Origin of the sequence: Solwaraspora sp. WMMD791, from assembly GCF_029581195.1 — a bacterium.
Lineage (GTDB): Bacteria > Actinomycetota > Actinomycetes > Mycobacteriales > Micromonosporaceae > Micromonospora_E.
The window spans coordinates 6149056-6206726 of the sequence record NZ_CP120737.1; the positions used below are offsets into that span (position 1 = coordinate 6149056).

At 72.3% G+C, this 57671-nt stretch carries 51 protein-coding genes and 1 tRNA gene (2 of these 52 only partly in view); 31 read left to right on the top strand and 21 right to left on the bottom strand.

Features of this window, described 5'->3' with window-relative positions; all coding sequences use genetic code 11:
- From O7623_RS27805 to O7623_RS27820, 4 genes are all read right to left on the bottom strand, one after another.
- Positions 1-195 carry the start of a roadblock/LC7 domain-containing protein gene (locus O7623_RS27805; protein ID WP_282225893.1) on the bottom strand. The gene continues 291 nt to the left of window position 1, outside the view, so the window shows 195 of its 486 coding nt (coding positions 1-195); its start codon is at positions 193-195; its stop codon lies beyond the left edge, outside the window.
- Complete coding sequence (locus O7623_RS27810; RefSeq protein WP_282225894.1) at positions 192-2753, bottom strand: nitrate- and nitrite sensing domain-containing protein; 2562 nt, start codon at positions 2751-2753, stop codon at positions 192-194. Before O7623_RS27810 ends, O7623_RS27805 begins: the two co-directional genes overlap by 4 nt.
- A 34-nt stretch (positions 2754-2787) precedes the next feature.
- Positions 2788-4059: a hypothetical protein gene (locus tag O7623_RS27815; RefSeq protein ID WP_282225895.1), complete on the bottom strand. Its 1272-nt coding sequence runs from the start codon at positions 4057-4059 to the stop codon at positions 2788-2790.
- Positions 4060-4452: 393 nt separating this feature from the next.
- Entirely contained in the window at positions 4453-5823 is a 1371-nt protein-coding gene (locus O7623_RS27820; RefSeq protein ID WP_282225896.1) for a trehalase family glycosidase, read from the bottom strand.
- A 205-nt stretch (positions 5824-6028) separates the two neighbouring features.
- On the opposite strand from O7623_RS27820, the gene O7623_RS27825 reads away from it, so the two are divergent.
- Positions 6029-6814, top strand: a complete 786-nt coding sequence (locus tag O7623_RS27825) for an aldo/keto reductase (protein ID WP_282225897.1) — start codon at positions 6029-6031, stop codon at positions 6812-6814.
- A 65-nt stretch (positions 6815-6879) separates the two neighbouring features.
- Here the strand turns inward: O7623_RS27825 and O7623_RS27830 are convergent, their stop codons facing one another.
- Both O7623_RS27830 and O7623_RS27835 read right to left on the bottom strand, forming a co-directional pair.
- The gene (locus tag O7623_RS27830) at positions 6880-8013 is read right to left on the bottom strand and encodes a cellulose binding domain-containing protein (RefSeq protein WP_282225898.1); all 1134 of its coding nucleotides are present in this window, start codon (positions 8011-8013) and stop codon (positions 6880-6882) included.
- 244 nt (positions 8014-8257) lie between these two features.
- Entirely contained in the window at positions 8258-9031 is a 774-nt protein-coding gene (locus O7623_RS27835) for an IclR family transcriptional regulator (protein ID WP_282225899.1), read from the bottom strand.
- Positions 9032-9067: 36 nt separating this feature from the next.
- Here O7623_RS27835 and eda point away from each other — a divergent pair, with 36 nt between their 5' ends.
- From eda to ctaD, 4 genes are all read left to right on the top strand, one after another.
- Positions 9068-9769 carry a bifunctional 4-hydroxy-2-oxoglutarate aldolase/2-dehydro-3-deoxy-phosphogluconate aldolase gene (gene eda, locus O7623_RS27840; RefSeq protein ID WP_282225900.1) on the top strand — a complete coding sequence of 234 codons (702 nt, stop codon included), beginning with the start codon at positions 9068-9070 and terminating at the stop codon, positions 9767-9769.
- A 14-nt stretch (positions 9770-9783) separates the two neighbouring features.
- Positions 9784-10911: a sugar kinase gene (locus tag O7623_RS27845; protein ID WP_282225901.1), complete on the top strand. Its 1128-nt coding sequence runs from the start codon at positions 9784-9786 to the stop codon at positions 10909-10911.
- A 180-nt stretch (positions 10912-11091) separates the two neighbouring features.
- Positions 11092-12207 (top strand): FAD-dependent monooxygenase, encoded by a 1116-nt coding sequence (locus tag O7623_RS27850; protein WP_282225902.1) that lies wholly within the window; start codon positions 11092-11094, stop codon positions 12205-12207.
- Positions 12208-12436: 229 nt separating this feature from the next.
- Positions 12437-14197 carry a cytochrome c oxidase subunit I gene (gene ctaD, locus O7623_RS27855; RefSeq protein WP_282225903.1) on the top strand — a complete coding sequence of 587 codons (1761 nt, stop codon included), beginning with the start codon at positions 12437-12439 and terminating at the stop codon, positions 14195-14197.
- A gap of 111 nt (positions 14198-14308) precedes the next feature.
- Here the strand turns inward: ctaD and O7623_RS27860 are convergent, their stop codons facing one another.
- The 4 genes from O7623_RS27860 to O7623_RS27875 all read right to left on the bottom strand — a co-directional run bounded on the left by O7623_RS27860 (position 14309) and on the right by O7623_RS27875 (position 20270).
- Entirely contained in the window at positions 14309-15565 is a 1257-nt protein-coding gene (locus O7623_RS27860; protein ID WP_282225904.1) for an MFS transporter, read from the bottom strand.
- A gap of 89 nt (positions 15566-15654) precedes the next feature.
- Complete coding sequence (locus O7623_RS27865) at positions 15655-16239, bottom strand: isochorismatase family protein (protein ID WP_282225905.1); 585 nt, start codon at positions 16237-16239, stop codon at positions 15655-15657.
- 66 nt (positions 16240-16305) lie between these two features.
- Positions 16306-17592 (bottom strand): nicotinate phosphoribosyltransferase, encoded by a 1287-nt coding sequence (locus O7623_RS27870; protein ID WP_282225906.1) that lies wholly within the window; start codon positions 17590-17592, stop codon positions 16306-16308.
- On the bottom strand, positions 17589-20270 hold the full coding sequence (locus O7623_RS27875) for a LuxR C-terminal-related transcriptional regulator (RefSeq protein WP_282225907.1): 2682 nt from the start codon (positions 20268-20270) through the stop codon (positions 17589-17591). Before O7623_RS27875 ends, O7623_RS27870 begins: the two co-directional genes overlap by 4 nt.
- A 181-nt stretch (positions 20271-20451) precedes the next feature.
- On the opposite strand from O7623_RS27875, the gene O7623_RS27880 reads away from it, so the two are divergent.
- The 21 genes from O7623_RS27880 (at position 20452) to O7623_RS27980 (ending at position 42754) form a co-directional block, all read left to right on the top strand.
- A complete protein-coding gene (locus tag O7623_RS27880) occupies positions 20452-22125 on the top strand; it encodes a hypothetical protein (protein ID WP_282225908.1) in 1674 nt (557 codons plus the stop codon).
- 73 nt (positions 22126-22198) lie between these two features.
- Positions 22199-22489: an ATP-dependent Clp protease adapter ClpS gene (gene clpS / locus O7623_RS27885; RefSeq protein ID WP_282225909.1), complete on the top strand. Its 291-nt coding sequence runs from the start codon at positions 22199-22201 to the stop codon at positions 22487-22489.
- Positions 22486-23013, top strand: a complete 528-nt coding sequence (locus O7623_RS27890) for a DUF2017 domain-containing protein (RefSeq protein ID WP_282225910.1) — start codon at positions 22486-22488, stop codon at positions 23011-23013. The genes clpS and O7623_RS27890 overlap by 4 nt, the downstream gene beginning before the upstream one ends.
- A gap of 48 nt (positions 23014-23061) precedes the next feature.
- On the top strand, positions 23062-23553 hold the full coding sequence (locus tag O7623_RS27895; protein WP_282225911.1) for a M67 family metallopeptidase: 492 nt from the start codon (positions 23062-23064) through the stop codon (positions 23551-23553).
- Between the two features lie 69 nt (positions 23554-23622).
- Positions 23623-23964, top strand: coding sequence for a MoaD/ThiS family protein (locus O7623_RS27900; protein WP_282225912.1), 342 nt, complete (start codon positions 23623-23625; stop codon positions 23962-23964).
- 8 nt (positions 23965-23972) lie between these two features.
- The gene (locus O7623_RS27905) at positions 23973-24938 is read left to right on the top strand and encodes a pyridoxal-phosphate dependent enzyme (RefSeq protein WP_282225913.1); all 966 of its coding nucleotides are present in this window, start codon (positions 23973-23975) and stop codon (positions 24936-24938) included.
- Between the two features lie 261 nt (positions 24939-25199).
- Entirely contained in the window at positions 25200-25946 is a 747-nt protein-coding gene (locus O7623_RS27910) for an MBL fold metallo-hydrolase (RefSeq protein WP_282225914.1), read from the top strand.
- A 97-nt stretch (positions 25947-26043) separates the two neighbouring features.
- Positions 26044-27189, top strand: coding sequence for a glycosyltransferase family 1 protein (locus O7623_RS27915; RefSeq protein WP_282225915.1), 1146 nt, complete (start codon positions 26044-26046; stop codon positions 27187-27189).
- Between the two features lie 76 nt (positions 27190-27265).
- A complete protein-coding gene (gene rph / locus O7623_RS27920; RefSeq protein WP_282225916.1) occupies positions 27266-27994 on the top strand; it encodes a ribonuclease PH in 729 nt (242 codons plus the stop codon).
- Positions 27991-28620 carry an RdgB/HAM1 family non-canonical purine NTP pyrophosphatase gene (gene rdgB, locus O7623_RS27925; protein ID WP_282225917.1) on the top strand — a complete coding sequence of 210 codons (630 nt, stop codon included), beginning with the start codon at positions 27991-27993 and terminating at the stop codon, positions 28618-28620. The genes rph and rdgB overlap by 4 nt, the downstream gene beginning before the upstream one ends.
- A 121-nt stretch (positions 28621-28741) precedes the next feature.
- Entirely contained in the window at positions 28742-30463 is a 1722-nt protein-coding gene (locus O7623_RS27930; RefSeq protein ID WP_282225918.1) for a glycosyl hydrolase, read from the top strand.
- Positions 30464-30713: 250 nt separating this feature from the next.
- Complete coding sequence (locus O7623_RS27935; RefSeq protein WP_282225919.1) at positions 30714-32588, top strand: hypothetical protein; 1875 nt, start codon at positions 30714-30716, stop codon at positions 32586-32588.
- A 107-nt stretch (positions 32589-32695) separates the two neighbouring features.
- A complete protein-coding gene (locus tag O7623_RS27940; RefSeq protein WP_282225920.1) occupies positions 32696-33241 on the top strand; it encodes an acyltransferase in 546 nt (181 codons plus the stop codon).
- Positions 33234-35066 (top strand): lipopolysaccharide biosynthesis protein, encoded by a 1833-nt coding sequence (locus O7623_RS27945; RefSeq protein WP_282225921.1) that lies wholly within the window; start codon positions 33234-33236, stop codon positions 35064-35066. Before O7623_RS27940 ends, O7623_RS27945 begins: the two co-directional genes overlap by 8 nt.
- A gap of 46 nt (positions 35067-35112) precedes the next feature.
- Positions 35113-36366 carry an O-antigen ligase family protein gene (locus O7623_RS27950; RefSeq protein ID WP_282229616.1) on the top strand — a complete coding sequence of 418 codons (1254 nt, stop codon included), beginning with the start codon at positions 35113-35115 and terminating at the stop codon, positions 36364-36366.
- Positions 36363-37931, top strand: a complete 1569-nt coding sequence (locus tag O7623_RS27955; protein WP_282225922.1) for a lipopolysaccharide biosynthesis protein — start codon at positions 36363-36365, stop codon at positions 37929-37931. The genes O7623_RS27950 and O7623_RS27955 overlap by 4 nt, the downstream gene beginning before the upstream one ends.
- A gap of 7 nt (positions 37932-37938) precedes the next feature.
- Complete coding sequence (locus O7623_RS27960) at positions 37939-38841, top strand: sulfotransferase domain-containing protein (protein ID WP_282225923.1); 903 nt, start codon at positions 37939-37941, stop codon at positions 38839-38841.
- The gene (locus tag O7623_RS27965) at positions 38838-40193 is read left to right on the top strand and encodes a hypothetical protein (RefSeq protein ID WP_282225924.1); all 1356 of its coding nucleotides are present in this window, start codon (positions 38838-38840) and stop codon (positions 40191-40193) included. Before O7623_RS27960 ends, O7623_RS27965 begins: the two co-directional genes overlap by 4 nt.
- A gap of 365 nt (positions 40194-40558) precedes the next feature.
- Positions 40559-41041, top strand: coding sequence for a UDP-N-acetylglucosamine--LPS N-acetylglucosamine transferase (locus O7623_RS27970; protein WP_282225925.1), 483 nt, complete (start codon positions 40559-40561; stop codon positions 41039-41041).
- Positions 41042-41129: 88 nt separating this feature from the next.
- Positions 41130-41741, top strand: a complete 612-nt coding sequence (locus O7623_RS27975; protein WP_282229617.1) for a glycosyltransferase — start codon at positions 41130-41132, stop codon at positions 41739-41741.
- The gene (locus O7623_RS27980; protein WP_282225926.1) at positions 41738-42754 is read left to right on the top strand and encodes a glycosyltransferase family A protein; all 1017 of its coding nucleotides are present in this window, start codon (positions 41738-41740) and stop codon (positions 42752-42754) included. The genes O7623_RS27975 and O7623_RS27980 overlap by 4 nt, the downstream gene beginning before the upstream one ends.
- Positions 42755-42879: 125 nt before the next feature.
- On the opposite strand, the gene hutH is transcribed toward O7623_RS27980, so the two are convergent.
- The 6 genes from hutH to O7623_RS28010 all read right to left on the bottom strand — a co-directional run bounded on the left by hutH (position 42880) and on the right by O7623_RS28010 (position 50906).
- Positions 42880-44421, bottom strand: coding sequence for a histidine ammonia-lyase (gene hutH / locus O7623_RS27985; RefSeq protein WP_282225927.1), 1542 nt, complete (start codon positions 44419-44421; stop codon positions 42880-42882).
- Positions 44409-45590 carry an imidazolonepropionase gene (gene hutI, locus O7623_RS27990; RefSeq protein ID WP_282225928.1) on the bottom strand — a complete coding sequence of 394 codons (1182 nt, stop codon included), beginning with the start codon at positions 45588-45590 and terminating at the stop codon, positions 44409-44411. The genes hutH and hutI overlap by 13 nt, the downstream gene beginning before the upstream one ends.
- The gene (locus O7623_RS27995) at positions 45587-46909 is read right to left on the bottom strand and encodes a formimidoylglutamate deiminase (protein ID WP_282225929.1); all 1323 of its coding nucleotides are present in this window, start codon (positions 46907-46909) and stop codon (positions 45587-45589) included. Before O7623_RS27995 ends, hutI begins: the two co-directional genes overlap by 4 nt.
- A 103-nt stretch (positions 46910-47012) precedes the next feature.
- A complete protein-coding gene (locus tag O7623_RS28000) occupies positions 47013-48266 on the bottom strand; it encodes an allantoate amidohydrolase (RefSeq protein ID WP_282225930.1) in 1254 nt (417 codons plus the stop codon).
- Positions 48263-49975 (bottom strand): urocanate hydratase, encoded by a 1713-nt coding sequence (locus tag O7623_RS28005; protein WP_282225931.1) that lies wholly within the window; start codon positions 49973-49975, stop codon positions 48263-48265. Before O7623_RS28005 ends, O7623_RS28000 begins: the two co-directional genes overlap by 4 nt.
- Before the next feature lie 22 nt (positions 49976-49997).
- Positions 49998-50906 (bottom strand): MurR/RpiR family transcriptional regulator, encoded by a 909-nt coding sequence (locus tag O7623_RS28010; RefSeq protein ID WP_282225932.1) that lies wholly within the window; start codon positions 50904-50906, stop codon positions 49998-50000.
- A 65-nt stretch (positions 50907-50971) separates the two neighbouring features.
- Here O7623_RS28010 and O7623_RS28015 point away from each other — a divergent pair, with 65 nt between their 5' ends.
- Entirely contained in the window at positions 50972-51889 is a 918-nt protein-coding gene (locus O7623_RS28015) for an MOSC N-terminal beta barrel domain-containing protein (protein WP_282225933.1), read from the top strand.
- A 233-nt stretch (positions 51890-52122) separates the two neighbouring features.
- Here the strand turns inward: O7623_RS28015 and O7623_RS28020 are convergent, their stop codons facing one another.
- From O7623_RS28020 to bcp, 4 genes are all read right to left on the bottom strand, one after another.
- The gene (locus O7623_RS28020; protein WP_282225934.1) at positions 52123-52560 is read right to left on the bottom strand and encodes a GNAT family N-acetyltransferase; all 438 of its coding nucleotides are present in this window, start codon (positions 52558-52560) and stop codon (positions 52123-52125) included.
- A gap of 42 nt (positions 52561-52602) precedes the next feature.
- Positions 52603-52676: transfer RNA gene (locus tag O7623_RS28025), tRNA-Leu, on the bottom strand.
- Between the two features lie 8 nt (positions 52677-52684).
- Positions 52685-53248: an HNH endonuclease gene (locus tag O7623_RS28030; RefSeq protein ID WP_282225935.1), complete on the bottom strand. Its 564-nt coding sequence runs from the start codon at positions 53246-53248 to the stop codon at positions 52685-52687.
- 95 nt (positions 53249-53343) lie between these two features.
- On the bottom strand, positions 53344-53835 hold the full coding sequence (gene bcp, locus O7623_RS28035; RefSeq protein ID WP_282225936.1) for a thioredoxin-dependent thiol peroxidase: 492 nt from the start codon (positions 53833-53835) through the stop codon (positions 53344-53346).
- A 138-nt stretch (positions 53836-53973) separates the two neighbouring features.
- Here bcp and O7623_RS28040 point away from each other — a divergent pair, with 138 nt between their 5' ends.
- From O7623_RS28040 to O7623_RS28055, 4 genes are read left to right on the top strand one after another with little or no spacing between them, the layout of a single operon-like run.
- Entirely contained in the window at positions 53974-54753 is a 780-nt protein-coding gene (locus tag O7623_RS28040; protein WP_282229618.1) for an energy-coupling factor ABC transporter permease, read from the top strand.
- Positions 54750-55115 carry a PDGLE domain-containing protein gene (locus O7623_RS28045; protein ID WP_282225937.1) on the top strand — a complete coding sequence of 122 codons (366 nt, stop codon included), beginning with the start codon at positions 54750-54752 and terminating at the stop codon, positions 55113-55115. Before O7623_RS28040 ends, O7623_RS28045 begins: the two co-directional genes overlap by 4 nt.
- Before the next feature lie 12 nt (positions 55116-55127).
- Complete coding sequence (cbiQ, locus tag O7623_RS28050) at positions 55128-55895, top strand: cobalt ECF transporter T component CbiQ (protein WP_282225938.1); 768 nt, start codon at positions 55128-55130, stop codon at positions 55893-55895.
- Positions 55892-56746 carry an ABC transporter ATP-binding protein gene (locus O7623_RS28055; RefSeq protein WP_282225939.1) on the top strand — a complete coding sequence of 285 codons (855 nt, stop codon included), beginning with the start codon at positions 55892-55894 and terminating at the stop codon, positions 56744-56746. The genes cbiQ and O7623_RS28055 overlap by 4 nt, the downstream gene beginning before the upstream one ends.
- Here the strand turns inward: O7623_RS28055 and O7623_RS28060 are convergent.
- Positions 56657-57671: the 3' portion of a hypothetical protein gene (locus O7623_RS28060; RefSeq protein ID WP_282225940.1), read on the bottom strand. It continues 128 nt past the right edge of the window; only the last 1015 of its 1143 coding nucleotides appear in the window; its start codon lies beyond the right edge, outside the window; the stop codon is at positions 56657-56659. The two genes, O7623_RS28055 and O7623_RS28060, sit on opposite strands and share 90 nt — an antisense overlap.

Consider the following 57671-nt stretch of genomic DNA (forward strand, 5'->3'; position numbering starts at 1 on the left):
CTGGATCGCGGACATCGCCATCAGCAGGCCGTCCGAGGAGACCGCGATGGCTTCCCGGACGCCGGCGGTGCTGGAGGTGAACGAGTCCAGCAACCAGTTGAAGGTCTGCGCCTCGGCGCTGAGCGGGCCGTTCGCGGTCCCGGTCGGGGTCGGGGTCGGGCGCTCGGCGGTGTCCGGCGTGTACGGGCTGTTCATCGGTCTGGTCCTTTGCCGTGCTGAGAGTGTCCGGTGATCTCGGTGAGTGCCCTCTGGACGCCGTCTTCGAAGGCGTCCAACGAGTCCTTCGCGGCCTGCGGGTCCGGTGGCCAGGGGGCACGGGCCACGGGGGCGACCGTCGGCTGGTCGGGCAGGCTGGCACCCGGTACGCGCTGGGTCAGCCGCGCCGACCCGGCAACCTGCGGATCTCGCGCCACCGGAGCCCGTGCCACCTGCTCCTGCGCCCGCCGTACGCCGGCTTCGAACTCTTCGAGCAGGGCCCGCGCGGCCCCCGGGTCGGTCGGGGTGTCGCTGACCGCCGCCGGACCGCTGCCGACCGGGTGCTGGGCACCCGGAACCCGTTGCCGTAGCGGGCCACGCCCGACCGGGGCCGACCCGACCGGGTCGGTCCCGACGGGACCGACCGCGCCGGTGGCCCGGCCGCTGCCGGCTCCGCCGGACGCCACGGAGCCGGTGGTGGCGGGTGGGACGGTGCCGAAGGCGTTCCACGGCGTACCGGTGTCGAGCGATGTCGTCGCCCGGTGCACTGCCGCCGGGTCGAAGCGGGGGTCACCGCCGACGGTCCTGGCCGGCGTCGGCGTCGGCGGCCGGTCGGGCTGCGGGGTGGCCGGGGCCGGCCGTACCGGGACCGCGTCCACCGGAGTCGGCCGCGCCGGGACCGGCCCCGGTGGCGGTGGCATCCGCAGCGGTGGGGCCGGCGTCGACGCGACGGTCGGTACCAGCAGGTCCGGTCCGAGGTCGACGGTCACGGTGACCCCGCCACCGGCCGTCGCGGCGAGCGCGACCGTGATGCCGTGCCGGCGGGCGAGCCGACCGACGACGAACAGTCCGAGCAGTTCGGTGGGGACCAGATCGAGACGTTCCCGGTGGGTCAACCGGGCGTTCTCCTCGGCCAGCCGCTGTGCCGACAGGCCGAGCCCGCGGTCCACCACGCTGATCCGCAGGCCGTCGCCGCGCGCCGCCGCGCTGACGGTCACCCTGGTGTGTGGCGGTGAGAAGACCGTCCCGTTCTCCATCACCTCGGCAAGCAGCAGCACCAGGTCCGCGATGGCCGAGGGGACGATGGCGAAGCCGGCCGGTGCCTGTACGTCGACCCGGGTGTAGTCCTCGATCTCGCCGAGGGCGAGCCGGATGACGTCGGAGACCGGCAGCGGCGCCATGTGCTCCTCGGCTCCGGTCGACCCGGAGAGCACCACCAGGCTGCCGGCGTTGCGCCGCAGTCGGCTGGAGATGTGGTCCAGCCGGTAGAGATGTTGCAGCCGCTTCGGATCGGTCTCCTCGCGTTCCAGCCGGTCGATGACCGCGAGTTGCCGGTTGACCAGGTTCTGCGTCCGTCGACCGACGTGACCGAACATCTGTGCCACGTTGCGCCGGCCGGAGACCTGCCGCTCGACCAGTCGGGCGGCGGTGCGCTGGACCCGGTCGAAGGCGCGGGCCAGGTCGCCGATCTCGTCGGTGGCGGTCACCTCGACCGGATCCAGCCGGACCGGATCGGGCCGTTCGGTCTCGTCGTCGGCGACCCGGACCAGTTCGGCCTCGGCGAGAAGGGCGACCCGGTTCGCCGAACTGGTCAACCGCGCCAGCGGCTGGGCGACCGAGCGGGCGACGACCAGGCTGAGCGCGACGACCGACAGCAGCACCAGCCCGGCGGCGGCGACCACGCCGTACGCGGTCAGCAGGATCTGGTTCTGTCGTTCGGTGACCTCGACCGTGACGTCGATCACGATCTTGCGTTCGACGAACCGACCGAGTGCGATCAGCGACTCCAACGAGGGGAATAGCGCGTCGACCGACAGACCGGCCAGGGCCTCGGTCGGGTCGACGGCGAACCCCTCGCGGGCACCGCTCTGCGAATCGTCCGTGAAGCCGCTGCCGAGGCGCTCGTCGAGGGCCTGCTCGACCAGCGTGTAGAGCGCCACCTGGTCGGCGGTGGCGAAACGACCGAACCGGGCGGCGTTGTCCTGGGCGGCGACCAGGCTCATCGCGTACCGGGTCGCCGCTTGCGGGCTGCGGTCGGCGACGACCAGCAGCATGTGGCTGGCGCCGGAGCTGATCGCGTCGTCGAGGCGCAACGCGGCGTCCAACGCCACGATCTGCCGACCCTCGGTGGTGGCCACGTCGGCCGTGTCGACCAGGTGCAACGCGTCGATGAGCCGCACGATCAGATTGCCGTACGCGATCATCACCTGATCGCTGTCGGCGGTGCGCGCCAGGACGCCGGCGCGGGTCTCGGCGAGGTCGTCGACCGCGGTCACCGCCGCGTCGAGTTCCGGGCCGATCTCGGCGCCGAGGTCGGCCCGGATGTCGGCGATCCGGTCGGTGATCGCGGCTTCCTGCAGGGCGAGTCGGGAACGGTCGACCGCGCCCACCAGGTGACCGACCGCGAGCAGCCGTTCCAGCTGGAGGTCCTGGACGAGCGAGCCGATCCGTCCGCCGACCTGCACGGTCCGTACGGTGTCCGCGGCCCGGGCCGCCTGCGCGACGCGGTCGACGACGATCGGCACGGTCAGCGCGGCGACGGCGATCAGCGGGATCATGACCAGGAGCGCCAGTTTCCCGCGGATGCGGAGTCTATCGAGCAGCAACGGTCGGCTCCCATTGTCGGCTGTCCGATGTGACCCGGTCGGCGTCGTCGGCCGGTCCGGTACGGCCGCCGGTCGCCGGCGGGCCGTCGGTGGGTCCGGTGCCGGCAGGCGGAGTGCGCGGCCCCGCCGCCGTGCCGTACGTGATCAGCACCGGGACGCTGACCAGGCCGACCGCCAGGATCAGTACGCCGACCGACAGCCACTGGTCGCGCTGCGACCCGCTGATCCGGTCGGCCAGCAGACCGTCCAGTTCGACCAGCATCGTGCCGGCCAGTTCGGCTGCCGACGCCTGCGCCTCCCCCCGCAGCGCGACCAGTTGTCCCAGGTCCGGTACGGCGGCCGCGCCGGACTCCCGGTCGTCGTCGCCGGAATCGCCGTCGCCGTCGCCGTCGCCGCCGGTGCTGGTGCCCGTGCCGTCGCTGGAGTCGTCGTCGGACTGCGCGGCCCGGGTCAGCTCGGCGGCGGCGGTGTTCAGGACGGCGGCCGCCGCGGCGATGGCGTCCATGCTGCGTTGGAACCGGTCGACCTGGGTCAGCAGGTTGCTGCTCATCGTGCGGCTGTCGGTGCTCTCCACCGCGGCCTGGACGTTGCTGGCCAGGTCGTCGGCGGGGGAGAGGATGTCGCTGGTGGCACCGATCAGTTCGACGAGCGCCAACGGCCGTTCCTGCGCCGGTCGGGTCGGCAGCAGGACGGCGAGGTCGGCGAAACGACCGGTGGCGATGAGCGCCTCGGGCAGCTCCTCGGCAGCGCCGTCGGAGAGATGGTAGGCGTCGCCTTCCGGGTCACGGACCAGGTTGGAGCTTTCCCGGATCCGGTCGTAGTGGGCCAGCAACAGGTCGGTGGTCTCTCGGTAGGCGTCGAACGCCGCCGTCGGCTCGTCGAAGCGTCGGTCCGGCAGCGCCTCGACGGCCGCCCGTAGTGACGTCCAGCGCTGCTGGGCCCGCAGCGAGGCGCCGATGCGCTGGTCGACCTCGGCCACCGCGGCCAACGCCCGGGTGAGCGCCTCGGCGTTGACCGGCTGCCGGGCGACGGCGGCTGACTGGGCGTCGACCAGCGCCACGGTCAGTTCGTTGAGCGCGGCCAGATAGGCGACGCCCTCCCGTTCCCGTTGCGCGAAGGCGACGTCCGCCGACGTGCCGCGCCACAGTTGGACGAAGAGCACGCAGACCGGCACCAGCACCAGTACGGTGACCGCCGATCGCAGCAATGGTCCGTCGAGCCGTCGCCTCCGGCGTACGGCTTCGTGTGCAGGTTGCATCGCCCACCCCCCTGGCGGTTCGCCGCGAATTGCGCCGGGCGGCCTCTGGACGGTCTGATGTCGACCGTGTCGTCGGCGCCCTGCCGGCACGGAAAGATAGATGGCGCGCCTGCCAGGCCGGAACCATCCGTGAGGCCTTCAGTCGCACACCGTACGGCGGATGTCACCTTTTGGTGATCGGCTGTTCACGTGCTGCTACATCCTGCCGGTTTGCAAACGATTTCCGTCCGATATGATCATTATGAGAGAATCAACGGCATGTGCGGGTGGTCCGCCGAATGGGTATTGGTATCAGGCGGAGTGTCGGATCGGCGCTGGTCGAGACGTTCTGTGTGACCGGAGAATGGTGGGTGGTGGGCGTCCATCGTGCGATCAGGGGTGTCCATCGTGCGATCAGTCGCCGTCGGCCAGCAGGTCGAGCAGGAGCGCGGCGGTCCAACTGAACGCCGCCGCGCCCACTCCGGCCCCGGTCACCGGGTGGAAGTACTCGTAGTGGCCGGACCTGTCGACGAGGTCGACCATGGCCGTCCGCAGCATCTCGGCCTGGGCGGCGCGGCCGTGAGCGCGCAGTCCACGCCAGAGCAGCCAGTTGATGTTGATCCAGACCGGACCGCGCCAGTAACGCACCGGGTCGAAGTCGGCGGCCCTCCGGTCGTAGCTCGGCACCGGCATGGCCGCCGACATGCCGAACCGGTCGGACCCGAGCATCGTCACCAGCGCCGCCACCCGGTCGGCCGGCAGGTCCGGCAGGATCAGCGGCACCAGTCCGTTCACGCACCTGGCCGGGCTGAGTCGGCCGGTCCGCACGTCGCGCGCGTGGTACATGCCGGTGCGCGGGTTCCACAACCGCTCGTCGATCGCGCGGGTGATGCGCTCGGCCCGGATCAGGTGCCCGGCGGGATCGGCGCCGACCACGCCGGCGATCGCGGCCAGCGCCCGCTCGGCGGCACCCAGCAGCGCGTTGAACGTCGGGCATTCGACGACGAAGCCGTGCCGGTCGGCGAGCGCATCGTCGGCGTAGTCGTGGTCGCGGTACGCCAGGGCCAGTGCCACGAACCGGGCGTAGTCCTCGTCGGTCGGCCGGTGCGCCACCGCGGCGACCCGGTTGTCGTGCCGCTGCCGCCCGGCGAGGACCCGCAGGTCGGCCGGTACGGCTGCCAGGGCCGCGTCCCAGGCCGGGCTGTTGTCCAGCCCCGACTCCCACGGGTGCACGATGGCGGCCAGCCCGCCGCCACCGGCGTCGCGTCGACCCAGTAGGTAGTCCTGCGCCGCCACCAGCCGGGGATAGAACCACCGGAGCTGGGCCAGGCCGGCGGCGTCGGGGGCCCGCTGGTAGAGCTCCCAGACCGCCAGCGCGTGCGCGGGCGGTTGGACGATGCCCGTACCGTCGGGGTGGCCCGGCCGGCGCAGCGGCACCTGCCAGAATCCGGGCCCCGGGAAGTAGTCCCGTTCGGCGATGCCGGGATCGAAGACGATGTGCGGGATCCGCCCGTCCGGCCACTGCGCCAGGAACAGGCTGCGCAGATCCCGCCACGCCCGGTCCGGGGCGACCCGGGCCAGCCCGATCGCGATGAACGCCGCGTCCCAGCTCCACTGGTGCGGGTAGAGGGTGCGTGACGGCACCGTGTGGCGACCGGACCAGTTGGCCTCGAGTACGGTGCGGGCCGCTTGCCACAGCTCGGGTCGTCCGTCGCCGACCGGCTCGGCCTCAGCGGGTGGCCCAACCGGCGGTACGGCCGGCGTGGTGGTGTCGATGATGCTCATGTGGTTCCCGTTTCTGGTGCTTGCCCCGGTCGGCGGGTATGCACGGCCCGGACCCCCACCAGGAGACCGGGTGGGTGACGACGAATGTACGCGCGGTGAACAGCATGTGGTGTCGGCCTGGCTCGGCGGTAGGGTCGGTCGGCCACTGACCGATGCGTCGTCCGGCCGAGGTATAGGCGCAGGTCGGCGTGGGTAGTCGGCGGGCATGGCGACGCACGGTGAGCAACTGACGGTGTCCCTCGCCCCCGGCGTGGACATGCCGATGCTGGGCTTCGGGACCTGGCAGGCGACGGGGGAGTCGGGCTACCGGGCGGTACGGGCCGCGCTGGACGCCGGTTACCGGCACCTGGACACCGCCACGATGTACGGCAACGAGGCCGAGGTCGGCCGGGCGGTCCGGGACAGCGGGCTGCCCCGACAGGAGGTCTTCATCACCACGAAACTCCCGCCGGAACGCCTCGGCCAGGAAGCGGAGACCCTCGCCGCCAGCCTGGCCGCGCTGGCGACGGAGTACGTCGACCTGTGGCTGATCCACTGGCCGCCACGCGGTGGTGCCGCCGTATCCACCTGGCGGGAGTTCATCGCCCAGCGCGACGCCGGAGTGGTGCGTGCGATCGGGGTCAGCAACTACAGCCTGGCTCAGATCGACGAGCTCATCGAACAGACCGGGGTACGCCCGGCGGTCAACCAGGTGCCCTGGGCACCGGCGATGCACGACGGCCGTACGTTGGCCGAGCACCAGGAACGGGACGTGGTGGTAGAGGGGTACAGCCCGTTCAAGAACACCGACCTGGACGATCCGCTCCTGGTCGAGGTGGCCGGGCGGCACCGCGTCACCCCGGCCCAGGTGGTGCTGCGGTGGCACCTGCAGCACGGGATCGTGGTGATCCCGAAGTCGGTGACGCCGCAGCGGATCGTCACCAACGCCGACGTCTTCGGGTTCCGTCTCACCCCGGACGAGATGGCCGCCATCGACCAGCTGCGGGACTGACACCACCGTCCGGCGCGGGGGGCGCCGGACGGTGGCGTGCCCGGACAGCGGTGTGGGCGCGGCGGTCAGCCGGTGGTGCAGGAGGTGCCGTTGAGCGTGAAGTTGGTCGGCGAGGAGTAGGACCCGCTGTAGGTCCCCTGGTAGCCGAACGAGGCGGTCGCGCCCGGCGCCAGGGTGCCGTTCCAGGCGATGTTGCGGGCAGTCACCGAGGAACCGCTCTGCGACACGGTCGCGTTCCACGAGCTGGTGATCGACTGCCCGGCCGGCAGCTGGTACGCCAACGTCCACCCGTTGACGGTGCCGCTACCCGTGTTGGTGATCCGCACCTCGGCGGTGAAGCCGCTGTTCCAGGTGTTCGGGGTGTAGCCGACCCGGCAGGCGCCGCTGCCCGGCGGCGGCGTGGTGGGCGGCGGTGGCGCGGTCGTGGGTGGCGGTGCCCCGCCGGTGTTGACCGCCGCCGAGAACGAGTTCACCCCGATCCCGACGCCGCCGTTCCATGGCTCGAAGCCGGCCTGGATGCTGGTCAGGTACCACGAGTTGGTGATCTGGCCCCGGTTGCGCACGTCGGCGATGAAGGCCATCGCGTCGAAACTCCAGCTGCTGAAGGACGACTGGGCGAGGTACGACACCACGTTGTTGCTTCCGTTGCTGCCGGTCCAGACCTGGAAGCTGCGGCCGGCGATGGTGGTGGTGCCGACCGGTGAACCGATCGGTTGGATGGAGCCCTGCCGGTGGAACCAGATCATGATCTCCATCTGGCTGACCCCGTCGGTGCGGGGCGTCGGGTCCAGCCAGATGTCGTACGACGCGTTGTAGGTGCCGCCGCCCACGTACGTGTAGTTGATGCTGGTCGGCGCGCTGCTGATCCGGCTGACCTGCATCGGCAGGTTGGTGCCGGGGGAGCAGTTGGTGTAGTGGCAGCCCAGAAAGACCGACGGGTACGACACGGGCGCCCCGTTGGTCGGCGAACTGCCCTGCTGCGACGTCACCGAGAACCCGGTGCTGGTGACGTTGATGCACTGCTGGGCGGTCGTGCCCCAGCGATTGTTCTGCACCACGTAGCGGCCCTGGATGGTGGTGCTGCCGTACTGCTCGCAAATCACCGTGTCCGCCTGCGCGGGGGCGGCGGTGACGACGGCGAGAACGCCGCCGACGAGGAGCGCCGCCGCGGCGGCGGCGGTGCGGATGGGACGTCTCATTGCACTCCTTCGGTGTCCGTGCTGGGGAAGCGGATAGGAGGGTTCAACGTGACGGGAGCGCTCCCACAAAGCTAGGACACATTTACATGTGTGAAAAGAGTCGGCAACACCGGCCGGTGTCCGAGGCGGGACGGCGGTCCAGGCCAGTCGGATCGGTCGCGCCGGAGTATCGGGAACGGCGTTCAACATGCCGAACGCCGTGGACGAGCGCCCGGGCACCCGCCGGCGGGTCGCCGGCCTGGAATCAGTAGGTGATCAGTGTGCGGGCGGCGCGGACCTGCGCGGCGGCGGCCCGCAGCGCCTCGACGATCCGGGCCTCGACGGCGGTGTCCCACCTGGTCGACGGAATGGAAAGGCTGATCGCGTCGACCGCCGGCTGGCGCAACGGCATCGCCATCGCGACGCAGACGATGCCCTCGGTGTTCTCCTCGCGATCGATCGCGTAACCGCGGTCGCGAATGTCCGCCAGCGCGGCGTGCAGGGTGGCCGGGTCCTCGATCGTGTGCGGGGTCATCCGGCGCAGCGGCCAGGTCAGCAGCCGGTCGACGGTGTCGTCGGGGTGTTCGGCGAGCAGCGCCTTGCCGAGCGCTGTCGCATGGGCCGGCAGGTGCCGTCCGATCGCGCTGTACAGCCGCAACGGGTGGATCGACTCGCGTTTGGCCAGGTAGACGACGTGTGGCCCATCCAGCCGACCGAGGTGGACGGTCTCGCCGAACTGACCGGCCAGCTCGTCCAGGACGGTGTCGAGCAGGCTGACCGCGTCGTCTGCGGCGAGGTAGGCGGCGCCGACCTGGAGCGCGCGGACCCCCAGCCCGAACCGGGTGCCGGTCGGATCGGTCTCCACCCAGCCGCGCTGCAGCATCGTGCGCAGGATCCCGTGCAGGCTGCTCTTCGGGATCTCCAGCAGACGGGCCAGGTCGCCCAGGGACTGCCGACCGGGCGCGGCGGCCAGTGCCTCCAGCACCTCCAGCGTGCGACCGGCGGACTTTACCGGTTGGAATCCATCGCGCACCGTCATGGCCGTCACTGTAGCCGGGTTGACAGCATCGATGCCTTGAGTATCGTCACGTACGTGACCAACGTTCAAGATGACGAACAGATACCCGAGCCGGTCGCCGCTGGTGACGTCACGTCGGTGATCGGTGCCGGGCGGATCGTCCCGGTGGTGGTGCTGGCCGACCCGACCGGTGCCGCGCCACTGGCCGACGCGCTGGCCGCTGGCGGGCTGCGTACCGCCGAAGTGACCTTCCGGACCCCGGCGGCGGCCGACGCGATCGCGGCGATGGCCACCCGGACGGACATGGTGGTCGGAGCCGGCACGGTGCTCACCGCCGAGCAGGTCGACCGGGCCGTCGACGCCGGCGCCCGGTTCGTGGTCAGCCCCGGCTTCGGGCCCGCCGTGGTCCGCCGCTGCCAGCAGCGCGGGGTGCCGGTCTTCCCCGGCGTCGCCAGCGCCACCGAGATCCAGATGGCGCTCGACGCGGGCCTCGACACGGTGAAGTTCTTCCCGGCCGAGCAGCTCGGCGGGATCGGGATGGTCGCCGCCCTCGCCGCCCCGTTCCGCTCGGTGCGGTTCATTCCTACCGGCGGCGTCACCACCGCCAATTTTGCCGGCTACCTGGCCCACCCGGCGGTCCTCGCTGTCGGCGGCACCTGGATGGTCGCCCCGCGCCTGCTCGAGACCGGCGACTGGGCCGAAGTGACCCGGCTGACCGCCGCCGCCGTCGACGCGGCCCGGTCCGCAGCCCGATCCTGACAAGGAGCCCAGAGATGTCCGGACAGCCACCCGCCGGGGCGCCGCCGCTGCGCCCCCGGCCAGCCACCGAATGCCGCTACGACCTGGTCTCGCTGGGCGAGATCATGCTGCGGCTCGACCCGGGCGAGGGGCGGGTCCGCACCGCACGCTCGTTCCGGGTCTGGGAGGGCGGTGGCGAGTACAACGTCGCCCGGGGCCTGCGCCGCTGTTTCGGCCTGCGTACCGCGGTGGTCACCGCGTTCGCCGACAACGAGGTCGGGCGGCTGCTGGAGGACCTGGTGCTGACCGGCGGGGTCGACACCTCGTACGTGCGCTGGCTGCCCTACGACGGGATCGGCCGCGCCGTGCGCAACGGACTGAACTTCACCGAGCGGGGCTTCGGGGTCCGGGGCGCGGTCGGCACCTCCGACCGGGGGCACAGCGCCGCCAGCCAGCTGCGCCCCGACGACGTCGACTGGGACCACCTGTTCGGCACGCTCGGTGTTCGCTGGCTGCACACCGGCGGCATCTACGCCGCGTTGTCCGAGACCACCCCGGAGACCATCGAGGCGGCCATGGTCGCCGCCCGTCGGCACGGCACGATCGTCTCGTACGACCTGAACTACCGGCCCAGCCTCTGGAAGGCCGTCGGCGGCCAGTCCCGGGCGCAGGAGGTCAACCGGCGGTTGGCCGGCTATGTCGACGTCATGATCGGCAACGAGGAGGACTTCACCGCGAGCCTCGGGTTCGCCGTACCGGACACCGACGACAGCCTCTCCGAGCTGGAGGTGGCGAACTTTCAGCGGATGATCACCGAGGTCACCGGGGCGTACCCGAACTTCGCGGTGGTCGCGACCACGTTGCGCACGGTCCGTACGGCGACGGTGAACGACTGGGGGGCGATCGCCTGGTCCGCCCCGACCGGCTTCGTCCAGGCCACCCACCGACCGGGACTGGAGATCCTGGACCGGGTCGGCGGCGGCGACAGCTTCGCCTCCGGGCTGGTCTACGGCCTGCTCGAAAAGGGCGACCTCGCGACGGCGGTCGAGTACGGCGCCGCGCACGGCGCACTGGCGATGACCACGGCCGGCGACACCTCGACAGCCAGCCTCAAGGAGGTGGAGGCACTGGTCGGCGGGGGCGGCGCGCGGGTGCAACGCTGAGCGTGGACTCCCGCTGGCCCGATCCACCGGTTAAGATTTCCATCGGTGGATATTTCTCATCCATCTGATCCACGGACCGGCGCGTACAAACAGGGCGGAATGGGCCTACCGCAGGCGGTGTTGCCGGCAGTAGTCTCTTGGCTCCGATGAGTGTCTATTCCCCCGGAGGCGGCGCGGACCATGGCTCAAGCACCCATGCGCGTGCTCGTCGTCGGTGCCAGTGTCGCCGGCCTGGCCGCGGCCCGAGCGCTGCGGCTGGCCGGGCTGCGGCCCGAGGTGGTGGAGAAGCTCGACCCGACCGTGGTGCCCACCGCCGGCATCTTCCTGCCCGGCAACGCGATCCGCGCCCTGCGCGACCTCGGCCTGGACAGTCCGCTGCGCCCACTCGGGGCCGTCGTGCGTCGACAACGGTTCCTCGACGCCGCCGGCACCGAGTTGTGCGCCGTCGACCTCGATCGGCTCTGGCAGGGGGTCGGCCAGTGCCGGGCGCTGCCCCGGGCCGACCTGCACCGGGTGCTGCTCACCGGGGCCGGCGGCGCGGTCCGGCACCGGACCGAGGTCAGGGAGCTGGAGCTCGGCGACGAGACCACCAAGGTCGCGTTCGGCGACGGCTCGTTCGCCGAGTACGACCTGATCGTCGGCGCCGATGGTCGGCGGTCGACGGTCCGGCAACTGGCCGAGCTGGGTGGCGCGCCGCATCCGGTCGGTCAGATCGCCTACCGCAGCGTGGTCACCGGCGGCCCGGAGATCACCGAGTGGACCGCCCTGCTCGGCCGGCGCTGCGGCGTCGTGCTGACGCCGATGGGCTACGGGCGGACCTATCTGTACGCCGACGAACGGCTACCGGCCGGGTCGGCGCCACCGGCCGACCCGCTGCTGCGGCTGCGGGAACTGCTCGCCGACTTCCGCGGCCCGGTCCCGGCCGTCCTGGACGCGGTGGAGAAGGTGCAGGTCGCCGTCACCGACGAGGTCGAGCTCGGCAGCTGGTCACGGGGGAACGTGGTCCTGGTCGGTGACGCAGCCCACGCCACCGCGCCGACCCTGTCACAGGGTGCGGCGATGGCGTTCGAGGACGCGCTGGTGCTGGCCGAGCTGGTCCGCGACCGACCCACCGTGGTCGAGGCGCTGGCCGGTTACGAGAGCCGCCGCCGGCCGCGTACCCGATGGGTGCTGGAGCGGACCCGCGACCGGGACCGGACCCGCGACGTCGCACCGCACCTTCGTGACCGGCTGCTGCGTGCCGAGGGCGGCCGGATCCTCGCCGACCACTACCGGCTGCTCGTCGATCCGGTGTGACGAGCCGGGCGGCTCTGCCCGGCGGCTCTGCCCGGCCGATCTGCCCGGCCGCTCTGCCCGGCCGCTCTGCCCGGCGGCTAGGGTGCCACCAAGCCGATGGTGACCCGGCCACGGGTGCGGGCACCCGGCGTGCGGACCCACCGTGAACGGGGACTATCCTGCCTGCGAGGCACGGCCAGCGGAGCACCAGCGCGGGCGCCGTGGGATTGACGAGAACCGGAGGCCATTCGTGACCACCGTCGCACCGAAGCCGATCGCGACCCGGCCCTTCCCGGTCCACCAGCCGGTCCGGGGCTCGGCCATGGCGCGGCTGCTGCGTACGACCGACGCGAAGCAGATCGGGATCATGTACATGATCACCGCCTTCGTGTTCTTCATGATCGGCGGCCTGATGGCGCTGATCATGCGGGCGGAGCTGGCCCAGCCCGGGATGCAGCTCCTCTCGCCGGAGCAGTACAACCAGCTGTTCACCATGCACGGCACGATCATGCTGTTGTTCTTCGCGACGCCGATCGTGTTCGCCTTCGCGAACTACATCACGCCGATCCAGATCGGCGCCCCGGACGTGTCGTTCCCCCGGCTGAACAGCTTCGCCTACTGGCTGTACCTCTTCGGTGGCACGCTGGCCATGGGTGGCTTCCTGACCCCCGGCGGTGCCGCCGACTTCGGCTGGTTCGCCTACACCCCGTTGAGCAGCGTCGAGCACTCGCCCGGCGTCGGCGCCAACATGTGGATCGTCGGCCTGGCGATCTCCGGTCTCGGCACCATCCTCGGCGCGGTCAACATGATCACCACGATCCTGACGCTGCGCGCCCCCGGCATGACGATGTTCCGGATGCCGATCTTCACCTGGAACATCCTGGTCACCAGCCTCCTGGTGATCATGGTCTTCCCGCTGCTGGCGGCCGCGCTGTTCGCCCTCGCCGCCGACCGGATGCTCGGTGCCCACGTATACGCGCCGGAGACCGGCGGCCCGCTGCTGTGGCAGCACCTTTTCTGGTTCTTCGGCCACCCCGAGGTCTACATCGTCGCGCTGCCGTTCTTCGGCATCATCAGCGAGGTCATCCCGGTCTTCTCCCGCAAACCGATCTTCGGCTACAAGGGTCTGGTCGGCGCGACGATCGCGATCGCCGCGCTGTCGATGAGCGTCTGGGCGCACCACATGTTCGCCACCGGGGCGGTGCTGCTGCCCTTCTTCAGCTTCCTGAGCTTCCTGATCGCCGTACCGACCGGGATGAAGTTCTTCAACTGGATCGGCACCATGTGGCGGGGCCAGATCAGCTTCGAGACCCCGATGCTCTGGGCGATCGGCTTCCTGGTGACCTTCCTCTTCGGCGGCCTGTCGGGCGTGCTGCTGGCCAGCCCGCCGATCGACTTCCACGTCTCGGACTCGTACTTCGTCGTCGCGCACTTCCACTACGTGCTGTTCGGCACGATCGTGTTCGCGGTGTTCGCCGGCATCTACTTCTGGTTCCCGAAGTTCACCGGGCGGATGCTCGACGAGCGGCTCGGCCGAGTGCACTTCTGGCTGACCTTCGTCGGTTTCCACACCACCTTCCTGGTGCAGCACTGGCTCGGTGCCGAAGGCTTCCCCCGCCGGTACGCCGACTACCAGGCGATCGACGGTTGGACCACGCTGAACATGATCTCCACGGTCGGCTCGTTCGTCACCGGCATCTCGACGCTGCCGTTCCTGTACAACGTGTGGAAGTCGTACAAGGCCGGCCCGCTGGTCAACGTCGACGACCCGTGGGGCCACGGTAACTCCCTGGAATGGGCCACCAGCTCCCCGCCGCCGCTGCGCAACTTCGACCGGATGCCCAGGATCCGGTCCGAGCGGCCGGCGTTCGACCTGAAGTTCCCGGAGCTGGCCGCCGGACACCAGTCGGTGGCCGGGCCGCCGGAGGGCGGCGCCAAGCCGCTGACCAGCGAATCCGACGGTGGTGCCACGTACCAGGAGGACACCGCGACCAACGTCGACAAACACTGACCGACCTCAGTTCGGCATCCGACGCGGCCCCGGGTGATCTGCCCGGGGCCGCGGTCGTGTGCGCTGGCGGACCGGTCCAACGTGGGGCTGACGACGGGGCTGACGACCGGGTCAGCGCTGGGCCGGCCCGGTCCGCGCCGTCGACCCGGCCGTCGCCGTAGTTGTCGCCGTCGCCCGCTGTGGCTGTGGCTGCACCGGCCGCGGCCGGTGCCGGTGGCGCAGGACCAGCAGCGGCAACGCCAGCAACAGGCCGGCGGTGCCGACAGCGGCGAACCCCCAGGTCGGGGTGCTGGCGTCGATCACCGCGCCGGTCAGCGGCGCGCCGACCGCCATCCCGACGGTCATCGCCGACCCGTGCAGACCCATCGCCTCGCCGCGTACCGCCGCCGGCGCCAGCCGGCTGACCGCGTCCGACGTCGCGGCGATCGTCGGCGCGCAGAGCAGGCCGGCCGGGGCCAGCGCCAGCCCGAGCGTCCACCAGGATCCCGCACCGAGCCCGACCGGGATCGTGGCGACGGCCAGCGCCACCATCAGCCCGACCGGCGGCATCCCGCGCCGGGCCGCGCCGTAGGCGAACCCGCCGACCAGGGAGTAGGCGCCCCAGGCGGCGAGCACCACGCTGCTGAGGGCCAGTTGGTCACTGGCGCGCAGTGCGGCGATCAACGCCACGTCGGTGCCGCCCAGCACCAGGGTCGACGCCGCGCCGACCGCCAGCACGCCGAGCAGGTGCGGGGTGAGCCACTCGCGGCGGGCGATGCGTACGCCGGTCCGGACCGGCTCCTCGTGCCGGGCCCGGATCGGTGGGTCGACGGCGAACAGCGCCGACCCGGCGGCGACCAACCCGGCACCGACCGCGAGGATCGCCACCCGGGGGGAGACCGCAGTGGCGAGCAGCACCGCCAGCGCCGGTCCGATCATGAAGGACAGCTCGACCGACATCGAGTCCAGGGCGTACGCCGGGCGGCGCTGCGCGGCCGGGACCAGCGCGGCCAGCGACTGCCGGATCACCGAGAACACCGGCAGGCTGAGCAGGCCGGCGAGGACCGCGGCGACCAGCAGCGCGGGGTACGGCAACGCCTGCGCGACCGCCCAGAAGGTGCCCTGGGCGACCACCGAGCCGGCCAGCACCGGGCGTAACCCGTGCCGGTCGACCAGCCGACCCAGCACCGGCGCGCCGATCGCGGCCCCGACGGTCAACGCGGTGCCGGCCAGACCCGCTGCGGCATAGCCTCGGCGCAGCTCCAGCACGACGTACAGGGTCAGCGCCACGCCGGCGGCGGTGTTGGGCATCCGGGCCAGCACCGACAGCGCCAGCAGCCGGGCCACGCCGGGCAGCGCCAGTGCCTCCCGGTAAGGGGTCAGGGTCATCGACGGTGTTACCTCCGGCCGGCATCATGCCCGCCGGGTACGACATCGGCCAGCGGTTTCCGGTGCCGGCCGGGGTGCCGGCCGCCGGGTCAGGCCGGCCGCAGCACCGGTACGCCGGTCAACGTCACGCCGGCGGCACGCATGGTGTCCAACGCCACCTCGGTGGTGTCCCGGGCCACCCCGGCGGTCAGGTCGAGCAGCACCGTGGTGTCGAACCCGGCACGGGCGGCGTCCAGCGCGGTCGCCCGTACACAGTGATCGGTTGCGATGCCGACGACGTCGACCCCGGTGACGCCGCGCTCGCGCAGCCAGTCGGCCAGGCCGACGCCGTCGTCGGTGCGGCCCTCGAAACCGGAGTACGCGGCGGCGAACTCGCCCTTGTGGAACACCGCCTCGATCCGCTCGGTGGTCAACCCCGGGTGGAAGTCGACCCCGCCGGTGCCCACCACACAGTGCGCCGGCCAGGAATCGACGTAGTCCGGTGGGTCGCCGAAGTGCGCGCCCGGGTCGACGTGGTAGTCCTTGGTCGCGACCACGTGCCGCCAGCGCTGTGCCGGTGCCTGCGCGACGGTACGGGAGATGCCCGCCGCGACGTCCGCGCCGCCCCCGACGGCGAGTGAGCCGCCTTCGCAGAAGTCGTTCTGTACGTCGACGATGATCAGTGCCCGGTGCATACCTGTCCTTCCTGTTCCGCCCGCTGTCAGTGGGTCCGACGTCAGTCGGCCGGCACGATGGTGACCTCAGTCGGCCGGCACGATGGTGACCGGAATCGCCGGATCCCCGGCGGACAACTTCAGCCCTTCCCACGGAATCGAGATCAGGCAGCGCCGCAGGTGCTCCCGGGAGTCGGCCAGGGTGGGCCGGCCCAACGGTTCGCCGGCGGCGACGAAGGAGCGCTGCAGCACCCGGTCGCCGTTCACCCGGTCCGGTACGCCCTGTGAGACCACGATCTCCTCGATGGCGGTGCCGGTCGGCTTGTGGCGGCGTACCGCCACCTTCCGGCCGCCGACGGTGGCCTTGTTCTCCGAACGCTTCACCACCGGCCGGCCGTCGACCTCGACCAGCTTGTAGACCAGCCCGGCGGTCGGGGCGCCGGAGCCGGTCACCACGGCGGTGCCGGCACCGTACATGTCGACCGGCTCGGCGGCGAGCGCCGCGATCGCGTACTCGTCCAGGTCGCCGGAGACGATGATCTTCGTCTCGGTGGCACCGAGCGAGTCGAGCAGCTCCCGGGACTGCTGGGCCAGCACCGACAGGTCACCGGAGTCGATCCGGATCGCCCGCAGCTCCGGCCCGGCCACCGCGATCGCGTTGCGGATGCCGTCGCTGATGCTGTACGTGTCGACCAGCAGCGTCGTGTCCCGCCCATGGGTGGCCACCTGGGAGGCGAACGCGGCCCGTTCGTCGTCGTGCAGCAGGGTGAACGCGTGCGCCGAGGTGCCCGCCGTCGGGATGCCGAACCGCTCGCCGGCGGCCAGGTTCGACGTCGCGGTGAAGCCGGCCAGGTACGCCGCCCGCGCCGCCGCCACCGCCGCCTGCTCATGGGTACGCCGTGAACCCATCTCGATCACCGCCCGGCCGCGGGCGGCGGTCACCGACCGGGCCGCCGCCGCCGCGACCGCGCAGTCGTGGTTGAGCACCGACAGCACCAGCGTCTCCAGCAGCACGCACTCGGCGAAGGTGCCGGAGACGGTGAGGATCGGCGAGTTCGGGAAGAACAGTTCGCCCTCGGCGTACCCGTCGATGTCGCCGGTGAACCGGTAGTCCGCCAGCCACCGGGCGGTCTCCGCGTCGACCACGCCACGCTCGCGCAGGTGCCCGAGGGTGTCTTCGTCGAACCGGAACTCACCGATCAGGTCGATCAACCGACCGGTGCCGGCGACAACGCCGTAGCGTCGGCCGGTCGGCAGCCGGCGGGCGAAGACCTCGAACACGCACTGCCGGTGCGCGCTGCCGTCGGCCAGCGCGGCGGCCAGCATGGTCAGCTCGTAGTGGTCGGTCAGCAGCGCGGGACTGGAGCTGGTCACCCGGCTACTGTACGGCCGCCGGACCGGCCGGTGCCGGCCTGGCCCGGTGCGCCGGCGGCCACCCCGTCCGGCAGGGCCCGCAGCGCACCGGCCAGCTCGCCCCGCCCGGTCACCCCGAGCTTGCCGTACGCCCGCTGCAGGTGGTTCTCCACGGTGCGGATCGACAGGTACAACTGTTCGGCGATGTCCCGGCTGGCCACCCCGGCCGCCGCCAACTTCGCCACCTGGTGTTCCCGGTCGGTCAGGTTCGGCTGGCCGGCCCGCAACGCCGGGGTGTGTACGTCGGCGCAGTGCGCCATGAACTCGCCGAGCAGCACGTTGGTCTGCCCGGCCAGCGGGGAGCGGGCCAGCCGCAGCCGGCGGACCGCCATCGCGGCGGCCTCGGCGGCGAACAGGTACAGGCCGTGCTCGGCGAAGCCGTTCGCGGCGCGCAGCAACTCCCCGTACGGGCCGTTGGTCGCCCCTCGGGCCTGGCGCAGGATCAGGCCGGGCAGCGGGCCCTCGACGACCGACGCCAGTTCGGCGAGCCGGTCCACCGCCAGATCGGCCCGACCGAGGCGGACCAGGTCGTGCAGGGCGGTCAGTTCGTGGCCGGCGAAGCCGTCGGTGCGCAGCCGGGCCGCCAGTTGGCGGAGCATGCCGACCGCCCCGGCGACGTCGCCTTCAGCGACCGTCACCCAGCAGCGTGCCTGCTCCCGCCACGGGTAGAGGATGGCCATGCCGGGTGCCTGCGCCCGGTCCGAGTCGGTCATCGCCGCCACTGCGGTGGCCGGTTCGTCGCGCAGCGCGGCGGCGTGCGCCCGTTCGGCGTGGGCGAGTCCAGCGAAGACCCGACCGGTGGCGAGCATCGCGCAGGCCTGCAGGCTGTGCCGTAGCGCCTCGTCGAGCCGGCCACGCATCCGGGCGGCCTGTGCGCGGACGACCGACAGGTAGCCGGAGCCGAGCCGGAAGTCGCCGGCGTCGGCCAGGTCGGCGAACTCCTCGGCGACGATCGCGTCGATGCTGGTCAGGTCCCCGGCGAGCACCAGTCGGGTGCCCCGGGCCAGCTCCAGCGCCAGCTGCAGGTACGGCAGCTCGGTCCGCCACCGGGGCGCGTCGGCCTCCACCCGGGCGATGGCCCGTCCGCTGCCGGTCAGGTCGCCCTGGGCCGCCTGCAGATGGGCGATCGTGCACTGGGCCAGGCCGTGCGCCGCGTGGCTGGCCGCCGGCCGGTCGAGTACGGCCCGGGCCAGCCGCAGCGCCGCGTCGCACTCCAGGCGGTGCAGCCGCATGATCGCCTCGAACGAGTTCACCCGGGCCCGGTCTGCCGGGTCCGACAGGTCGCCGGCGCCGATCGCCAGCTCGTCGATGGTGGACTCGCGGCCCAGTCCCCAGTAGGCGACCAGGCCCAGCACCATCAGCCAGCGACTGCGCCGCCCGTCGGTGGTCACCTCGGCGCGAACCGCCTCCAGCGTGGCCAGTGCCCGGTCCGGTTCGTCGCGGAACATCAGGATGGTCGCCATCAGTTCGGCCGCGTCGAAGCCGCCACCGACGGCGAGCGCCCGACCGGCGAGCCGGTCGGCCAACGGAATGTCGTAGCCCACGAAGGCCTGGGCGGCGGCGGTGAGCAGGACGGCCGGGTCGTCGGCGGTGTCCGACTCCAGCCGCCAGACGGCGACCCGCAGCAGGTCGTCGCGGCGGCGGGCGCCGGTCTGCTCGACCAGGCTGGCCAGCTGCGCCTGCAACCGCTGCGACCGGGTCACCGGACAGCGGCGGCGGACCACTTCGCCGTACAACGGGTGGGCCATGTGGACGCCGTGCCGCCGGTCGTCGACGTCGACCCGGATCAGGCCGCGTTCCTCGGCGATCTCCACGTCGGCGTGCCGGCAGGCCCGTAGCAGCAGCCGCAGCCCGATCGGCTGGCCGAAGGCCACCAACTCGACGACGCCGCGCACCTGCGGGCTCAGCTGGCCGATCCGGGTGTCGATCAGGTCGGTCAGGCTCGGGGCCAGCTCCAGCCGGCCGGTCCACCGCCACACCCCGTACGTCTGGGTCAGCTCCTGCCCGGACTGCGCCGCGATGATCAGCTCGCGGAGCAGCAGCGGGTTGCCTTCGGACAGTCGCCAGAGCCGCTCGGCCGAGGCCGGGTCCAGCTCACCGCCGAGCAGTTCGGCCAGCAGCCCGGTGGTGTCGGCGAAGCCCAGCGGCGCGAGCTCCTCGTGCCCGACCAGGTCGTCGGCCCACAGGGCCCGGATCGGCAACGGTACGGGTTGGCCACTGAGCAGGGTGCCGAGCACGGTGGCCCGTTCGGACCGGGCGATCAGGTTGGTCACCGCGGCCGAGGTCGGGTCGAGCAGGTGGGCGTCGTCGATGGCGAGCACGATGGGGCGACCGGCGGCCCGCTGACGCAGTGATTCGACCGCCCAGCGCAGCAGCGCCGAGGGCGACAGCCCGGGTGGCTGTTCCGCCGGCAGCACCTGGGCGAGGCCGGCGAAGGGCAGACCGGCCGCGCTGAGGCTGCCGGAGGCGAACCAGACCGCGTACGTCTCGGTCGGCAGATGGTCGACGACTTCGCGCAGCAGCCGGCTCTTGCCGATCCCAGCGGTGCCGCTGAGGATCAGCCCGCGTCCTCCGCTGGTGGCGGCGGTGGACAGTCGGTCGAGCTCCTCGGCCCGTCCCACGAAGCTCCACAGGCCCATGGCAGGGCAGCATATAGAACGATCGCCCAGGGGGAACGCCCGGTCACGGACCGCATTTGAGTATGAAGTGCCTGATCAGTTGAGTAGGGGCGCTTCTCGTTGCGTAAGTGATCGTGCACGTAGCGTCGGTGCTGCTGGTACCTGTCCAGACCAGCGCCCGAAGGAGCTCAGCATGGAGCCTGTGACAGCACCTCTGTATCCGCTGGACACCGGACTCACCGCGATCGTTCCCCGGCAACGGGGGCCGGCGCAGCGTTGGGCAGCGCCGTCCGCCGGCCAGCCGGAGCCACCCGACGCCGTACCGGACCCGGTGGCACCGGCACCGGGCGCGCTGTCGCCGCCACCGCACACCGAGCTGGCGCCGACCCCGGCGGTGCCCCGGTCGGCGCGGCGGTCACCGCAGGCCGGGGCGGTACGCGGCGTCACTCCGCCGGCCGACGAACCGGTCGCGGCGGTCGTCGTCGGGGCCGGTCGGGACAGTCGCGGCGCGGTCGTCGCCGCGCTGCTGGGCGCACCGCTGCCGGTGCGCCGGCCCCCGGAGAGTTTCCTGCTGGTCCGGCACGGCCCGGCGGCCCGGATCGCGGCGTTCCTGCCCGGCTGGCCGCACCCCTGGCTGATCCCGACCCGCGCGGCCCGTAACGGGGCCGGACTGGACCTGCCCCGGTCGCCGCGTCGCGTCGAGGTGCGCCGACCCGACCAGATGCTGCGCCACCTGAGTCTGGTGGACACCCCGGATCTCGGCTCGCTGCGCCCGGCCGGGATGCGTGTCCTGGTCGACGCGGTGACCCGGGCCGGCGCACTGGTGTTCGTGATCGGTGCCGGTCCACCGCCCGGGCCGGTCGAGCACGACCTGCTGCGGCAGGCGGTGGCGGCGGGCGCGGCGGTGTTCGTCGTGGTCACCCCCGGCGGCGTGCACAGCGAAGGCGAGGCCCCACACCGGGCGGCGCTGCTGGCCGCCGTACCGGAGCTCGTCGACGCTCCGTGGTTCGTCGGCGAGCCGGACGCCGGGTCGGTCACCGGCCTGCGGCGCCAGCTGATCGACTGGGCGGACCGGGCGGCGCTGCACCGTGCCGGAGCCGGGCTGGCCGCGTTGGCCGGCCTCGACCAGCCGACCACGCTGCGTACCGACCGGTCACGATCGGCGGACGGCGGCGGGCCGCCGGGGCCGGAGGCGGAGAACGACTGGTCCCGGCACCTGGACCGCACGGTACGGCGGGCGGGGCAGCGGGTCCGCCACACCCTGGCTATCGAGTTGGCCAACCTGCATCTGGCCGCGGTGCAGGAGATCCTCTTCGGCTGTGGCCCGGCCGGCACCCCGGACCTGCTCGACCGCGAGTTGCTGGCGTTGTCGCTGCGGGCCGGTCACGGCTGTGTCACGGCGGTGGACGACATCGTCGACGAGATGGCCGGGTACCTGTTCGCTGCCGAGCCCACGACGCTGCGGCACGTCCTGCGGGAACTGCTGCGGCGGCGGATCGTCGTCGACCCGCCACCGACGCCGGTCGCGGTGGGCCTGCTGGCCACGGCGGCAGGAGAGGTACAGCGGGTCACGGCGACCGAGGCGCCGGACGGTGTGCTCGGTGCCGCCGAGGTGGACGTCTTCGCGGCGTACCCGACCCCGTGGTCGCGGTCCGCGCTGCCGCCGCTGGGCCTCGCGCTGGCCGCCGACTGCTGGCACCGCAACGACGGTCCGGCCGGGATGGCGCCGCACCAGGCGAGGACGTGGACCCAGCAGATCCTGCGGGCCATCGAGATCGAATTGTCGCGGGAGCTCACGGTCCGGTTCGCCGCCGTACGCCGTGGCCTGTCCAGCCTGCTCGGCGACGTCGTCGACACCGGTGATCCGGCACGGTGACGGGGCCGGTGCCGCTCGCCACGGCGGGGCCGCTGTTGCTCGTCGAGGCGGGACCGGTGGCACGATGGTGGGCATGGCGGCTCCACAGGTTGCTCCGGTCGAGACGCCGGACGTCGACGAGATGCCAGGGCACGAACGGCTGTGGGTGACGATCGTCTGGGACGATCCGGTCAACCTGATGACCTACGTGACCTGGGTCTTCCAGAAACTGTTCGGCTACAGCCACGCGAAGGCCGAGGAACTGATGCTCGACGTGCACCACAAGGGTCGGGCCGTGGTGTCCAGCGGCGCCCGGGAGCGGATGGAGCTGGACGCCTCCCGGCTGCACGCCTACGGGCTCTGGGCGACGGTGGATCGCGCATGAGCATGTTCCGGCGCCGGGGTGGACGGTTCGTCGCGTCCTTCTCCCCGGACGAGGTGAAGGTGCTGCGCAAGGTCGCGGGTGAGGTGGTGGGCCTGCTGACCGAGGGCTTCGACCACGGCGATCCGGTGGTCGGTCGGCTCTTCCCGGACACCTACCCGGACGATCCGGCGAGTTCGACGGAGTTTCGCCGGTACACCGAGAGCGACCTGAAGACCGCCAAGATCGACCAGGCCGGCGCGGTGCTCGCGGCGCTGCCCGACGACGCCGCCGACGGCGGATGCGAGGTCCGGCTGGACGACGAGGAGGCCGAGGCGTGGCTGCGGGCGCTCAACGACGCCCGGCTGGCGATGGGGGTGCGGCTGGACGTCAAGGCCGACACCGACCTCGGCGCCGAGTTGGCCGCCGCCGAGCAGGACGACCCGACGTCGGGCCGGCTGTTCCAGCTGTCGGTCTATGCGTACCTCGGCTATCTGCAGGAGTCCCTGCTGTTCGCCATGATCGACCAGCCGCGGTCGCTGGCGTGACGACCGCCACGGGCTGCCCGGCCCGGAGAAGGCGGTAGGCTTGGTGTCGTGCTGAGCATCGACCGGTCGATCATCGACGCGATCGTCGCCCACGCCCGCCGGGACCACCCCGACGAGGCGTGCGGCGTGGTCGCGGGGCCGGCTGGTTCGGACACGCCGACCCGGCACATCCCGATGCAGAACGCGGCCCGCTCGATGACGTTCTACGAGTTCGACTCGATGGAGCAGTTGCGGTTGTGGCGGGAGATGGACGACCGGGACGAGGAGCCGGTGGTCATCTACCACTCGCACACCGCGACCGAGGCGTACCCGTCCCGGACCGACGCCGCGATCGCCGGCTGGCCGGAGGCCCACTATCTGCTGGTCTCCACCCGGGATCCGCAGGTCACCGAGATCCGTTCGTTCCGCATCGTCGAGGGCGTGGTGACCGAGGAGCCGGTGGACGTGCGTGACGCCGGTGTCGATCCGCACGCGGTGCAGTCGTACCTGTTCGGGCAGACCCCGACGACGGTCGACTACGAGTGTTCGTCCGACCGCTGATCTCCACCAGCGCCGGCACCTCGCATCCGCAGTCTGATCCGATCCCACCGCCGTCATAGGAGCACGTCAATGGCTATCGAAGTTCGCGTTCCCACCATCCTGCGCAGCTACACCGGTGGCGCCAAGGTCGTCGAGAGCAGCGGGGAGACCCTCGCGGGCCTGCTGGACAACCTCGACGCCCAGCACGCCGGGCTGCGCGGCCGGCTGGTCACCGCCGAAGGCACCCTCCACCGGTTCGTCAACATCTACGTCAACGACGAGGACGTCCGGTTCCTCGGTGCCCTCGACGCCAAGCTCTCCGACGGGGACACCGTGACGATCCTGCCGGCCGTGGCCGGTGGGGCGCTCGGGTTCGCCGCGGCCGCCGCGCTGCTGGGCCACCCGGTGGCCGGCGCGCCGACCATCGGCTGAGCGCACCCATGGCGCGCTACGACAGCCTGCTCGACGCGTGCGGCGGAACGCCGCTGGTCGGTCTGCCCAGGCTCTCCCCGGTGGTGCCCGACGGGGCACCACCGGTGCGCCTGTGGGCCAAGTTGGAGGACCGTAATCCCACCGGCAGCGTCAAGGACCGGGCCGCGATGTTCATGGTCCGGGCCGCCGAGGAGGCCGGCCGGCTACGGCCCGGCGACACGATCCTCGAACCCACCAGCGGCAACACCGGCATCTCACTGGCCATGGTGGCGAAGCTGCGCGGCTACCGGCTGGTCTGCGTGATGCCGGAGAACGTCTCCACCGAGCGGGTGCAGTTGCTCCGGATGTACGGTGCCGAGATCATTTTCTCGCCGGCCGCCGGTGGCTCGAACCAGGCGGTCGCCACCGCCAAGCAGATCTCCACCGAACACCCCGACTGGGTGATGCTCTACCAGTACGGCAACGGCGGAAACGCCCGGGCGCACTACGAGACCACCGGGCCGGAGCTGCTGCACGACCTGCCGACCATCACCCACTTCGTCGCGGGGCTCGGCACCACCGGCACCCTGATGGGCACCGGACGCTATCTGCGGGAGAAGGTCGACGGCATCGAGATCGTGGCGGCCGAGCCGCGCTACGGCGAGCTGGTGTACGGGCTGCGCAACATCGACGAGGGCTACGTACCGGAGCTGTACGACGCCAGCGTACTGACCCGCCGCTTCTCCGTCGGCACCCGCGACGCCGTGCTGCGGACCCGGCAGTTGGTCGAGGTCGAAGGGCTGTTCGTCGGCTTCTCCACCGGGGCCGTGCTGCACGCCGCGCTCGCCGTCGCCCACGAGGCGGTCAAGGCCGGTCGTCGGGCCGACGTGGCGTTCCTGGTCGCCGACGGCGGCTGGAAGTACCTCTCCACCGGTGCCTACGGCGGGACGCTGGCCGATGCCGAGGAGGCGCTCGACGGCCAACTCTGGGCCTGACCGGCAGCCGGCTACCACCGGCGCTCCCAGCTGATTCCGGTGCAAATGATTGGTTGCGCTATGGGCGCACCTCAACCGGGTTGTCGAAGTCGCTCCAGTTGTTCGCGCTTCTGTGTCACGTTCGCGACAAGTTGCAGCGGATCTTGCGTTCCGTCGCTGGCTGCGGCGTAGGCTGCCCAGCGTGGCAGAGCCGCTGATGGAGATCTTCGATGGCATGGTCGGCGTGACGCCGGTGGCCCACCGTGACCATTGGAACAGTTGATGCGTCTGACCGTCCTGGGCTGCGCCGGTAGTTTCCCCGGCCCGGAATCCCCCTGTTCGGCCTATCTGATCGAAGCGGACGGCTTCCGTCTGCTGATCGACTTCGGCTCCGGCTCGCTGTCGGCCCTGCAACGGTACGCCGGACTGCACGCGGTCGACGCGATCCTGCTGACCCACCTGCACTGCGACCACATGCTCGACGCCTGCACGTACGTGGTCGTCCGCCGCTACGCCCCGGACGGGCCGTACCCACCGCTGCCGGTCTACGCGCCGGCCGGCGCGCCGGACCGGATCGCCACCGCGTACAGCGCCGACGGGGCACCCGTCGACGACGTCTACACCTTCTACGGCCTGCAACCCGGCAGCTTCCCGATCGGCCCGCTGCAGGTGACCGTCGACCGGGTCAACCACCCGGTGGAGACCTACGGCGTACGGGTCGAGCACGGCGACCGGGTGCTCACCTACTCGTCGGACACCGCGCCGTGCGAGGCGTTGCTGCGGCTGGCCCAGGACGCGCACGTGTTCCTCTGCGAGGCGAGTTACCTCGACGGGGTCGACAACCCTCCGGACCTGCACCTGACCGGGCGGGAAGCGGGCGAGGTGGCGACGAAGGCCAACGTCGGTCGGCTGCTGCTGACCCACCTGGTGACCGCCTGGGGCAGCGAAGCGTCGACGTTCGAATCGGCGGCGGCGAGCTTCGACGGCCCGGTGGAGATCGTCCGGGCCGGAGCCCGCTACGAGATCTGAGCACCCGCACCGGCGGTGCCCGCTCTTGCCGTAGAGTTCGCCCGCTGGTCAACGCGGTGTAGCCTCACCCACCCGGATGGGCGCGACCGTGACACCCATGCGCGTCGCCGTCGTCACCGAGTCCTTCCCACCCGATCTCAACGGGGTGGCGCACTCCGTCGTCCGGGTCGCCGAACACCTGGTCGCCCGAGGGCACGAGCCACTCGTGATCGCACCCGCCCCGGCCGCCGCCAGCCGGACCGCCGTCGAGCGACACCCGTACCCGGTGGTGCGGGTGCCGAGCCTGCCGGTGCCGGTGTACCGCAGCTTCCGGCTCGGCCTGCCGAGCCGGCGGCTGACCGAGGTACTGACCGCCCACGCCCCGGACGTCGTCCATCTGGCCAGCCCGTTCGTGCTCGGCGCGCGCGGGTTGACGGTGGCCCGCCGGCTGCGCCTGCCCACCCTCGCGGTCTACCAGACCGACGTGGCCGCCTACGCCCGCGCGTACCACCTGGGGTGGAGCGTGGCGACCGTCTGGCGCTGGCTGCGCGAGATCCACAACGCCGCCGACCGGACGCTGGCCCCCTCCACCGCCGCGGCGGCCGATCTCACCGCCAACGGCATCGAGCGGGTACGCATCTGGGGCCGGGGCATCGACCCGGTCCGGTTCGACCCGGCCCACCGCTGCGAGTCGACCCGCCGGTCGCTGGCGCCCGACGGCGAGGTGCTGGTCGGGTACGTCGGCCGCCTCGCCGCCGAGAAGCGCGTCGACCTGCTCGCCGAGACCAGCCGACTGCCCGGCGTACGGGTGGTGGTGGTCGGTGACGGGCCGGCCCGCCGGGAACTGGAGCGGGCCCTGCCCGCCGTACGGTTCCTCGGCGCCCGGCACGGAGCCGACCTGGCACGGCTCTACGCCAGTCTCGACGTGTTCGCTCACACCGGCCCGCACGAGACGTTCGGCCAGACCGTGCAGGAGGCGCAGGCCAGCGGCGTACCGGTGATCGTCCCAGCGGCGGGCGGCCCGATCGACCTGGTGGCGTCGGACGTCACCGGTTTGCTGGTGCCGCCCGGCGACGGCGCGGCGCTCGCGGCGGCGGTCGCGGACCTGGTGGCCGACCCGGCGCGGCGGTCGCGGCTGGGCCGAGCCGCGCGGGCGGGCGTCGCCGGTCGAACCTGGGCGGCGATCGGCGACGAACTGATCGAGCACTACCGTGCCGTGCAGGACTGTCCGGGTGTCGTCGCCCGGCTGCCGGTCGCGGCCTGAGCCCGGCGGCGTCCCGGCAGTGCTGAGACAGCGCCCCGACATCGCTGCGGCCCGGCGTGGCACATAGGCTCTGCGCATGGCACGACCCGATGGACGTACCCACGCGCAGCTACGACCGGTGACGTTGACCCGCAACTGGAGCATGCATCCCGAAGGATCGGTGCTCGTCGAGTTCGGCGAGACGAAGGTGCTCTGCACCGCGAGCGTCACCGAGGGCGTGCCCCGCTGGCGCAAGGGGTCCGGCCTGGGCTGGGTCACCGCCGAGTACGCGATGCTGCCCAGGGCGACCACCACCCGGTCGGACCGGGAGAGCGTCAAGGGCCGGCTCGGCGGGCGCACCCACGAGATCTCCCGGCTGATCGGGCGGAGCCTGCGGGCAGCGGTCGACCTCAAGGCACTCGGCGAGAACTCGATCGTGCTCGACTGCGACGTGCTGCAGGCCGACGGCGGCACCCGGACCGCGGCGATCACCGGCGGGTTCGTGGCGCTGCACGACGCGGTCGGCTGGCTGGCCGGCCGCAAGGCGCTGGCCGGCAAACTGGACCAGGTGATGCGCCGGTCGATCGCGGCGGTCAGCGTCGGGGTCATCGGCGGCGAACCCCGGCTCGACCTGTGTTACCTGGAGGACGTCGCGGCCGACGTCGACATGAACGTGGTCTGCACCGGCGACGGCGACTTCGTCGAGGTGCAGGGCACCGGCGAGGCGGCGGTGTTCGCCCGCGACCAGTTGGATGCCCTGCTGGACCTGGCGGTCGCCGGCTGCGCCGAACTGGCCGCCGTGCAACGCAAGGCGCTCGACCGGTGAGCGCGGGCCACGCCGGGCGGACCCGGCTGCTGCTGGCCACCCGCAACGGCAAGAAGCTCGCCGAACTGCAGCGGATCCTCGACGCCGCGCTCGGTGCCCAGCGCATCGAACTGGTCGGGCTGGCCGATCTGGAGCCGTACCACGAGGTACCCGAGACCGGGCTCACGTTCGGTGAGAACGCGCTGCTCAAAGCGAGGGAAGGGTGCCGCTGGACCGGCCTGCCCACGGTGGCCGACGACTCCGGTCTCGCAGTCGACGCGCTCGGCGGGATGCCCGGGGTGTTCAGCGCCCGCTGGTCCGGCCGACACGGTGCCGACCAGGCCAACCTGGACCTCGTTCTGGCCCAGCTCACCGATGTGGCCGACGAGCACCGGGCGGCGTCGTTCGTCTGCGCGGCCGCTCTGGTGCTGCCCGGCGGCAAGGAGCACCTGGTGGAGGGGCGCCAGTCCGGTCGGCTGCTGCGGGCCGCCCGGGGTGACGGCGGGTTCGGCTACGATCCGATCTTCCTCGGCGACGGGCAGGAGCGGACGAACGCCGAGCTCAGTCCGCAGGAGAAGGACGCGATCAGCCATCGTGGAAAGGCTTTCCGGTTGATGGCGAAGGTGATCGCCAAGGCGTTGGGATGACGTCGGTAGATTTAATTAGTGCTTAGATCTCCGGTTACTCGGCGTACATCTGAGTTGACCCCCGATACGCTCGCGCCGCAAGCTCGTGCCACAGGGGGGCTGGATCTTGAGTAGACACAGATTGAGCAAGGTCGTCGCGCGGACCGGGTCCGGCCGGCGACGGTTGATCGTCGGCGGAGTCAGCGCCGCGCTGCTGGCCGGCATGGTGGTGACCGCGCTGCCGCTGTTCGCCGCCGACGAGATCGCCGTCGCCGCGGTCGCCGACACCACCGCGACCGACGTTCCACAGGACGGTGACAACGCGGTCAAGACGACCCTGGCCACCTGTCCCGCGCTGTGCGAGCGCAACCCGAGGGGGGCCCGGGACGCGGTCGTGGAGTTCGTTGTGGACCGGATTCCGGCCGGTGCCCGTGACGTGCGGGTCCGCCTGCAGATGTACTCCTGGCAGGATCTCGGCGCCCGGGTGGCGGTGCATCCCACCTCGTTGGACGCCCGCGCCGCCCGGCCGCCGCTGGCCTCGGGCAGCGGGGGCGGGGGCGGGGGCGCCGCGGAGCCACTGGCGACGGTGTCGACGGTCCGCAAGGGGTACAACGAGTGGGACCTGTCCGCGCTGGTCACCGGCAACGGCACGTACACCCTGGCGCTGCGCCAGCAGGAGCTGTCGCAGCGGGTCTACTGGCCGTCGACGGAGTACCGGGACCCGTCGATCCGACCCCGGCTGCTGATCAGCTACGAGGCGGCCGCAGCGGCACCGACCAGTCCGCCGGCGTCGCCTACCGCCGCGCCGACACCGCCGCCGAGTGCTCCGGTGCCGACCACGCCGGCCGCCACGGCGTCGCCGACCGTCGGCCCGTCGGCACCACCGAGTCCGTCGGCCACGCCGCCCGCGTCGGGAGTCGGCTGCGGCGCGGTGTCCGACCTGCTCGTGCCCTCCTGTGGGGCCTGGTGGGGGATGTACTCGCCGACCAGCGCCGCCAAGGGCTGGAACCACGGCGGCGCGGTGGCCGAGGTCGAGGCACAGGTGGGGCGCAAGTTCGACCTGGTGCACCGCTACCACGACTTCTCCAACGCCGGCAGCAACGGGGCGTTCCCCGACGAGTTCGAGCAGCAGCAGATGCGCGAAGGCCGGCTGATGTTCTTCGCCTGGGAGTCCCGGATCTTCTCCACCGGGACGACGTTGACCTGGCGTGACGTCTACAGCGGCCGGTACGACTCGGTCATCGACGACGTGGCCGGTCGGATCAAGGCGACCGGTGTGCCGGTGTTCATGGGCTTCGACCATGAGCCGGAGGACGAGCCGGCGAAGGGCAGTGACGCCGACTTCGTCCGGGCCTGGCGCCACGTCTACGAACGATTCACCAAGGTCGGCGCGGACAATGCCGTCTGGGTCTGGGTGATGATGGGCTGGTCCGGGCACTACGACCGGTACGCCGGCCTCTACCCGGGTGACGCCTACGTGGACTGGGTGGGCTACGACCCGTACAACTTCTACGCCTGCAATGGCGGAAAGACCTGGAAGGACCCGCACACCACGGTCAACGGCTTCTACCGCTGGCTCGACGACAACCGTATCGGCGTCGGCAAACCACGGATGTTGGCGGAGTACGGCACCAACTTCGACCCCGAGGACCCGGCGGCCAAGCAACGGTGGTTCGAGCAGTTCCCGGCGGCGATCAAGGCCCACCCGAAGGTCAAGGCGGTGATCTACTTCAACTCTGCCGGATCGACCACCACGTCGGCGACCTGCAACATGACCATGAACCACACGCCGTCCGCGTTGACCGGGTTCACCCGGGCCGGCAAGGACCCCTATTTCAACCAACCGCTCCCGGTCAAGCGCTGACCGGACACAGAGGAGATCCGACCGGTAACTGATAGGAACCAGATAATCCGCCGTCCGATCGGTGGATGCCTGACCCGGCTGAGGTTGGCGCACGCTGTCTGAGATAATTTCCCATCTGGAGGGAAGCGTGAACCAATCTCAGCCTGGCTGGGCCATGCCCAGCCGGCGTCGTGTATGGACGACAGCTCTGACGGCCGGCCTGGCGGCGACGGCCCTGGCACTGAGCGGCACCGCGGCTACGGCCGCCGTCATGCCCGTACCCGGTTCGGCCAGTCTGGTCTCGACCAACCCGGCCGACCACACCCCACATGCCCGTAACGGCGAGGTGCGCGCATTCGCCGAGATCGGCGGCGTCATCTTCGTCGGTGGCACCTTCACCGAGGTGCGACCGGTCAGCTCGGCCACCTGGGAGGCCCGCCCGTACCTGTTCGCGTACCAGCGGTCCACCGGGGCCCTGGTCGCCGGGTTCCAGCCGGTTCTCGACGGCGCGGTGAACACCCTCGCGGTCACCCCCGCCGGCGAGCTGATCGTCGGCGGCGTGTTCCGCAACGTCAACGGTGAGGCCCGCCGTAACCTGGTGGCGCTCGACCCGGCCACCGGCGCGACCGTGCCGGGCTGGGAGGGCCGATCCGACGGCGGCGTGGTCCGCGACATGGACGTCAGCGGTGACTGGCTCTACATCGGTGGCGCATTCAACTGGGTCAACGGTACGGCGCACGCCGGCGTTGCCCGACTCGACGTGACCACCGGGGCGATCGACCCGACGTTCGACGTCGACATCGCCGTCGGCCGGCACGAGGTCGCCCCGTACGTGTGGACCCTGGACGTCTCGCCGGACGGTGCCACGTTGGTCTTCGGCGGCAACTTCCGGGAGGTCGAGGGGCAGCCCCGTGAGCAGCTCGCCATGGTCGACCTGACCGGTACGCCGACCCTGGTCGACTGGAACAGCAACCACCGGTTCTCGCCCGGCTGCTCCTCCCGGTCGTTCACGCACTACGTGCAGGACATCAGCTTCGCCGAGGACAGCAGCTTCTTCGTCGTCGGCACCAACGGCGGCACCGGCTGGCCGGTGGCGTACTGTGACGCGCTGGTCCGCTTCGAGACCGCGAGCCGCGGCACCAACCTGGACGGCACCTGGCTCAACTTCACCGGCAACGACACGATCACCTCGGTCGTGGTCCACGACGGCATCGCCTACACCGGCGGGCACTTCCGCTGGTTGAACAACCCGAACCGCAGCGACAACGCCGGTAACGGCGCGATCGACCGGCTCGGCATCGGTGCGGTCTCGGTGGCGACCGGGATGCCGGTCAACTGGAACCCGCGCCGCAGTGGCGGCTCGGCCCTGCCACCGGGTGCGCTCAGCTGGGGCTCGGCCGTACCGGTGCTGTGGTTCGGCTCCGACGGGCTCTACTTCGGGCACAACTCCGACGGGATGGGTAACGAGTACCACGGTCGGCTCGGCATGTTCCCACACGCCGGCGGGCGCACGATCGTCCCGCGCAACCCACCGACGGCCACCACCGGCTACCTCTACCTGCCGTCGGCGACCGGTGACCTGACGAAGGTGCCGTTCGACGGGTCGACGCTCGGGGCGGCGACGGTGACCAACCAGCCCAACCTGGTCGACGCCGGCGCGGTCTGGCGGGTGTACGACCGGATCTTCTGGGCCAGGCCGGTCACCGGCACCACGACCGGCAGCCGGCTGGACATCTCGCTGTTCAACGGCAACACGGTCGGTGCGCCCTGGGAGAGCTCGGGCTACAACGACTGGTTCGACGCACTGTCGCTGACCGGGGCGTTCTACCTCGACGGCCGGCTCTACTACACCCGGACCGGTTCGGGCAGCAACCAGCTGTTCTACCGGTACTTCGAGCTCGACGGCAACTATCTCGGTGCCACCGAGTTCGCCCTGCCGACCAGCGGTGTCACCTGGACCGGCGTACGGGGCATGGCCTGGGTGGGCGGAAACATCGTCTACGGCTCGACCGACGGGCGGCTGCGCAGCATTCCGTTCGATCCCACGGCGGATTTCGCGGTGGACGGGACAGCGGCGGTCGTCCTGGCCGAGCCGGATCCGACACTCGACTGGACCAACCGGTCGATGTTCTTCGCAGCCGAGTAACGACGCGGTAACCACCGAACTGGTATGCCCGGTGGGCCGGCTGCGCTGCTGCCGGCCCACCGGCCATTTTGTAGTGTGGAACGTCCATCGATGGAGAGGCGGGCGGGTTGTCGACCACACGCCGGCACGGCTTGCTGCTGCGGACCGTCTTCGCGGTCAAGCGCCGCTACTACCAGCTGCGCTATCCCGGCCTGCGGCTGGGACGCGACGTCGAGATCCGCGGCCGGGTGCGGCTGCGCCGTGGAGTACGGGTGACGATCGGCGACCGTACCCGGCTCAACAAACTGGTCCGGTTCGCCGGGCCGGGCGAGGTCCAGGTCGGTGCCGACTGCCTGCTCAACGCCACCTGGATCGGTTGCTGGACGACCGTGCGGGTCGGTGACCGCTGTCTGCTGTCCGACTGTGAGCTGATGGACAACGACTTCCACAACCTCGCGCCCCAGCTGCGGCACGCGCCGGCCAGCCCGGCGACCAGGGCCCCGATCGTCGTCGGTGACAACGTCTGGATCGGCGCGCACGCCCTGGTGATGAAAGGGGTCCGGATCGGCAGCGACAGTGTCGTCGGTGCCGGGACCATCGTCCGCACCGACGTACCCGACGGTGTCGTGGTGATCGGCAACCCGCAACAGATTGTGAAGCAATTCGATGAGTGAGCAACCACAGCGGACCGTGACCCTCACCGAGCTGCTGCGGATCCCGCTGCTGCGCTGGAAGCTGGTCGCCGGCGGCGCGGTGGTCGGTTGCCTGCTCGCGATCGGCTACCTGGTGGTGGCCCCGCCCGCCGCCACCGCGACCGCAGTCGTCGCCATCCGGCCGGTGGTCACCGACGCGTTCACCACCCCCGGTGCCGGTGCCGACCGATCGATCAACATGAACGTCGAGAGCGGCATCGCGACCAGTACCGACGTGCTGTCGCGGATCGCCGAGGCCCGGGCGGTCGACGTGGTGGCGGTCCGGCGGGCGTTGGAGATCGAGGTGCCCACCGGCGGTCAGATCCTGCGGTTCACCTACTCGGCCGATTCGGTCGAGTCCGCTGTCGAGTCGGTCAACCTCGCCGCCGCCACCTACCTGCAGGTCCGTGAGGAGATGTACGAGCGGCAGCGCGCCGACATGCTGGCCTCCTACGACGAGCGGATCGCCACCGTCGCCGAGCAGCAGACGGCGGCCGGGCGGCGCGCCGCCGACTCGGACAGCAGCGGGCCGGCGGCCGACGCCGCGTTGGCCGAGTTCGCCTCGCTCAGCAACCAGCTGACCCAGCTCAACGGTGCCCGTACGGAGATCGCGGCGATCGACGTCACGCCGGGCTGGATCACTCAGAGCGCCCAGCAGCAGCTGTCCACCGCTGGCCAGCCCCGGGTGGTGTACCTGCTGGCCGGGCTGCTGGCCGGTGCTCTGCTGGGGATTCTGCTGACCTACCTGCGGGAGTCGGCCGACCGCCGGGTGCGCAGCGAGTCCGACGCGCTCGACGCCTCGGGGCTGCCGCTGCTCGGCACCGTACGGCGCCGTGGTCTGCGGGTCGACGCCCGGACCGTCGACGCCGACGTGCGCTACGTCGGCATGGCCATCGCCGAGCAGCTGCGTCAGACGGTACGCACCCCGGTGGTGGTGATCTCGTCGCGCAACCGGGAGGACACCACCCCGATGACCGCAAGTCTCGCCGTGGCGCTCGCCGCCGACGGCCAGGATGTCTACGTCGGCGACGACAGCCACCGGGTGGCGGCGCTGCGCGAGGCGTTGCTCGCCGACCGGCGGCGGGTGCCGTCCGGCCCGTTCGTGCCCGAGCAGCCGACCGGCCAGCAACCGTCCGCGGCCGGCACCGGCGATGCGCGTTCCCCGGGCGGCGGCCGGCCCGCCGCGTCGACCGCGACCGTCGGCGCTGCCACCGCGTCGGCCGGTGCTGCCACCGCGTCGGCCGGTGCTGCCACCGCGTCGGCCGCGCCGCGTCCGTCCGACGCCGGCGCGAACCCGGGCGTCGACGGCGACCCGGAGAGCACACTGATCTTCTCGCTGCCCCGGGCGGACCAGGACCACACCGTCATCCTGCCCCGGGTGACCGAGTCGGCGGACAGCCCGGCCGCACCGCGTCGACCGTCGCCCCGGCCCTCGCCGACCAGCGGCCCGCCGGACCGTTCCGACAGCAGCGGCGACCGGGCCGGCGGGACCCGCCCGGCCGGCGGTTCGGTCGTGGGCACCATCCCCGTACGGACGCTGCCGGCCGACGCGCTGACCGTGGGCGCCGGCATGGTCCGGATCGGACTGTACGCCCAGGCGCCGCGCGACGGCAGCATCGTGCTGTTCAACGCCCCGCCGGCCGAATCCGACGAACGCGGCGTGCGGGAGGCCCGCTCCGGCACCGCCATCGTCGTGGTGGAACGGGACCGGACCCGGTTGGCCGACCTGCGTCGACTGACCGACCGGCTGCGTGCCTCCGGTGCCGAGCCGCTCGGTTTCGTGCTGCTCGGCAGCGGCCGTGGCTGAGTCCACCCGGCCCGCCACGGCGCTGCCGATCTGGCCGCTGTGGCTGATGTTCGGTCTGGTCCCGCTCTGGTGGATCAGTGGACTGTTCTACTTCGGTTGGCCGCTGTTCGGCATCCTGCTGCTGCTGATCATGATCATCCGGGGGCGGATCCCGCTGCCGGTCGGCAGCGGGATCTGGCTGGCCTTCCTCGCTCTGGTGGTGGCCAGCGCCACCCAGCTGCCCGGCCTGTCCAGCCTGCTGACGTTCGGTCTTCGGCTGGCCTTCTACCTCACCGCGCTGATCGTCTGCTGCTACGTGTACAGCGTCGCCCGGGAACGGGATGCGCTCACCGTGGTGCTGGGTCCGCTGTGCGCCTTCTTCGTCGCGCTGGTCGTCCTCGGCTGGTTCGGGGTGCTGGTGCCCCGGTTCTCGATGGCCACACCCTTCGAGTTGCTGCTGCCCGGTGGGCTGGCCGGCAATCCCTTCATCCGGGACATGGTGCACGCCGAGGTGACCGAGTACAGCGCCCGGTCGCTGAACCCGATCTACCGGCCGTCGGCGCCGTTCGCGTACACCAACACGTTCGGCAGCACCTACGCGATCACTCTGCCGGCGGTGGTGGCCTGCCTGCTGCTCGGCGTACGCGGACCGGCCCGCACCGTACTGCTGGTCGCGCTGCCGATGTCGTTGCCGCCGGCGTTCCTGACTCTCAACCGGGGGATGTTCCTCAGTCTCGGCGTCGGGCTGGCGGTCCTCGGGGTGCGGGCCGCGATCCGGGGCAACCTGCGGGTGCTGGCCTCGATGCTGGGTGTCCTGGTGATCGGCGGGCTGGCGACCTTGTTCATCCCGATCGGTGAGCTGATCGACCAGCGGGTCAGCTCCAGCAACACCAACGTCGACCGGATGTCGCTCTACCTGGAGGTGCTGCGCTGGGTGCAGCGTTCCCCGCTGCTGGGGTTCGGCACGCCGGTGCAGGTGGACACCGTGTCCGCCGACGCGCCCCTGGGCACCCAGGGGCAGGTGTGGACGGTGCTGTTCAGCCACGGCATCCCGGCGCTGATCTGCTTCGTCGGCTGGTTCGTGCTGGTCGCCGCCGCCTGCTGGCGGGCGAGCTCGGCGGCGGCGCAGTGGCTGTCGGTGGTGCCGCTGATCGCGCTGGTCCAGCTGCCCTTCTACGGACTGGTCAACCAGAACCTGACTGCGGTGTTCTTCGTGGCGGCGGTGGCCCTGGTCGCCGTCGAACGGGAAAGACGGGGCGTCACGCTCACCGCGCCGCTGCTGCCGGCCGCACCCCGACCGGTGCTCGGCGGTGTCCGATGACCGGCGCGACGGACGCGACCGCGCAGCCGGCGGCCGGCACCGACTCGGCTGACCCGCCGCGGCCCGGGACCGGCCCGGCGGATCGGTCGGAGACCCGGCGCAGCGCCCGCAGCGGCGTCATCGGCCTGGCCGGGGCCGCCGTCAGCGGCCTGTTCGGGTTCGTCCTGGCCGTCGTCGTCACCCGGGGGTACGGCCCGGCCGGCGCGGGCGTGTTCTTCGCCGCCGTCGGCCTGCTGACCGTCGTCACCGCGATCTGCACCCTGGGTGCCGAGACGGGCCTGCTGTGGTCGCTGCCCCGCCGACGGACCGGCCCGGCCGGTGACGCCGCCCGGGTGCTACCGGTGGCCGTACTGCCGCCGCTGCTGTGTGCGCTCGGACTGGCCGCCGTCGGGCTGGTGGCCGCGCCGTGGCTGGCCGAGACGCTGTTCGACGGGACCACCACGGACGGCGTACGGCTGGTGCGGCTGTGCGCGGTCGGGTTGCCGGTCCTGGTCGCCGCCGGATTGGGGCTGGCCGCCGTCCGAGGGGTGCGGTCGATCGGTCCGTACGTCGCGGTGCAGTTCTTCCTGCTGCCGATCGGTCGGCCGGTGCTGGTCGGCGCGGCCGCCTTCGCTGGCGCCTCGGTGCTGTTCGGCCTCGCCGGCTGGCTGGTGCCGGCCCTGGCGGCGGTGGGAGCCTGCGGTGTTCTGATCGCCGGGCCGCTCGGTGCCGGCCGTGGCGCGCGGTGGCGGCCACAGCGGGCGGACTGGACCGGCTTCTGGCGGTTCGCGCTGCCCCGCGCCGGTTCTGCGGCGATCGACGCCGGCAGCATGTGGACCGGGGTGCTGCTGGCGGTGGTGCTGGCCGGGCCGGTCGAGGCCGGCATCTTCGGCGCGGTGGGTCGGTACGTCCTGGCCGGGCAACTCGCGTTGCAGGGCCTGCGGGTGGCGGTCGCACCGCAGCTGTCCCGGCTGCTGGGGCAGGACCGTCCGGTGGAGGCGGCGGCGGTGCACCGACAGACCACCACCTGGGCGATCACCCTGTCCTGGCCGGTGTACCTGCTGTTGGCGGTCTTCGCGCCGGGTTTCCTGGCGATCTTCGGCCCCGAGTTCGCCGCCGGCGCCACCGCGATGACCGTACTGGCGGTGGCGATGCTGGTGAACATCGCGGTCGGCAACGTACAGACCCTGCTGCTGATGAGCGGGCGCAGCGGCCTGCACCTGGTGGCGGCGTCGGCGAACCTGGCGACGACGGTGGCGCTGGCGTTGTTGCTGGCCCCCCGGCACGGCGTGCTCGGGGTGGCGATCGCCTGGGCGGCCGGAATCGTGGTGGAGAACCTGATCGCGGTCACCGCCGCCCGGGTCGTGGTCGGCCATCCGCTGGTGGACCGGTCGGTGCTGTTGGCCGCCGGGGCGGTGCTGGCCGGGGTCGGTACGGCCAGCACGGCCGGGGTGCTGACCGCCGGCCGGGGCGTACCGGGCCTCGGCGTCGCGCTGGGGCTGACCGCCCTGGCGGTGCTCATGGGGCTGGCGCTGCCCGGGGTACGGCGCCGGGTGTGGCGCAGTGTCAGACAGAGAGGTGGGTGAGTCAGCCATGGCGTCCATCAGGGACCGGATCAAGAAGGCCGTGCCGGCCCAGGTGACCGACCGGGTACGCGAGTCGCTGGTGCACTACGGGGTGCGCACGAGCGGCCGTCGCCCGCTGCCGGACTTCCTGATCATCGGCACCAAGCGGGGCGGCACCACGTCGCTGTGGAACTACCTGATCCAGCATCCGCTGGTGCCTCGGCTCTTTCCGGCCTGGAACACCAAGGCCACGCACTACTTCGAGGAGCACTGGTCCCGGGGGGAGGCGTGGTACCGGTCGCATTTCCCCACCCAGCGGCAGCGCGACGCGCTGGCCGCCCGCCACGGCGGGCCGGTACGGGCCGGCGAGGCGGCGCCGCTGTACATGTTCCACCCGACGGCCGCGCACCGGGTGCAGGCATTGCTGCCGCAGGTACGGCTGATCGTGCTGCTGCGGGATCCGGTCGAGCGGGCGTACTCGCACTGGAAGGAACGGCGCACCGAGGGCAAGGAGCCGCTGGACTTCGCGCAGGCCCTGGCGAGTGAGGCGGAGCGCACCGCCGGGGAGCGGGAGCGGCTGGTCGCCGACCCGAACTACTTCTCCGAGCCGTACGACTGGTACACCTACCGGGCCCGGGGCCGCTACCTGGAGCATCTCGACCCGTGGCTGGAGCGGTTCGACCGGTCCCAGTTTCTCTTCCTGACCAGCGAGGAGTTCTACGGCGACACCCGCGGTGCCTACCTGCGGACGCTGGAGTTCCTCGGTCTGCCGCAGCACGAGCTGCCGACCTTCAAGGTCTACAACGACCGCCGCTCGGCACCGATGGACGAGCAGCTGCGGGCCGAGTTGACCGACTACTACCGGCCGCACAACGAGGCGCTCGCGCAGCGGCTGGGGCTGCGGCTGGACTGGGCCGGGTCGGACCGGTGAGCGTGGGTGTCGACCCGCGGGGGCGTGACGACGGACTCGGCTGGGTGTCGCGGGCGGTCTTCCCGGACGAACGGCTGCGGTTGGCGTTGACCGACGGCCCGCGGCGGTCGGTGTCGGCCGGCGAAGGGCGGCTGCTGGCCCGGTACGCGGTGGTGCCGTCGGCGGCGGCCGCCCGGTTCCTGTTGCCGCTGGGTCCGCGCCGGGTCACCGCCGCGTCGGTCTGGGCGTACAACGCGCTACGTCCGGTGCCGGTACGGCTGCCCCGGGCGCTGCTCGGCCTGGCCGCCCGGGTGGGGGCGCTGGGGGCGACGCGACCGGGGACGTTGACCGTGTCGGCGCCGGCCGACGGCGTACCGGAGGAGGATCTGACGCTGGTCGACCACGTGTCGGCCCGCCTCGGCGGCGGTCGATGGTACGCGGCGATCGGGGTCCGGCCGCCGGATCCGAACCACAAGCCGACGGTGCAGTTGTTCGACGCCGCCGGCCGCCCGCGTGGCTACGCCAAGATCGGGTGGAACGGCGCGACCCGGGATCTGGTCCGGGCCGAGGCAGCGGCGTTGACGCTGGCCGCGTCGGCGAGTGCGGTGGGCGACCATCCGTTGGTGCCGGGGGTGCTGCTGGCGGGTGACTGGTCCGGGCAGGCGGTCACCGTGGTCGAGCCGTTGCCGGCCCGGGTACGTGGTGTCGGTGCCGGTGACGCGCCCCGGGTGGCGGCGACGTCGGCGATCGCCCGGCGGGGTGGGCTGCCGACGGCACCGCGCCCGCTGGCGGGTTCGGCGTTTCTCGACCGGCTGCGCCGGCTGGCCGCCGCTGCCGCCGGGACGGGTGCCGTTGCGGACGCCGGGCCGCTCGGGACGGCCGGGCCGGTGCGGTCCACCGATCCGCCGGAGTTCGTCGCGTCGGCGATGGACCTGCCGGCCGGTCGGCGGGCGGTGGCGGCGGTGCAGCGGTTGGCCGAGTGCTTCGGCGGTGTGTCCGTCGAGTTCGGTCACTGGCACGGCGACTGGGTACCGTGGAATCTCGGCGAGCATGCCGGACAGCTGGTGGCCTGGGACTGGGAGCACAGTGGCCCCGACGTACCGCTCGGTTTCGACCTGGCGCACGACGCGTTCCAGCGATCGTTGGTGCTGCGCGGTGAGTCGGCGGCAGCCGCGGCGGCCGCAGTGGATCATCGATTGGGCCTGGTTGCGGCGGAGTTGGCTGTGGAGCCTACCCAGCGTCGGATGATCGTCCAGAGTTATCTGATTGAGATGTGGTTGCGGACCTGGCGGTTGGCGGTGGGCGGGGCCGGCTGGAATCCTGCCCTGCACCCGCATCTGCTCGACGAGATCGAGCGACGCAGCGTTGACTGACGGAGGTGCGCGGGCTTCCTGAAAGATGGGATGGGCATGTCTGATCGATGACCGACCAGGGGTCGTGGACCGGACTGCCTGTCCAGCAGGGATCGATACCGTTGCTGGTGCCCCACTAATCCCACTGGGGCGATAGAAATTGTTTCACGTCTGGGGTGTGCGGAAAGTGACATCGGTGCCGCTGGATCGCGGAAGTCGCGACGGCACGGCGGTGTCGTGACGGGTCGATGCCCGAGGGTAGTCGCAGGTCAGGTGGTCCATGGTGGTCGCGGTAAGCGATGATCGCCAATTTTCTTTCCTGGCGGGGTCTTATATATTGGCTATCCAAACAGCGGTTGGCCGGCTAGTGAACTCTGGGGGCGCATGTGGCCAACAATGTGGACGGCGTCGACGCGGAGCCCACTGTCCTGCTCGTCGGTTCCAGTGGTGGACACCTCGCGCAGCTGCTCGCCCTCGAACCCTGGTACGGCGACCGTCGACGGTGCTGGGTGACCTTCGACACGCCGGACGCCACGTCGCTGCTGCGCGGCGAGGATGTCCTGTGGGCCCACCATCCCACCACACGCAACCTTCGCAACCTGGTGCGCAATACCTGGCTGGCGGTACGGATCTTCCGGCAGCGCAGCATCGCGGCGGTGGTGACCACCGGGGCCGGCGTCGCTGTTCCCTTCGTGGTTCTCGCCTGGCTGCGTCGGGTGCCGGCCGTCTACATCGAGGTGTACGACCGGATCGACACCCCGACCCTCACTGCGCGACTGTGTCGGCCATTCCTCTCCGCGATGCTCGTGCAGTGGGAGGAGCAGCGGCGACAGTACCCGGAGGCCACGGTCGTCGGCAACCTGTTGTGAGCGCATATATTCGTACATGCCAATGACATATTGGCGAAACAAAACAAGTGGCAGTTAGTTCAGGGAGTTGGTCGTGGTGGAATCCGCCCTGTCAAGATCCGGAGCTGTGCACGCGACCGTCCGGATTCCCCGGCAGCGCAGCGCGCCGCGTACCGGCACCGTCCTGGTCGCGGTCGGGACCGACCGGCACCGGTTCGACCGGCTGATCGGCTGGCTGGAGGAGTGGTACCCGGCCGCCGCCGACCGGCCCGAGCTGATCGTGCAGTACGGGCACAGCCGCACCCCGGCGCTCGCCGGTGCCACCGCCTTTCTCGACCACGACGCGCTGCAGCGGGCCATGGCCCAGGCCAGCCTGGTGGTCTGCCACGGCGGGCCGGCGACCATCCTCGAAGCACGACGGCACCGGCACCTGCCGATCGTGGTGCCCCGCGATCCCACGCTGGGCGAGCACGTCGACGACCACCAGATCCTGTTTGCCCGACGACTGGCCGCCGCCGGGCTGGTCCGGCTCTGCGAGTCACCGGCGGAGCTGGCAGCCACCCTGGACACCGGGCTGCGCGAGCCGGCGGGTTTCCGCATCGGCGCGGAGCCCGGCTCCGACGCGGCCCGACTGGCGGCCGTCGCCCGGGTCGGCGAGATCATCGAAGGGCTGATCTCGTCGGCGCACCCGCGACGCACCCTCGCCCGGCGGGCCCGATGACCGCCGTCGACCCGGTGGTAGCCGGGTCCGCCGTCGACCCGGTAGCAGCCGCCGGGTCCGCCGTCGAACTGCCGGCTACCGGCGAACTGCCGGGTACCGACCCGGTGCCGACGGTCAGCGTGGTGGTGCCCACCCGGGACCGTCCGGAGCTGCTGCGCGACACCGTCGACGCGATCCGTGGGCAGGACTACCCGGGAACCGTCGAGATCGTCGTGGTCTACGACCAGTCCCACCCGGACCCGCAGCTGGCCGACGACGACCCCCGCCGGCCGGTCCGGGTGGTCGTCAACGACCGGTCCGCCGGCCTGGCCGGTGCCCGTAACTGCGGCATCCTCGTCGCCAGCGGCGAGCTGATCGCCTTCTGTGACGACGACGACCGTTGGCTGCCGGGCAAGCTCACCGCCCAGGTGGCCGAGCTCGGTCGGCATCCGGACGCCGAGTTTGTCAGCTGTGGCATCACGGTCAGCTACGACGGTGCCACCACCGACCGGGTGCTCGACCGCGACACGGTGCCGCTCGACGCGCTGCTACGCGACCGGATGACCGAGCTGCACCCGTCCACCTTCCTGATCCGCCGGTCAGCCCTGGTCGACGGCTTCGGTCTGGTGGACGAGGAGATCCCCGGCAGCTACGCCGAGGACTACGAGTTCCTGCTGCGGGCCGCCCGCAGCGCCCCACTGCGCAACCTGCGCACGCCGTACGTGCTGGTCCGCTGGCACAAACGGTCCTACTTCGCGCAACGCTGGGACACCATCTCCACGGCGCTGCAGTGGCTGCTGGAACGCTACCCGGAATTCGCCACCCAACCGGCCGGTGAGGCCCGGGTGGCCGGGCAGATCGCCTTCGCCCAGGCCGCTGCCGGGCATCGGCGCGACGCGCTGCGCTGGGCTCGGCACACCTTGGCCCGCAACCCGAAGGAGCCCCGCGCCTACCTGGCGCTCGCCGTCGCCAGCCGGGCCGTCCGCCCGGACACCGTACTGCGCAGCCTGCACCGGCGCGGCCGGGGGATCTGACCCGAGCGGGACATCACCGCCGGTGGGCGCATGGGCCCGGCGGTGGTGGCCCGGCCCGTGGTGGCCTGTGCATGGCCCGGCCCGTGGTGGCCTGTGCATGGCCCGACCGGCGGTGGCGGTGACCCTCAGTGCAGTGGGCCGACCTCGGCCTCGATCGCCGTACGCAACTCCCGGCCGGCCACCACACTCCGGACGGACTCCAGCACCGGGGCCAGGAAGACGTCCGGCCCGGGCTCACCGGCGAGCTTGCCGACGATCTCGACCGCCGCCTGCCCGGCCGGTGACGGCCGCAGCGGGGCACGCAACTGCAGGCCGCGTACGGCGGCCAGCAACTCCACAGCGAGCAGGCTGGTCAGGTTGTCCAGCACGGTACGCAGCTTGACGGCGGCGGCCCAGCCCATCGACACGTGGTCCTCCTGCATGCCGGAGGTGGGCACCGAGTCCACCGAGGCCGGAGAGGCCAGCCGTCGGTTCTCGGCGACGATGCCGGCGGCGGTGTACTGGGCGATCATCAGCCCCGAGTTGACCCCGGCGTCCGGGGACAGGAACGCCGGCAGGTCCCGGGACCGGTTGACGTCCAGTAGCCGGTCCACCCGGCGTTCGCTGATCGCGCCGACCTCGGCGGCGGCGATGGCGAGGAAGTCGGCGGCGAAGCCCAACGGCGCGCCGTGGAAGTTGCCGGTCGACTCGACCCGGCCGTCGGGGAGCACCACCGGGTTGTCCACCACCGACCCCAGCTCCCGGCCGGCCACCATCGCGGCGAACGTGAGCGTGTCCCGGGCGGCGCCGGCGACCTGTGGTGCGCAGCGCATCGAGTAGGCGTCCTGCACCGCGTGCATCAGGTCGTCGCGGTGCGAGTCCATCACCGCCGAGCGTTGCAGCAGCCGGTGGATGTTGCCGGCCGACACCGCCTGACCGGGATGCGGCCGGATGGTGTGCAGTTCGGCCTGGAACGGCCGGTCCGAGCCGAGCATCGCCTCGATCGCCAACGCCGCCGTCACGTCCGCCATGGTGAACAGGTGCCGGGCGTCGTCGATGGCCAGCAGCAGCATGCCGAGCATGCCGTCGGTGCCGTTGATCAGCGCCAGCCCTTCCTTGGCGGCCAACTCGACCGGGTTCAGCCCGGCCCGGCGCAGCGCCGCCCCGCCGTCGATCCGCTCCCCGGTGCCCGGATCCCGGGCCCAGCCCTCGCCGAGGAGCACCATCGCGCAGTGCGCCAGTGGTGCCAGGTCGCCGGAGGCGCCGAGCGAACCGTGCCGGGGCACCCAGGGCGTCACCCGGTGGTTGAGCAGATCCAGCAGCGCCTGCGCCAGCAGCGGGCGTACCCCGGAGCGGCCCATCGCCAGCGACCGGACCCGCAGCACCAGCATGGCCCGGACCACCTCGTCGGGCATCGGGTCGCCGATCCCCGCCGCGTGCGAGCGGATCAGCGCGTGCTGCAACTCCGACCGTCGGTCCGGGGCGACGAAGCTGCTGGCCAGCGCCCCGAACCCGGTGGAGACGCCGTACACGGGTCGGCCGTCGCGTTCGATCGACTCGACGATGTCGCGGCTGCGGGTCATCGCCGCGAGCGCCGCCGGGTGCAGCTGCGCCCGTACGCCGTCGCGGGCCACCGCCCGTACCTGCTCGGGAGTCATCCCGGTCGGTTCGATGATCACAGTGGGCATACGGGCTCCCCGTCGTGCAGGACCTGGCTGATCAGTGGCACCCCCGGCCGGTAGGCCAGGTGCAGATAGGACGGCGCGTCGAGCAGCAGCAGGTCGGCGCGGGCACCGGGCCGCAGCACCCCGACGTCGGTGCGGCGCAGCGCTCGCGCGCCGCCGCCGGTCGCCGCCCAGACCGCCTCCGCCGGGGTCATCGCCATCTCCCGGACCGCCAGCGCGACACAGAACGGCATCGACGTGGTGTACGACGACCCCGGGTTGCAGTCGCTGGCCAACGCGACCGTCACCCCGGCGTCGAGCAGCCGGCGGGCATCCGGGTACGGCGACCGGGTGGCGAACTCCGCCCCCGGCAGCAGCGTCGCCACCGTCGACGAGCCGGCCAGCGCCGCCACGTCCGCGTCGGACAGGTGGGTGCAGTGGTCGGCGCTGGCCGCCCCCAGCTCCACCGCCACCGCCACCCCCGGTCCGGGCCCGAGCTGGTTGGCGTGCACCCGCAGCCCCAGGCCGGCCGCCGCACCGGCGGCGAGCACCGCGCGGGCCTGGTCGCCGTCGAACGCGCCACGTTCGCAGAACACGTCCACCCACCGGGCGTACGGTGCGGCGGCCGCGAGCATCGGACCGGTGACCAGGTCCACGTAGGCGTCCGGACGGTCGGCGTACTCGGCCGGCACCACATGGGCGCCGAGGAACGTCGTCTCCGTACTGAACTCCGCCGCCACCCGCAACGACCGGGCCTCGTCGGTGACGTTGAGCCCGTACCCACTCTTGATCTCGATCGTGGTGCTGCCCTGGCGCAGCGCTTCGCGGCGCAGTCGCCCGGCGGTGGCGCGCAGCGTTGCGTCGTCGGCGGCGCGGGTCGCCGTGACCGTGGTCCGGATGCCGCCGCCGTCGTAGCGGACCCCGGCCATCCGGGCGGCGAACTCGCCCGCCCGGTCCCCGGCGAAGACCAGGTGGGTGTGGCTGTCCACGAAGCCGGGCAGCCCGGCCCGGCCCTGCGCGTCGAGCCGCCGGTCGGCGGCCGGGGCCTGCGCCGCGTGCCCCACCCAGGCGATCCGGCCGCCGTCGACCAGCACCGCCGCGTCGGTCAGCAGCCCCAGCGGGCCGCCGTCGTGCGCCGGATCGTTGGTGACCAGCTCCCCGATACCGGTCACCAGCAGCGTGCCCGTCGTCATCCGGTCGTCACCGCCCGGATCGCGGCGGCCAGTTCGGCCGGTACGTCGAGGTGCAGGTGCCGGCCGTCGGCGACCACCGGTCGGCCGTCGACGACCACGTCGGTGACGTCGGCGGCGGTCGCCGCGAAGACCAGCCCGGCCGGGTCGATCCCGGCGGTCCGCACACTGTCGCACCGGACGGTGACCAGGTCGGCGCGGGCCCCGACCGCGATCCGCCCGGCATCGGCCCAGCCCAACGCCCGGTGCCCGACCTCGCCCGCCGTGGCCAGCAGCTGCGCGGGGGAGAAGTGGCCCCGCCGGCCGGTACGCAGCCGCTCGTGCGCCTCCACCGCCCGCGCCTCCTCGAACAGGTCGATCACCGCGTGACTGTCACTGCCCACGCTCAACGCGACCCCGGCGGCCGACAGCGGCCCGGCCGGGCCGATCCCGTCGGCCAGGTCCCGTTCGGTCGTCGGGCAGAGACAGACACCGGTGCCCGACCCGCCGAGCAACGCCACGTCGGCGTCGGTCAGGTGGGTGGCGTGCACCGCCGTCGTGTCCGGTCCGAGCACCCCGGCATCGGCCAGCAGCTTCGTCGGGGTCCGGCCGTACCGGACCAGACAGGCCGCGTTCTCCGCCGGCTGCTCCGACAGGTGTACGTGCAGCGGGGCCCGCCGCTGCGCCGCCCAGTCCGCGACGACCGGCAGTTCGGCGGCCGGCACCGCCCGTACCGAGTGGACCGCCGCCGCCGCTCGGACGTGCGCGCCGGTCGGCCGCCAGCTGCCAAACCGGTCGGCCCACGCCGTCGCATCGGCGTCGCCGAAGCGCCGCTGCACCCCGGCCAGCGGGGCACCGTCCACCCCGGCCGTCAGGTAACAGGTGTCCAGCAGGGTGATCCGCACCCCGGCGTCGGCGGCCGCCTGCGCCAGCGCGTCGGCCATCACGTTCGGGTCGGTGTACCGCCGGCCCTGCGGGTCGTGGTGCAGGTAGTGGAACTCGCCGACGCAGGTCACCCCGGCGAGCGCCAGCTCGGCGTACACGGCGCGGGCCAACACCAGGTAGGTGTCCGGGTCGAGCCGGCCGGCGACCGCGTACATCCGGTCCCGCCAGGTCCAGAAGCTGCCCCGGTCGTCGTGGGTGCGCCCGCGCAACGCCCGGTGGAAGGCGTGCGAGTGGGCGTTGGCCAGGCCGGGCAGGGTCACCCCGGCCAGCCTCGGCACGCCCGGCGGGGCCGGCTGTCCTGCCGTGACCGCAGTGAACCGGCCCGCCTCGGCTTCGATCAGCACCCCGGCGACCGGAGCCGGCCCGTCCAGCCACGCGTACTCGGCGTACCACCTCATCCGACGCACCCCGTCGTCCGCCGAGGCTCGGTGGTCCGCCGTGGCCCGTTCATCGGGCGCGGCCCGTTCATCGGGCGCGGCCCGTTCATCGGGCGCGGCCCGTTCATCGGGCGGCCAGTTCGGCCAGCGCGGCCGCCAGGGCCCGGACCCCGGCGGCGCAGTCGTCGTCGGTGGCGTGCTCGGCCGGGGCGTGTGACACCCCGGTCGGATTCCGTACGAAGATCATCGCCGTCGGCACGTGTCCGGCGAGGACACCGGCGTCGTGCCCGGCGGCGGTCGGCAGGACCGGCACCGGGCCGGGTCCGGCCGCCTCGATCGCCGTACGGATCCGGCCGGTCAGGGTCGACGCGAACGCCACCGCCGGACTGTCCGACTCGCCGACGACGGTGACCGTGGTGCCGTCGGCGGCGGCCCGCGTCGCCGCGTCGGCGGCCACCGCGTCGACCAGCGCGGCCAGCGTGGACCCGTCAGCCGCCCGCGCGTCCAGCCAGGCGCGGACCCGCGCCGGGATCGCGTTGGTGGCGTTCGGCCGGACCTCGACCCGGCCGACGGTGGCGTGCCCGCCGAGCCGCCGGGCCTGCGCGTCGGCGGCGAGCACCGTGTGCGCGCAGGTCAGCATCGGGTTGCGGCGGTCGGCCATCCGGGTGGTGCCGGCGTGGTCGCCGACCCCGGTGAACTCCAGCCGCCACCGCCCGTGCGGCCAGATCATGCTCGCCACCCCGACCGGCGCGGCCAGGTCCACCAGCGCCCGACCCTGCTCGACGTGCAACTCGACGAAGGCCCCGATCCGGGTCAGCCGCGCCGGATCCGGGCCGACCGCCGCCGGGTCGGCACCGGCCGTGCGCATCGCCTCGGCCAAGGTCACCCCGTCGGCGTCGGCCAGGGCCAGCGCCCGCTCCGGCGACACCGCACCGGTCAGCAGCCGCGACCCGAGGCAGGCCAGGCCGAACCGGGACCCCTCCTCCTCGACGAACGCGGCGACGGTGACCGGCCGGGCCGGCACGACACCCTGCTCCCGCAGGATGTCGACGGCGAGCAGCGCCGACACGATGCCGAGCGGGCCGTCGTAGCCGCCGCCGTACGGCACCGAGTCGAAATGGCTGCCGGTGACGACCGCCGGGGCGGTCGGGTCCACCCCCGGCGGCACCCAGTCGCCCCACAGGTTGCCGTTGCCGTCGGCCCGCACCGCCAGCCCTCGACCGGTCGCCTGCGCGACGAACCACCGCCGGCAGGCCAGCTCGGCCGGCGACCAGGCGTACCGCAGGTAACCGCCGGTGGCCGGATCGCGGCCGATGCCAGCCAGCTCCGCCCACGTCGCCCGGAACCGTGCGACCAGCGGATCGCCGTCGACGCTCATCGACGCCTCATCGGCACCGGCAGGTCCTGCGCGTCGGCTACCCGGCCGGCCAGCTGGTATCCGGCGTCGACGTGGCGCAGCACTCCGGTCGCCGGATCGTTGTGCAACACCCGTTCGATCTTCTGCCCCGCCAGCGCCGACCCGTCGGCGACGCAGACCTGACCGGCGTGCAGCGACCGGCCGATGCCGACCCCGCCGCCGTGGTGGATGCTCACCCAGGACGCGCCGCTGGCCGTGTTGACCAGGGCGTTGAGCAGTGGCCAGTCGGCGATCGCGTCCGAGCCGTCGGCCATCGCCTCGGTCTCCCGGTACGGCGACGCCACTGATCCGCAGTCCAGATGGTCCCGGCCGATCACCACCGGGGCGGCCAGGTCACCGCTGGCGACCATCTCGTTGAACCGCACCCCGGCGAGTTCCCGTTCGCCGTACCCGAGCCAGCAGATCCGGGCCGGCAGCCCTTGGAAGGCGACCCGCTCCCCGGCCAGCCGGATCCAGCGGGCCAGCGCCTCGTTGTCGCCGAACAGGTCGAGGACCGCCCGGTCGGTGGCGGCGATGTCGGCCGGGTCGCCCGACAGGGCCGCCCACCGGAACGGCCCCTTGCCGGCGCAGAACAGCGGCCGGATGTACGCCGGCACGAAACCGGGAAAGTCGAAGGCCCGGTCGAAGCCGCCGAGCCGGGCCTCGTCGCGGATCGAGTTGCCGTAGTCGAAGACCTCCGCGCCGGCGTCGGCGAAGCCGACCATCGCCGCCACATGCCGGGCCATCGACTCCCGCGCCCGCTCGGTGTACTCCTGCGGTGCCCGTCGGGCGTACTCGGCCGCGTCGGCCAGGTCGACACCTTCCGGCAGGTAGCTCAGCGGGTCGTGGGCGCTGGTCTGGTCGGTGACGATGTCGATTGCCACCCCGGCGGCGAGCAGCTGCGGGAAGACCGTCGCCGCGTTGCCGACCACCCCGACCGACAGCGCCCGCCGGTCCCGGCGGGCCGCCTGCGTCAGGGCGACCGCCTCGTCCAGCGTGTCGGCGACGGTGTCCAGGTAACCGGTGGCGACCCGGCGGGCGAGCCGCTGCGGGTCGACGTCGACGATCAGACACACCCCGCTGTTCATGGTGACCGCGAGCGGTTGCGCACCGCCCATCCCGCCGCAGCCGGCGGTCAGGGTCAGCGTGCCGGCCAGCGACGCGGTGCCGACCCGGTCGATCCAGCCCGGCGGTGCGGTCGGGTCGGCCGGCGCGTTGCCGGTGCCCGCCGCCAACTTCGCGGCGACCGCCGCGAACGTCTCGTAGGTGCCCTGCAGGATGCCCTGGGTGCCGATGTAGATCCAGGAGCCGGCGGTCATCTGCCCGTACATGGTCAGCCCGAGCTGCTCCAGCCGGCGGAACTCCGGCCAGGTGGCCCAGTCACCGACCAGGTTGGAGTTGGCCAGCAGCACCCGGGGTGCCCACTCGTGGGTGCGCAGCACCCCGACCGGCCGGCCGGACTGGACCAGCAGCGTCTCGTCGTCGGCCAGCTCGGTCAACGTACGGACCAGGGCGTGGTAGGACGGCCAGTCGCGGGCCGCCCGCCCGGTGCCGCCGTAGACCACCAGGTCGTCGGGGCGTTCGGCGACGTCCGGGTCGAGGTTGTTCATCAGCATTCGCAGCGCGGCCTCCTGCGGCCACCCCTTGGCGGTACGGGTGGTGCCACGCGCCGCGCGGATCAGCTCAGCCATGTCGCGATCCCCTTCCGGGTAGTCAGCCGATGAAGACGTTGCGCTGGGCGGCGGAGCGTTCGAACTGCTCCAGCCGGCGCTGCGCCTCGCCGGGCGCGGCGTCGCAGATCGCCTGCAACAGCACCATCGCCAACGCCATCGGCGCGGCGTGCAGATCGAAGACCAGTTGGTCGCCGACCGGGGCGGGCAGCACCAGGTCGGCGTGGTCGGCGGCCGGGCTCAGCGCCGAGTCGGTGATCAGCACGATGGTCAGGCCGATGGCCCGCGCTTCGACCAGCGCGTCCACCGCCTCCCGGGGGCAGCGGGGCAGCACGATCGCCAGCAACGCGCTCGCGCCGGCCTCCCGGGCCTGTTCGAGGCGTTCGGGCAGCAGGCTGCCGCCGCTGTCGAGGACCCGTACGTCGGGGCGGACCTTGGCGGCGAAGAAGCCGAAGTAGTGCGCCAGCGGGGCGGCGGCCCGCAGCCCCAGCACGGGAAGCGGGACGCTGTCGGCCAGGACCGTGCCGGCGGCGGTGAGCCGGTCCCGGTCGGCGAGCTGGTCGGCCAGCATGCTCAGGTGGTGGGCCTCGGCCCGGACCGCACGCTGCATCTCGTTGTCGGCGGCGTAGGGCCGTCGGGCGCCCCGGCGACCACCGACGCGCGGCGCTGGCAGCCCGGTGCCGTCGGTGCCGGAGCCGGTGGCGAACTCACGCAGCCGTCGTCGCAGCGCCGGGTAGCCGTCGTAGCCGAGGGCCATGGCGAACCGGGTGACCGACGGTTGGCTGACCCGGGCCAGTTCGGCGACCTCGGCGGCGGACAGGAAGGCAGCGGAGCCGGCGTGCTGCACGAGGCTGTGCGCGATCCGTCGCTGGGTGGGGGTGAGACGGACGCCGGTGAACAGGTCGAGCACCCGTTCGGCCGAGGCGGCCGACACGACGTCACTGTTATTCACGGGCGTACTGTATGCATAAGTTCATTCAGTCGGCAACGGTGGCCGACCGTGGTACAACACAGCCCGTGGACCACACGACGCACCGGGCCGTTCACCCGGCGACCGCCGTACGGGTCGTCGCACTGCACACGTACCCGGTGAAGGGGTGTCGCCGGCTCGACCACGACGCCGCCCGGGTCGAACGCTGGGGCCTGTCCGGCGACCGGCGCTGGATGATCGTCGACCCCGACGGCGTCGGACTCACCCAGCGGGAGGTTCCCGCCCTGGTCACCATCCACCCCAGACCCGGCACCGCCGGTCCCGACCTGGACGACGCTGCCGGCCTCACCCTGCGCAGTGCCGGCCGACCCACGCTCGACGTCGCCGCACCGGTCGACGGCGAGCTGGTGCCGGTCCGCGTCTTCCGGTCCAAGACCGCGGTGCCGGCCCGGCTCGCCGCGCCCGCCGCCCACGACTGGCTCACCGACCTGCTCGGCCGGCCGGCCCGGCTGGTCTGGCTCGCCGACCCGACGGTACGGCCGGTCGACCCCGACTTCAGCCGACCCGGCGACACGGTCAGCTTCGCCGACGGGTACCCGGTCCTGCTGACCAGCACCGCCTCACTCGACGCGGTGAACGACTGGCTCGTCGGGTCCGGCGACCCGGCGGCGCCCCTGCCGATGCACCGGTTCCGCCCCAACGTGGTCCTCTCCGGAGCACCGGCCTGGACCGAGGACACCTGGCTCGGACAGCGGATCCGGATCGGCGAAGTGGCGTTCCGGGTGGCCAAGACCTGCGCGCGGTGCGTCGTCACCACGACCGACCAGGACACCGGCGAACGGGGCCAGCAGCCGCTGCGGATCCTCGGCCAGCACCGGCGCGGCCCGAAAGGTGTCCTGTTCGGGATGAACCTGATCCCGGACGGTACCGGCCGGATAGCTGTCGGCGACCCGGTGACGGTTCCCGCCGGCCCGGCTGCCAGACCATTCAGCCCGGACTCTTAGGTCTCACTTAGGACCGTTGCCCCGGTACGTCGCAGTAGGGCAGCATCACTGGACGTGACCGACGACGGCCGTGGTTCCCATGCCCGCAAGTCCGGCTGGTCCGGCTGGAGCGCTCGGAGCCGCTGGCTCGCCGGCGGCGGCGTCGCCACCGGCACCGCGCTGCTCGGCCTGCTGCTCGCCGCCCAGGTCGGCGCCAGCCCGGCCTGCGCCGCGCCGCCGGCCGGCGGCAGCACCTACCAGAACGTGGGCAGCCCGTGTCCGTCGCGGACGGTGACCTGCAGTGCAGTCAGGCCGAGCGCGCGGCCGACCCGCTCCGCCTCGGCCAGCAGAGCCAGTCCGTAGCCACGGCCCTGCCGGTCCGGCGCGACGACCACCCGCTTGAGTACGCGCCAGTGCTCCTTGAGGTCGAACCGGTTGCTGGTGACGAAGACGAACGCGGCCAGCCCGCCGGCGTCGACGCCGACGAGCAGCCGGTCGATGCCGGCATCCACCCCGGCGAACGCGGCCTCGGCGGTCGGCCGGACCTGCGCGGCGGTCACCGGGGCAACGAACCCGACCGCCCCACCGGCGTTGGTGGCCGCCACCCAGACCGCGATGATTCGCTCCCGCAGGTCGTCGTCGAGCGGCGGATCCAGGACGAAACCCAGGTGTACGGAGGGTTGGCAACTCATTGTGATTTGCTGACTCCGTGCGGGCTGGGTGACGGTTCTGTGTAGGGCCGGCGGGACTCGAACCCGCACTATCACGGACCTAAACCGTGTGCCTCTGCCAATTGGGCTACGGCCCCAAACGTCCCTAGGTTACGCGTCCAGGATACGGTAGTCGAGCTGCGGGCGGGCCGGCGACCGGCTCGGTCGCCGCAGCTCGATCCCGCGGCTCGCTTGTCGTCGGGGTGCGACGTGATCCGGCGTAGGTCTCCGTCTGGCTGTGGCAGTTGGGGCAGAGCAGCCGTAGGTTGGTCGCGCTGTTGTTCAGGAAGTCGCCGTCGATGTGGTCCACGTGCAGCGTCAATGGAGCGTTCTGCCAGATGGGGCCGGTCCCACAGGTGGCGCATCGCTCCGGGACGCCGATCGACAGCAGCGCCCGCTTCAGTCGAAATCCCGGTGTCCGTCGAGATCCTTCGGGCAGCCTGGTCAACAGCATCGGCGGGGTCAATCGGTAATATCCGCGCTGACCTCGATTGTGGGCGCTGCCGGTGAAGTGTGACGTGTTGATGCCATAGAACTTCAGGCGGCGACTGATATGCGCGTGTGAGCCCCCGCTGACCCGGATCCCCAGATGGCGCAGCATATCGGTGACGTTGCGGCACTGTGCAGCGGCAGTGGCAAGTCGCTCACGCGTATATTTTTCTCTCCCCATGCCCGAACGCTATCGGTGGGGTGTGACATTGTCGTCGATCGAGGACCAGGGCTGGAGGATCCGCCCCCGGAGATCGGGTCGGGAGTGGGCTCTGCTCAGTCGAGGCCGAGGTCGCGCCGGAGCTTGGCCACGTGGCCGGTCGCCTTGACGTTGTAGAGCGCCTTGGTGATCCGTCCGTCGCCGTCGATCACGAAGGTCGACCGGATCACCCCGGTGACGGTCTTGCCGTACAGCTGCTTCTCGCCGTAGGCGCCGTACGCGGTGAGCACGGTCTTGTCGGGGTCGGACACGAGCGGGAAGGTCAGCCCGTCGCGCTCCCGGAACTTGGCCAGTTTCTCCGGTTTGTCGGGGGAGATGCCGACCACCTCGTAGCCGGCGGCCTGCAGCGAGGCCAGGGAGTCGCGGAAATCACATGCCTGTTTGGTGCAGCCCGGAGTCATCGCCGACGGGTACGCGTACAGCACCACGTTGCGGCCGCGTAGCTGGGTGAGGGACAACTGGTCACCGGTGTCGGTCGGCAGGGTGAATTCCGGGGCCGGATCGCCCGGTGCGAGGCGGACGGGGCCCTCGTCGGCTGCGGAGGTCATGGCCGGAGCCTACCCGCCGCCCCGGCCGTCGGGCCGCCCGCCACCATCTGCCACTTGCCATCTCTATGCAAGAGCGTCCTAGCCGCAATACGCTCGGTTGGCGATCACCCGTACCCTGCCGGGAGGCACTCAGTGGACCTGGACCCCCTCGCGCTCCACATTCAGAACGGGGTGCTCAACGGCCCTGTAGCGATCAGTTACGCCGTCCTCGCCGCGGTCGCCTTCGCGTACTGCGTGGTCCGGGGCCGCCGTGACCTCGACGACCGCCTCGCCCCGATGGCCGGCCTGGTCGCCGCGTTCATCTTCGCCGTCCAGATGCTCAACTTCCCGGTCCTGCCCGGGGTCAGCGGCCACCTGCTCGGCGGCGCGCTCGCCGCGCTGCTGGTCGGGCCCTGGGTCGGTGCGCTCTGCGTGTCGATCGTGCTGATCGTGCAGGCGTTGCTGTTCGCCGACGGCGGAGTCACCGCCATCGGCCCGAACGTCACCAACATGGCCCTGGTCGGCACCGCCGCCGCGTACGGGCTGATCTTCGTGCTGCTGCGGGTGCTGCCGCGCACCCCGACCGGGCTGGCGGTGACCGCCTTCGTCGCGTCGGTGGTCAGTGTGGTCGCCGCCGCGTTGAGCTTCGTGCTGCAGTACGCCATCGGCGGCACCACCCAGTTGCAGGAGTTCGGCCTCGGCCAGGTGCTGGCGCTGATGACCGGCACCCACGTCCTCATCGGGATCGGCGAAGGGCTGATCGCCGCGGTCACCGTACTGACCGTCGCCCGGACCCGCCCGGACCTGGTGTACGCCCTGCGCGGCCTGCGCCGCCCGACCACGCCGACCACGCCGAGCGCGCCGGCCGCTCCCACCACGCCGGCCGCTCCCACCACGCCGACCACCAGCCAGCCCGCATCCGCCGGAGGTGCCGCATGAAACGCAACACCGGGTTCGTCCTGGCCGGGCTGCTCGTCTCGCTGCTGCTCGCCGGGGTGGTGAGCAACTTTGCCTCCGGCTCGCCCGACGGGCTGGACTCGGCGTCGACCCGGGGCTGCCAGGTCGACGGCGAGGAGATCGTCGGCGGTGCCTGCATGGCGTCCGGTGCCCGCGAGCACGAGCTGTCCGACAGCCCGTTCGCCGACTACGGCCTGGCCGCCGTGGACAACGCCTTCCTCGGTACGGCGGTCGCCGGTGTCGTCGGGGTGCTGCTCACCTTCGCCATCGCCGGCGGGCTGTTCTGGCTGGCTCGGGTCCGCCGGTCGCAGGAGCCGGCCGGCGCCTCGACCGGCGAGCGGTAGAGGCGGGTCACGGTGGGCGCGGGGCACTCGCAGGTGCTGCACCTGGAGCGGGACAGCCTGGTGCACCGGCTCGCCCCGGAGACCAAGATCGCGGCGATGGTGGCCTTCACCCTGGCGGTGGTGGCCACCCCGCGCGAGCAGCTGTGGGCCTTCGGCGGGTACGCCGTACTGGTGGCGGTGGTGGCGGCACTGGCCCGGGTGCCGGCCGGCTGGCTGGCCCGCCGGTCGCTGATCGAGGTCCCGTTCGTCGCGTTCGCGGTGGCGCTGCCGTGGCTGGCCGGCGGTGAGCAGGTCGTCGTCGGTGGGCTCAGCCTGTCGGTCGAGGGCCTCTACGGCGGCTGGAACATCCTGGCCAAGGCGACCCTCGGGGTGCTCGCCTCGTTGCTGCTGGCGGCCACCACCACCAGCCGTGACCTGCTGGTCGGCCTGGACCGGCTGCGCTGCCCGGCGGTCATCACGCAGATCGCCACGTTCATGCTGCGCTACGTCGACGTGCTGGTCGACGAGGCCCGGCGGATGCGTATCGCCCGAATCTCCCGGGGCGACGACCCCCGCTTCCTCTGGCAGGTCCGGGGCTTCGCCGCCGGCATCGGGGCGCTGTTCCTGCGGGCGTTCGAACGTGGTGAGCGGGTCTACCTGGCGATGATCTCCCGGGGCTACACCGGTCGGATGCCGGCGGCCTGGCATGCGACCGGCGGCGCGACGGCCCGGCAGTGGGCGGCGGCGGCGTCGGTGCCGGCCACGGCGGCTACGATCGCCGCCGTGGCGGTACTGCGGTGACCACGACCGGCGGCGAGCAGCCCGGCCGGCCAAACGGCGGCGAGCAGCCCGGCCCGCCGTCGCTGCGGGTACGGGATCTGCACTTCAGCTACCCGGACGGGCACCCGGCGTTGCACGGGGTGGACCTGACGGTGCCCGCCGGTGCCCGGGTGGCGTTGCTGGGGCCGAACGGGGCCGGCAAGACCACCCTGGTGCTGCACCTCAACGGCGTACTGCGGGGCGGGTCCGGGCAGGTCGAGGTGGCCGGGCTGACGGTGGACGACCGGCGGGCCACCCTGGCCGAGGTGCGGCGCCGGGTCGGGATCGTCTTCCAGGACCCGGACGACCAACTGTTCCTGCCGACGGTCGCCGAGGACGTGGCGTTCGGGCCGGCGAACCTGGGGCTGCGCGGGGCGCAGCTCGCGGCGCGGGTCGACGAGGCGTTGGCCGCCGTCGGGATGTCCGAGCATCGCGACCGTACCCCGCAGCACCTGTCCTTCGGTCAGCGCCGGCGGGTGGCGGTGGCGACGGTGCTGGCGATGCGTCCGGAGATCCTGGTGCTCGACGAGCCGTCGTCGAACCTGGATCCGGCGGCCCGCCGGGAGCTGGCCGAGATCCTGCACGGGCTGTCGGTCACGATTCTGATGGTCACCCACGATCTGCCGTACGCGATCCAGCTGTGCGAGCGGTCGGTGATCCTGGACGCCGGTCGGGTGGTGGCGGACGGGCCGACCGCGCAGTTGCTGGCGGACCCGCAGTTGCTGGCCCGGCACCGGCTGGAGCTACCGGTCGGCTTCGACCCGCTGCTCGCCGCCGATCAGCTCGCCGCCGCCCGAGGTGCCGGGTGGTCCGGTGACCGGCTCCGCGCGTAGTCGCAGCACCGCGCCGACCGCGACCGCCGCGCCGACGGCGACGATGACGGCGACGGTGACCCGGGGCCACCAGCCGGGGCCGGGTACCGGTGCGATCGCCCGGGCGAAGACGGCGGCGTTCGCCGCCCCGGCGAAGATCGCCAGGCAGGCACCGCCCAGCGCCAGGGCCAGTTCGACCCCGGGGCGGCGGCGCACCGCGTACCCGGCGGCGGCCAACGCGGCCACCCCGGTGACCAGCGCCCAGACCGGTCCGGCGAGGAGCGCGTCGAGGACCCCGCCGAACCCGCCGCCGGCGCCGGCGGTCACCGCGCGGGTGACGGCATAGCCGACCGCGATCGCGCCGCCGACGGCGAGTCCGACGGCCGACAACCGGTGCGCGGTACGCGGTCCGCGCCGGGCCGCGGCCAGCAGGCCCGACACCATGAGTACGGCGCCGAGCAGCGTGCCGCCACACCAGTGCAGCGGGTCCGGCGGCGGCACCCAGTCCAGGGTGCCGCGCAGCTCGGCCGGGGTGACACCGACGCGCAGCGGGACGACCCAGTCCCGTACCCGGTGCGGCTGGTCGGGTGCGGCGCGCACCGCCTCTGGTGGTCCGTCGGCCAGCCAGTAGGTGCGCTGGTCGTGCCAGCGGACGACCGGTTCGGTGCTGATCCGGCGCCAGTCCGGTGGTGCGGTCGGGTCGGCGTCGGTCGGCACCGGGGTGTCGCCGGCGAGGGTTTCGTTGCGGTACGCGGTGGGGGATCGGCGGTTCTGGTAGACCCCGTCCGGGCGGATCTCCAGGTACGGCTCTCCGTCGTAGCCGAGCACCTCGACCGGCCGGTCGCCACGGTTGGTCAGCTCAAGACGGGCACCGGCCTCGACGACCCGTACCGTGACGGCGTCGAGGGCCGGGACGGTGCCGGTCACGGTGACCCGGTAGTCGGTG

Bases quoted from the DNA above. Each gene is read 5' to 3' on its own strand.
- O7623_RS27810 (WP_282225894.1), bottom strand. From the start codon at position 2,753: ATGATCCCGCTGATCGCCGTCGCCGCGCTGACCGTGCCGATCGTCGTC.
- O7623_RS27815 (WP_282225895.1), bottom strand. From the start codon at position 4,059: ATGCAACCTGCACACGAAGCCGTACGCCGGAGGCGACGGCTCGACGGA.
- O7623_RS27820 (WP_282225896.1), bottom strand. From the start codon at position 5,823: ATGAGCATCATCGACACCACCACGCCGGCCGTACCGCCGGTTGGGCCA.
- O7623_RS27825 (WP_282225897.1), top strand. From the start codon at position 6,029: ATGGCGACGCACGGTGAGCAACTGACGGTGTCCCTCGCCCCCGGCGTG.
- O7623_RS27830 (WP_282225898.1), bottom strand. From the start codon at position 8,013: ATGAGACGTCCCATCCGCACCGCCGCCGCCGCGGCGGCGCTCCTCGTC.
- O7623_RS27835 (WP_282225899.1), bottom strand. From the start codon at position 9,031: ATGACGGTGCGCGATGGATTCCAACCGGTAAAGTCCGCCGGTCGCACG.
- O7623_RS27845 (WP_282225901.1), top strand. From the start codon at position 9,784: ATGTCCGGACAGCCACCCGCCGGGGCGCCGCCGCTGCGCCCCCGGCCA.
- O7623_RS27850 (WP_282225902.1), top strand. From the start codon at position 11,092: ATGGCTCAAGCACCCATGCGCGTGCTCGTCGTCGGTGCCAGTGTCGCC.
- O7623_RS27860 (WP_282225904.1), bottom strand. From the start codon at position 15,565: ATGACCCTGACCCCTTACCGGGAGGCACTGGCGCTGCCCGGCGTGGCC.
- O7623_RS27865 (WP_282225905.1), bottom strand. From the start codon at position 16,239: ATGCACCGGGCACTGATCATCGTCGACGTACAGAACGACTTCTGCGAA.
- O7623_RS27875 (WP_282225907.1), bottom strand. From the start codon at position 20,270: ATGGGCCTGTGGAGCTTCGTGGGACGGGCCGAGGAGCTCGACCGACTG.
- clpS (WP_282225909.1), top strand. From the start codon at position 22,199: ATGGCGGCTCCACAGGTTGCTCCGGTCGAGACGCCGGACGTCGACGAG.
- O7623_RS27890 (WP_282225910.1), top strand. From the start codon at position 22,486: ATGAGCATGTTCCGGCGCCGGGGTGGACGGTTCGTCGCGTCCTTCTCC.
- O7623_RS27900 (WP_282225912.1), top strand. From the start codon at position 23,623: ATGGCTATCGAAGTTCGCGTTCCCACCATCCTGCGCAGCTACACCGGT.
- O7623_RS27905 (WP_282225913.1), top strand. From the start codon at position 23,973: ATGGCGCGCTACGACAGCCTGCTCGACGCGTGCGGCGGAACGCCGCTG.
- O7623_RS27910 (WP_282225914.1), top strand. From the start codon at position 25,200: ATGCGTCTGACCGTCCTGGGCTGCGCCGGTAGTTTCCCCGGCCCGGAA.
- O7623_RS27915 (WP_282225915.1), top strand. From the start codon at position 26,044: ATGCGCGTCGCCGTCGTCACCGAGTCCTTCCCACCCGATCTCAACGGG.
- rph (WP_282225916.1), top strand. From the start codon at position 27,266: ATGGCACGACCCGATGGACGTACCCACGCGCAGCTACGACCGGTGACG.
- O7623_RS27935 (WP_282225919.1), top strand. From the start codon at position 30,714: ATGCCCGTACCCGGTTCGGCCAGTCTGGTCTCGACCAACCCGGCCGAC.
- O7623_RS27945 (WP_282225921.1), top strand. From the start codon at position 33,234: ATGAGTGAGCAACCACAGCGGACCGTGACCCTCACCGAGCTGCTGCGG.
- O7623_RS27950 (WP_282229616.1), top strand. From the start codon at position 35,113: ATGTTCGGTCTGGTCCCGCTCTGGTGGATCAGTGGACTGTTCTACTTC.
- O7623_RS27955 (WP_282225922.1), top strand. From the start codon at position 36,363: ATGACCGGCGCGACGGACGCGACCGCGCAGCCGGCGGCCGGCACCGAC.
- O7623_RS27960 (WP_282225923.1), top strand. From the start codon at position 37,939: ATGGCGTCCATCAGGGACCGGATCAAGAAGGCCGTGCCGGCCCAGGTG.
- O7623_RS27980 (WP_282225926.1), top strand. From the start codon at position 41,738: ATGACCGCCGTCGACCCGGTGGTAGCCGGGTCCGCCGTCGACCCGGTA.
- hutH (WP_282225927.1), bottom strand. From the start codon at position 44,421: ATGCCCACTGTGATCATCGAACCGACCGGGATGACTCCCGAGCAGGTA.
- hutI (WP_282225928.1), bottom strand. From the start codon at position 45,590: ATGACGACGGGCACGCTGCTGGTGACCGGTATCGGGGAGCTGGTCACC.
- O7623_RS27995 (WP_282225929.1), bottom strand. From the start codon at position 46,909: ATGAGGTGGTACGCCGAGTACGCGTGGCTGGACGGGCCGGCTCCGGTC.
- O7623_RS28000 (WP_282225930.1), bottom strand. From the start codon at position 48,266: ATGAGCGTCGACGGCGATCCGCTGGTCGCACGGTTCCGGGCGACGTGG.
- O7623_RS28005 (WP_282225931.1), bottom strand. From the start codon at position 49,975: ATGGCTGAGCTGATCCGCGCGGCGCGTGGCACCACCCGTACCGCCAAG.
- O7623_RS28020 (WP_282225934.1), bottom strand. From the start codon at position 52,560: ATGAGTTGCCAACCCTCCGTACACCTGGGTTTCGTCCTGGATCCGCCG.
- O7623_RS28030 (WP_282225935.1), bottom strand. From the start codon at position 53,248: ATGGGGAGAGAAAAATATACGCGTGAGCGACTTGCCACTGCCGCTGCA.
- bcp (WP_282225936.1), bottom strand. From the start codon at position 53,835: ATGACCTCCGCAGCCGACGAGGGCCCCGTCCGCCTCGCACCGGGCGAT.
- O7623_RS28045 (WP_282225937.1), top strand. From the start codon at position 54,750: ATGAAACGCAACACCGGGTTCGTCCTGGCCGGGCTGCTCGTCTCGCTG.